42 protein-coding genes and 1 rRNA gene are annotated in these 41,397 nt (G+C 71.0%); 17 read left to right on the top strand and 26 right to left on the bottom strand.

The window, feature by feature from the left end; translation table 11 throughout:
• The 6 genes from ACTHMF_RS18705 to ACTHMF_RS18680 form a co-directional block, all read right to left on the bottom strand.
• Positions 1-234 (bottom strand): 16S ribosomal RNA (locus tag ACTHMF_RS18705); the annotation flags it as partial.
• A gap of 685 nt (positions 235-919) precedes the next feature.
• Positions 920-2,008, bottom strand: coding sequence for a c-type cytochrome biogenesis protein CcsB (gene ccsB / locus ACTHMF_RS18700; protein WP_314146819.1), 1,089 nt, complete (start codon positions 2,006-2,008; stop codon positions 920-922).
• Positions 2,009-2,018: 10 nt separating this feature from the next.
• Entirely contained in the window at positions 2,019-3,644 is a 1,626-nt protein-coding gene (gene resB / locus ACTHMF_RS18695) for a cytochrome c biogenesis protein ResB (protein ID WP_440319686.1), read from the bottom strand.
• Positions 3,628-4,365 carry a cytochrome c biogenesis CcdA family protein gene (locus ACTHMF_RS18690; RefSeq protein WP_440319684.1) on the bottom strand — a complete coding sequence of 246 codons (738 nt, stop codon included), beginning with the start codon at positions 4,363-4,365 and terminating at the stop codon, positions 3,628-3,630. Before ACTHMF_RS18690 ends, resB begins: the two co-directional genes overlap by 17 nt.
• Before the next feature lies 1 nt (position 4,366).
• Positions 4,367-4,984: a TlpA disulfide reductase family protein gene (locus ACTHMF_RS18685; RefSeq protein ID WP_440319682.1), complete on the bottom strand. Its 618-nt coding sequence runs from the start codon at positions 4,982-4,984 to the stop codon at positions 4,367-4,369.
• On the bottom strand, positions 4,981-5,685 hold the full coding sequence (locus ACTHMF_RS18680) for a histidine phosphatase family protein (RefSeq protein ID WP_440319680.1): 705 nt from the start codon (positions 5,683-5,685) through the stop codon (positions 4,981-4,983). The genes ACTHMF_RS18685 and ACTHMF_RS18680 overlap by 4 nt, the downstream gene beginning before the upstream one ends.
• Before the next feature lie 103 nt (positions 5,686-5,788).
• Here ACTHMF_RS18680 and aspS point away from each other — a divergent pair, with 103 nt between their 5' ends.
• Positions 5,789-7,096, top strand: a complete 1,308-nt coding sequence (gene aspS / locus ACTHMF_RS18675; protein WP_399552900.1) for an aspartate--tRNA(Asn) ligase — start codon at positions 5,789-5,791, stop codon at positions 7,094-7,096.
• Here aspS and ACTHMF_RS18670 read toward each other — a convergent pair.
• Positions 7,026-7,787, bottom strand: coding sequence for a JAB domain-containing protein (locus tag ACTHMF_RS18670; protein WP_314146825.1), 762 nt, complete (start codon positions 7,785-7,787; stop codon positions 7,026-7,028). The two genes, aspS and ACTHMF_RS18670, sit on opposite strands and share 71 nt — an antisense overlap.
• A gap of 164 nt (positions 7,788-7,951) precedes the next feature.
• Between ACTHMF_RS18670 and ACTHMF_RS18665 the strand changes: the two genes are divergently transcribed.
• Positions 7,952-9,139 (top strand): acetyl-CoA C-acetyltransferase, encoded by a 1,188-nt coding sequence (locus ACTHMF_RS18665; protein WP_440319678.1) that lies wholly within the window; start codon positions 7,952-7,954, stop codon positions 9,137-9,139.
• Positions 9,140-9,250: 111 nt separating this feature from the next.
• Here ACTHMF_RS18665 and ACTHMF_RS18660 read toward each other — a convergent pair whose 3' ends face one another.
• The 3 genes from ACTHMF_RS18660 to ACTHMF_RS18650 are packed head-to-tail and all read right to left on the bottom strand — an operon-like array spanning position 9,251 to position 12,883.
• On the bottom strand, positions 9,251-10,375 hold the full coding sequence (locus ACTHMF_RS18660; protein ID WP_440319676.1) for a bifunctional 2-methylcitrate synthase/citrate synthase: 1,125 nt from the start codon (positions 10,373-10,375) through the stop codon (positions 9,251-9,253).
• A gap of 43 nt (positions 10,376-10,418) precedes the next feature.
• The gene (gene prpB / locus ACTHMF_RS18655; protein WP_440319675.1) at positions 10,419-11,318 is read right to left on the bottom strand and encodes a methylisocitrate lyase; all 900 of its coding nucleotides are present in this window, start codon (positions 11,316-11,318) and stop codon (positions 10,419-10,421) included.
• The gene (locus ACTHMF_RS18650) at positions 11,318-12,883 is read right to left on the bottom strand and encodes an MmgE/PrpD family protein (RefSeq protein ID WP_440319673.1); all 1,566 of its coding nucleotides are present in this window, start codon (positions 12,881-12,883) and stop codon (positions 11,318-11,320) included. The genes prpB and ACTHMF_RS18650 overlap by 1 nt, the downstream gene beginning before the upstream one ends.
• Before the next feature lie 31 nt (positions 12,884-12,914).
• On the opposite strand from ACTHMF_RS18650, the gene ACTHMF_RS18645 reads away from it, so the two are divergent.
• Positions 12,915-13,553 carry a LysE family translocator gene (locus ACTHMF_RS18645; RefSeq protein ID WP_440319671.1) on the top strand — a complete coding sequence of 213 codons (639 nt, stop codon included), beginning with the start codon at positions 12,915-12,917 and terminating at the stop codon, positions 13,551-13,553.
• Between the two features lie 22 nt (positions 13,554-13,575).
• Here the strand turns inward: ACTHMF_RS18645 and ACTHMF_RS18640 are convergent, their stop codons facing one another.
• Positions 13,576-14,106, bottom strand: a complete 531-nt coding sequence (locus ACTHMF_RS18640; protein ID WP_440319669.1) for a YbhB/YbcL family Raf kinase inhibitor-like protein — start codon at positions 14,104-14,106, stop codon at positions 13,576-13,578.
• Between the two features lie 9 nt (positions 14,107-14,115).
• Positions 14,116-14,925, bottom strand: a complete 810-nt coding sequence (locus ACTHMF_RS18635) for a polyprenol monophosphomannose synthase (protein ID WP_440319667.1) — start codon at positions 14,923-14,925, stop codon at positions 14,116-14,118.
• 83 nt (positions 14,926-15,008) lie between these two features.
• Here ACTHMF_RS18635 and trhO point away from each other — a divergent pair, with 83 nt between their 5' ends.
• Complete coding sequence (gene trhO, locus ACTHMF_RS18630) at positions 15,009-15,890, top strand: oxygen-dependent tRNA uridine(34) hydroxylase TrhO (protein WP_440319665.1); 882 nt, start codon at positions 15,009-15,011, stop codon at positions 15,888-15,890.
• A gap of 91 nt (positions 15,891-15,981) precedes the next feature.
• A complete protein-coding gene (locus ACTHMF_RS18625) occupies positions 15,982-17,568 on the top strand; it encodes a Na+/H+ antiporter (RefSeq protein WP_440319664.1) in 1,587 nt (528 codons plus the stop codon).
• A gap of 7 nt (positions 17,569-17,575) precedes the next feature.
• Here the strand turns inward: ACTHMF_RS18625 and ACTHMF_RS18620 are convergent, their stop codons facing one another.
• On the bottom strand, positions 17,576-19,117 hold the full coding sequence (locus ACTHMF_RS18620; RefSeq protein WP_440319663.1) for an LssY C-terminal domain-containing protein: 1,542 nt from the start codon (positions 19,115-19,117) through the stop codon (positions 17,576-17,578).
• A 45-nt stretch (positions 19,118-19,162) separates the two neighbouring features.
• Between ACTHMF_RS18620 and ACTHMF_RS18615 the strand changes: the two genes are divergently transcribed.
• Genes ACTHMF_RS18615 through ACTHMF_RS18605 form a run of 3 tightly spaced genes read left to right on the top strand, consistent with a single transcriptional unit; the run spans position 19,163 to position 21,408 of the window.
• Positions 19,163-19,939, top strand: a complete 777-nt coding sequence (locus ACTHMF_RS18615) for an isocitrate lyase/PEP mutase family protein (RefSeq protein WP_440319661.1) — start codon at positions 19,163-19,165, stop codon at positions 19,937-19,939.
• A 28-nt stretch (positions 19,940-19,967) separates the two neighbouring features.
• Positions 19,968-20,990 carry an acrylyl-CoA reductase (NADPH) gene (acuI, locus tag ACTHMF_RS18610; RefSeq protein ID WP_440319659.1) on the top strand — a complete coding sequence of 341 codons (1,023 nt, stop codon included), beginning with the start codon at positions 19,968-19,970 and terminating at the stop codon, positions 20,988-20,990.
• A gap of 37 nt (positions 20,991-21,027) precedes the next feature.
• Entirely contained in the window at positions 21,028-21,408 is a 381-nt protein-coding gene (locus ACTHMF_RS18605; RefSeq protein ID WP_314146841.1) for a DUF1304 domain-containing protein, read from the top strand.
• A gap of 19 nt (positions 21,409-21,427) precedes the next feature.
• Here ACTHMF_RS18605 and ACTHMF_RS18600 read toward each other — a convergent pair whose 3' ends face one another.
• Positions 21,428-22,648, bottom strand: coding sequence for an FAD-dependent oxidoreductase (locus tag ACTHMF_RS18600; protein ID WP_440319657.1), 1,221 nt, complete (start codon positions 22,646-22,648; stop codon positions 21,428-21,430).
• A 24-nt stretch (positions 22,649-22,672) separates the two neighbouring features.
• On the opposite strand from ACTHMF_RS18600, the gene ACTHMF_RS18595 reads away from it, so the two are divergent.
• The gene (locus tag ACTHMF_RS18595; RefSeq protein WP_440319655.1) at positions 22,673-23,062 is read left to right on the top strand and encodes a DUF1304 domain-containing protein; all 390 of its coding nucleotides are present in this window, start codon (positions 22,673-22,675) and stop codon (positions 23,060-23,062) included.
• 116 nt (positions 23,063-23,178) lie between these two features.
• Here the strand turns inward: ACTHMF_RS18595 and ACTHMF_RS18590 are convergent, their stop codons facing one another.
• Positions 23,179-23,565: a hypothetical protein gene (locus tag ACTHMF_RS18590; protein WP_314146846.1), complete on the bottom strand. Its 387-nt coding sequence runs from the start codon at positions 23,563-23,565 to the stop codon at positions 23,179-23,181.
• A gap of 148 nt (positions 23,566-23,713) precedes the next feature.
• Between ACTHMF_RS18590 and ACTHMF_RS18585 the strand changes: the two genes are divergently transcribed.
• From ACTHMF_RS18585 to ACTHMF_RS18565, 5 genes are all read left to right on the top strand, one after another.
• The gene (locus tag ACTHMF_RS18585; protein ID WP_314146847.1) at positions 23,714-24,895 is read left to right on the top strand and encodes an ROK family transcriptional regulator; all 1,182 of its coding nucleotides are present in this window, start codon (positions 23,714-23,716) and stop codon (positions 24,893-24,895) included.
• Between the two features lie 150 nt (positions 24,896-25,045).
• Entirely contained in the window at positions 25,046-26,161 is a 1,116-nt protein-coding gene (locus ACTHMF_RS18580) for an ABC transporter substrate-binding protein (RefSeq protein WP_314146848.1), read from the top strand.
• A gap of 106 nt (positions 26,162-26,267) precedes the next feature.
• Positions 26,268-27,077, top strand: coding sequence for an ATP-binding cassette domain-containing protein (locus ACTHMF_RS18575; protein ID WP_314146886.1), 810 nt, complete (start codon positions 26,268-26,270; stop codon positions 27,075-27,077).
• Positions 27,074-28,327 carry a sugar ABC transporter permease gene (locus tag ACTHMF_RS18570; RefSeq protein WP_314146849.1) on the top strand — a complete coding sequence of 418 codons (1,254 nt, stop codon included), beginning with the start codon at positions 27,074-27,076 and terminating at the stop codon, positions 28,325-28,327. The genes ACTHMF_RS18575 and ACTHMF_RS18570 overlap by 4 nt, the downstream gene beginning before the upstream one ends.
• Positions 28,328-28,364: 37 nt before the next feature.
• A complete protein-coding gene (locus ACTHMF_RS18565; RefSeq protein ID WP_314146850.1) occupies positions 28,365-28,601 on the top strand; it encodes a hypothetical protein in 237 nt (78 codons plus the stop codon).
• A gap of 44 nt (positions 28,602-28,645) precedes the next feature.
• Here ACTHMF_RS18565 and hemL read toward each other — a convergent pair whose 3' ends face one another.
• From hemL to hemE, 11 genes are read right to left on the bottom strand one after another with little or no spacing between them, the layout of a single operon-like run.
• A complete protein-coding gene (gene hemL, locus ACTHMF_RS18560; RefSeq protein WP_440319652.1) occupies positions 28,646-29,992 on the bottom strand; it encodes a glutamate-1-semialdehyde 2,1-aminomutase in 1,347 nt (448 codons plus the stop codon).
• Positions 29,989-30,969 carry a porphobilinogen synthase gene (hemB, locus tag ACTHMF_RS18555; protein ID WP_440319650.1) on the bottom strand — a complete coding sequence of 327 codons (981 nt, stop codon included), beginning with the start codon at positions 30,967-30,969 and terminating at the stop codon, positions 29,989-29,991. Before hemB ends, hemL begins: the two co-directional genes overlap by 4 nt.
• 48 nt (positions 30,970-31,017) lie before the next feature.
• On the bottom strand, positions 31,018-31,809 hold the full coding sequence (locus ACTHMF_RS18550; RefSeq protein WP_440319648.1) for a uroporphyrinogen-III synthase: 792 nt from the start codon (positions 31,807-31,809) through the stop codon (positions 31,018-31,020).
• The gene (gene hemC, locus ACTHMF_RS18545; protein ID WP_314146854.1) at positions 31,806-32,807 is read right to left on the bottom strand and encodes a hydroxymethylbilane synthase; all 1,002 of its coding nucleotides are present in this window, start codon (positions 32,805-32,807) and stop codon (positions 31,806-31,808) included. Before hemC ends, ACTHMF_RS18550 begins: the two co-directional genes overlap by 4 nt.
• Positions 32,804-33,985 (bottom strand): ferrochelatase, encoded by a 1,182-nt coding sequence (locus ACTHMF_RS18540; protein WP_440319646.1) that lies wholly within the window; start codon positions 33,983-33,985, stop codon positions 32,804-32,806. Before ACTHMF_RS18540 ends, hemC begins: the two co-directional genes overlap by 4 nt.
• Complete coding sequence (hemQ, locus tag ACTHMF_RS18535) at positions 33,982-34,713, bottom strand: hydrogen peroxide-dependent heme synthase (RefSeq protein ID WP_440319644.1); 732 nt, start codon at positions 34,711-34,713, stop codon at positions 33,982-33,984. The genes ACTHMF_RS18540 and hemQ overlap by 4 nt, the downstream gene beginning before the upstream one ends.
• 42 nt (positions 34,714-34,755) lie before the next feature.
• Complete coding sequence (locus ACTHMF_RS18530) at positions 34,756-34,971, bottom strand: DUF3618 domain-containing protein (protein ID WP_440319642.1); 216 nt, start codon at positions 34,969-34,971, stop codon at positions 34,756-34,758.
• On the bottom strand, positions 34,961-35,386 hold the full coding sequence (locus ACTHMF_RS18525) for a phage holin family protein (RefSeq protein ID WP_440319640.1): 426 nt from the start codon (positions 35,384-35,386) through the stop codon (positions 34,961-34,963). Before ACTHMF_RS18525 ends, ACTHMF_RS18530 begins: the two co-directional genes overlap by 11 nt.
• 15 nt (positions 35,387-35,401) lie before the next feature.
• On the bottom strand, positions 35,402-35,734 hold the full coding sequence (locus ACTHMF_RS18520; RefSeq protein WP_314146859.1) for a hypothetical protein: 333 nt from the start codon (positions 35,732-35,734) through the stop codon (positions 35,402-35,404).
• Positions 35,735-35,742: 8 nt separating this feature from the next.
• Entirely contained in the window at positions 35,743-37,302 is a 1,560-nt protein-coding gene (hemG, locus tag ACTHMF_RS18515; RefSeq protein ID WP_440319638.1) for a protoporphyrinogen oxidase, read from the bottom strand.
• On the bottom strand, positions 37,299-38,456 hold the full coding sequence (gene hemE / locus ACTHMF_RS18510) for a uroporphyrinogen decarboxylase (protein ID WP_440319636.1): 1,158 nt from the start codon (positions 38,454-38,456) through the stop codon (positions 37,299-37,301). The genes hemG and hemE overlap by 4 nt, the downstream gene beginning before the upstream one ends.
• A 114-nt stretch (positions 38,457-38,570) precedes the next feature.
• On the opposite strand from hemE, the gene ACTHMF_RS18505 reads away from it, so the two are divergent.
• From ACTHMF_RS18505 to ACTHMF_RS18495, 3 genes are all read left to right on the top strand, one after another.
• The gene (locus tag ACTHMF_RS18505; protein WP_440319634.1) at positions 38,571-39,875 is read left to right on the top strand and encodes a glutamyl-tRNA reductase; all 1,305 of its coding nucleotides are present in this window, start codon (positions 38,571-38,573) and stop codon (positions 39,873-39,875) included.
• 41 nt (positions 39,876-39,916) lie between these two features.
• On the top strand, positions 39,917-40,540 hold the full coding sequence (locus ACTHMF_RS18500; protein ID WP_314146863.1) for a GNAT family N-acetyltransferase: 624 nt from the start codon (positions 39,917-39,919) through the stop codon (positions 40,538-40,540).
• Positions 40,541-40,605: 65 nt separating this feature from the next.
• A partial coding sequence (locus ACTHMF_RS18495) for a glycine--tRNA ligase (protein WP_440319632.1) occupies positions 40,606-41,397 on the top strand: 792 nt, incomplete at its 3' end.

The raw sequence follows: 41,397 nt of genomic DNA, 5'->3' as shown, positions 1-41,397 counted from the left end.
CGAGTCCATCCTTGACCGAAGTTCTTTCCACGTACAGGAGATGCCTCCGTACGTCGTATCCGGTATTAGCTTCCGTTTCCGGAGGTTATCCCAGAGTCAAGGGCAGGTTACTCACGTGTTACTCACCCGTTCGCCACTAATTCCCAAGAGCAAGCTCCTGGTTCATCGTTCGACTTGCATGTGTTAAGCACGCCGCCAGCGTTCGTCCTGAGCCAGGATCAAACTCTCCGTAAAATGTTTAGCTCCAAGACGCAAGCGTCTGGAAACATAGTGCAGGATCGGAGAGGAATATCTCTTCTCACTGCGAGTTTGTCTTGACTAAATTCGAATGTCTGACATTCGTTATCTAATCCAAAGGAATCTCTTGCATCGACTTTCAGACCGAGGTCTTAGGTCAATGCCGAGGTTGTTTGGCATTTGACATTGTGCACGCTGTTGAGTTCTCAAGGATCGGACGCTCTCACCTTCAACCCTCTCGGGCTTCTCTGTGAGGCAACTTCTCTACCTTACCACTCTCAGTCAGTTTGTCAAGTCGGCCGTTTCGCGCTCTTTCGTTCATCCATCGTGGGATACATCCGATTTGCACGAACCGAACCGGTTAGACCTGCTCAGTGAGTGGGGTGTTAATCCTAAGCGCAGCAAAGCAACTCTTTCAAGTTGAGATTTGCCGCTAGGCTATGGATTCGGTCCCGCTTGAGGCCGGGGAGCTCTTCCGCTCTCCCGCACCTTTGGGGTGACAAGTAAGTACTTTACGCAGGTCCCCAGAACGTCGCAAATCGCGCTCGCATCCCGGGCGTGTCGCGGGAGAGATCCGCGTGATTCCGCGGTTTTCCGGTCTCGGGCCTCTCGCGCCGGCTTAAAACGAGACCGCCCCGGCTCACGAGGAGCCGGGGCGGAATACCGTCGGAGAGCGCCGGGATCAGAGACCCGAGTAGGCGTGCAGTCCGTGGAAGAACACGTTGACGATGCCGAAGTTGAAGAGCACCGCCGCGAAGCCGATGATCGCGAGCCACGCCGAACGCGATCCGCGCCAGCCGCGCGTCGCACGCGCGTGGATGTATCCGGCGTAGATCACCCAGATGATGAAGGTCCAGACTTCCTTGGTGTCCCAACCCCAGTACCGGCCCCACGCCTTCTCGGCCCAGATCGCTCCGGCGATCAGAGTGAAGGTCCAGGCGATGAAGCCGACGATGTTGATCCGGTACGCCAGGTTCTCGAGCGCGACCGAACTCGGCAGCGTCGCCAGGAACCGGAACTGCTGCGGGCGGGACTCCGCGACCTGGCGCTCCCGGCGGTACTGCAGCAGCTGCAGTCCGGACAGCGCGAAGCCGAGAGCGAAGAACGCCGTGCCCAGCACGGCCACGATGATGTGGATCACCAGCCAGTACGACTGCAGCGCCGGCTGAAGCGGGACCACGGGCACGAAGTATCGGAGCAGGGCGACCCCTTGGAGGACGAGCACCAGTCCGACGATGAAGGTGCCGAGGTACTTGATCGGCCACTTGAGGTTGGCCACCAGGAAGACGCCGATGATGACGAGGGTCCCCGTCATCGAGAACTCCCACATGTTCGCCCACGGGACACGCGCGGCCGCGATGCCCCGAAGGACCGTCGCCACCAGGTGGAAGGCGAAGCCGGCGATCGTCAGCCCGAACGCCCAGCGGATGGACGCCGAGGACTCCGCACCGTTCATCACCTCGTCCTCGACGCGTGAGCTGATGCGCGAGGAGAGCCGACCGATCGCCGAGGACGGCGGAGGCGTCGACGCCGAGCCCGGTCCGCCCGGACCCTGGCCGGCCCCGGACGATCCGATGGTGGCGCCCGCGCCGACCGGCGCCGCGACCTCGCTGCGCCGCGCGACCGCGCTCGGGACGGCGGCCGCCTCTGCGGCGGTTACCCGCGCACTGCGCCGGGCGAGGTCGAGCGCGAAGGCGATGAACGCCGCCGCGTAGAACCCCATCGCCACGTAGATGAACACCGTGGAGAGGGTGGACAGAGTCTCGGTCACGATTGCCAGCCTAGTTCTTCGGGGGTCGGGAGAGGAGGGCGGCGTGCTCATCCGCCACGGCGGTCACCGCGGCGACGAGGTTCGGATCCTCGCCGCGGGCGAGTCCCGCGTACTCGAGGGTCAGCGAGCCGTCCGGATTCTCGACGGCCTTCACCCAGAGCCTGCGTCGCGGGACGAACAGGGAGGTGAGCAGGCCGGCGAGGATGAGGATGGCGAAGACGAGCACCCAGCCCTGCGCCGGGTCGTGGTGCACGTCGAGCGTCGCGTAGCGCTTGATGTCGCCGAGGTGGATCGTCCCGAGCCCGTTCGGGAGCTCGACGGTCTGGCCCGGCTTCAGCTGCAGCGCCTTCGTCGAGGTGCCGGGGCCGGCGACCTGCTTCAGCTTGTCGGTGTTGAGGCTGTAGACCGACTGCGGGACCCCGCTGTCCAACCCGAGGTCGCCGACGTAGACGTTCAGGCTCAGGACGGGATCGTTCAGCCCGGGGAAGGTGGAGGTGAGGGCGCCCGCCGCGGTCCCGCTGTCGCCGACCGTCGGATAGAAGAAGCCGATCATCCCCACCTGTTCGGAGAGGCCGTCCGGCACCTTGACCCAGCCGAGCGAGGTGAGCTGTGCGTCCTCGGCGATGAACGGCACGGCATCGTCGAACACGACCTTGCCCTTCGTGTCCCTGACCGTGATCTCCGGCGCGTAGCCGTTGCCGAGCAGGTAGACGTTGGTCCCGCCGATCGCGAGCGGGTCGTTGACCTTGATCACCGCCGTGGAGGAGGTGTCCCCCGGGCCGGTGGTCGTGACGTTCGCCGTGTAGTCGAGCGGCGTGCCCTTGGCGTTCTTGTTCTGGGTCTCGTACTGGACCTTCAGGCTGTCGACGCGGACGGAGAACGGCTCGAGCGACGAGTCGGTGAAGAACCGGCCGGGGTTGAACGAGTTGTAGGAGGGGACGCTGTTGACGAAGCTCTGCCCCTCGACCACGACCTTCTGGCCGGTGTAGCCGAAGCCGCCGCCCAGTCCCACCGCGAGGAGGACGCCGAGCAGCGCGATGTGGAAGACCAGGTTGCCGGTCTCACGCAGGTAGCCGCGCTCGGCCGAGACGGAGACGCTCCGGGCGTCCTGGTACAGCGAGACGCGGTAGCGGGACCGGCGCAGGATGTCCCTGGCGGTCTCGATCGGGTCCGGCGCGTCGGCCCGCAGTTCCGCGGGCAGGATGCGGGCCTGGAAGCCGGCCATCCTGGTCAGCCGGACGGGCGTCTTCGGCGGCTTTGCGCGCATCGCCTCGAAGTGGTGCTTGGTGCGCGGGATGATGCAGCCGATGAGGGACGCGAAGAGCAGCAGGTAGATGGCGGAGAACCAGGCGGACGTGTAGACGTCGAAGAGCTGGAACTTGTCGAGCACCGGGGCCAGCTGCGGGTTCTCGCTGAAGTACTTGGTGACGCCGTTCGGGTCGGCCCCGCGCTGCGGGAACAGCGAGCCGGGGACGGCCGCGATCGCGAGCAGGAGCAGCAGGAACAGGGCGGTGCGCATGCTCGTGAGCTGCCGCCAGCACCAGCGCAGCCAGCCGACGGGGCCGAGCGTGGGCTGGACGACGCCGGGGTCTTCGCGCGGGGGCGCGGCGTCGATGTGGTCAGAGGGCCGGGACAAAACCGTTGATCACCGCCAGGAAGGAGGACATGAGCTGGGTCCACAGGCCGGACACCATGAGGACGCCGATCGCGACGAGCAGGACACCGCCGATGATATTGATGGCCCGGATGTGCCGCTTGAGGAAGGCGACGGAGCCCGCGACCCAGTCGAGGCCGAGGGCGACGAGCAGGAACGGGATGCCGAGGCCGATGCAGTACACGAGCATCAGGAGCGCTCCGCGCCACGGCGAGCCGGAGCCGACGCTGAGCGAGAGGATCGCGCCGAGCGTCGGGCCGATGCACGGCGTCCAGCCGAGGCCGACCACGATGCCGAGCAGCGGCGCGCCGATCAGCCCGGTCGCGGGTCGCCAGCTCGGCTTGATGGTGCGCTGCAGGAACGAGAACTGGCCGATGAAGACCAGGCCGAGCAGGATGACGACCACGCCCATGACGCGGATGACGACCTCCTGCCAGCGCACCAGCCAGAAGCCGAGCGCGCCGAACGCGGCGCCGTACGCGATGAACACCAGCGCGAAGCCGAGGACGAACAGCGCGACGCCCGTGAGCACGCGGCCGCGGTCGCGCTTGGCTCCGGGATCGGTCGTGCCGCCGACGTAGGCGAGGTAGCCGGGCACCAGCGGCAGGACGCAGGGCGACGCGAACGAGACCAGGCCCGCCAGCAGCGCGATCGGAAGCGCCAGGAGCAGCTGGCCGCTGACGACGATCTGACCGATGTTCACGTCAGTGCTCGGCCACGGCGTCGGAGATCAGGGTGTCCAGGATGCTGCGGTCCGGGATGGCGCCCAGGATGCGCGCGGCGACCCGGCCGTCCTTGTCGATCACGAGGGTCGTCGGCGTCGCCTTCGGCGGGACGGTCTTGCTGAACGCGAGCAGCACGGAGCCGGTGTCGCGGTCGAGGACCGAGGGGTAGGTGACGCCCTTGTCCTTCTCGAAGCTCTCCGCGGTGCTCGCGGTGTCGTAGAGGTTGACGCCGAGGAACCCGACGCCCTGGGCGGCGTACTTCTTGGAGAGCGCCTCGAGGTCGGGGGCCTCCACGCGGCAGGGCGGGCAGCCGGCGTACCAGAAGTTCACGACGAGCACCTTGCCCGCGTAGTCCTTGTCGGAGACCGTCGTGCCGTCGATGAGCTTTCCGCTGAAACTCACCGGCTCGCCGCGGTTGCCCGCGGCGTACTCGCTCACGCTCCCGTCTCCTGCGATGTAGTTCTGGCCGCTGCCGGAGCGGTACTGGGCCGCGAGGCTGTCGTTCGCGGTGCAGCCGGAGAGCAGGAGCGCCACGGCCGCTGCTGCGGCGGGCAGCGCGAGCCGGAGCCGGCGGGAGGTGCGGGATGCGGTGGTCATACGGCTCCCACGTCGGTGGCTGCGGTGTTGAGAGAGGAGGCGGGCTCGACATAGCCGACCTCGACGATGCGGACGACCGGCTCGGCGGCAGTGACCGGGGTTGCCGGTGCGACGGCCGTCGAGGACGGCTCCTCCACGGGCGCGGTAGTGCGCTCGAACGTGGTGATGCTGGACAGCGCGCACCGCCGCTTGCGCGGATCATGCGGGAACCGCTCGCCGGCCACGGTCAGGTGCGCGACCCAGATCGGCAGCTGGTGGCTCACGAGCACGACGTCGCCGGAGTCCACCGCGTCGAACGCGTCGTCGATCGCCGCGAGCATCCTCGCCGAGATGCGCGAATACGGCTCGCCCCAGCTCGGCCGGAGCGGGTTCACCACGAACGGCCAGTTGACGGGGTTCTTCAGGGCTCGGCTCATCACGGTGCCCTCGAAGTGGTTGGTCGGCTCGATGATGCGGTCCTCGATCACCGGCTCGAGTCCGAACGCGGCAGCGATCGGCGCAGCCGACTCGCGCGTGCGCTGCAGAGGCGAGACCCGGAGGGCCGAGACGGGGCGGCCGCGGGCGACGAGGTCGTCGGCGGCGGCCTGCGCCATCCGGTGGCCGAGCTTGGAGAGGCCGAAGCCCGGCAGCCTGCCGTACAGGATGCCGTCGGGATTGAACACCTCGCCATGACGGACGAGGTGGACCTGGCTCGCTACCACTGCTCCAGTCTACGGAGGCGTTTCCCTTGAATTCACTGAGCGTGCGCGCGGCAGCCCCGCTTCGGGCCGGAGGGTAGGCTTGGCGTTCGTGACCGCACGCGTTTTGATCAAGGACCTGGCCGCCGCTCCCGACGGCCCCGTGAGCGTCGCCGGATGGGTCGAGACCGTCCGCGACCAGAAGAAGGTGCAGTTCGTCGTCCTGCGCGACGAGTCGGGCGCCGTGCAGCTGGTCAACCCGCGCACGGTCGCCGAGGACGGCACCGTCGTGGCCGACGAGCCGGCCGTCACCATCTCCGGACTCTCTCAGGGGACGTTCGTGCGAGCGACCGGCGAGCTCAAGCACGACGAGCGGGTGAAGCTCGGCGGCATCGAGATCAAGCTCAGCACGCTGACGGTGGAGACGGCCGCCATCCCGGAGACGCCGATCGCGGCGGACAGCGGGATCGACAAGCGCATGGACTGGCGCTTCCTCGACCTCCGCGAGCCGAAGCACAACCTGATCTTCCGCGTGCAGACCACGTTCGAGCACGCGCTCCGCCAGTACTGGGTGGACAACGGCTTCATCGAGATCCACACCCCCAAGCTGATGGCCTCGGCCTCCGAGTCGCGCGCCGAGCTGTTCGAGCTGCCCTACTTCGAGACGACCGCCTACCTCGCCCAGAGCCCGCAGATCTTCAAGCAGATGGCGCAGGCGGCCGGCTTCGGGCGCGTGTTCGAGATCGGCCCCGCGTTCCGCGCGGACCCCAGCTTCACGAGCCGCCACGCGACCGAGTTCACGAGCGTCGACACCGAGATCAGCTGGATCGACAGCCACGAAGACGTGATGAAGGTGCACGAGGAGCTGCTGGTCGCCGGCTTCACCGCGGTCAAGGAGAAGCACGGCGAGGAGATCGAGGCGCTGTTCGGCGTCGAGGTCACCGTGCCGAGCACGCCGTTCCCTCGCATTCCGCTCGCCGAGGCCAAGCGCATCGTCGCCGAGCGCGGCTACGAGGTGCCGCGTGCCGACGACGACATGGACCCGGAGGGCGAGCGCCAGATCTCGGCCTACGTGAAGGAGACGTACGGCCACGAGTTCGTGTTCCTCACGGACTACGCGGCCACGATCCGCCCGTACTACCACATGCGCCACCCGGAGGACCCGACGCTCACCAAGAGCTACGACCTCATCTTCAATGGCGTGGAGATCTCCACCGGCGCCCAGCGCGAGCACCGCGTCGACATCCTGGTGGAGCAGGCGCGCGACAAGGGCCTGGACCCCGAGGAGATCGACCTCGAGTTCTTCAAGTACGGCATCCCGCCGCACGGCGGCTTCGGCATGGGGCTGGCCCGCGTGCTGATGCTCATGCTGCACCTGGCGAACCTGCGCGAGACGACCTACCTCTTCCGCGGACCGACCCGCCTGAACCCGTAGCCGTGGCGCCGGTGGACGGGAGCGCCGTCCACCGGTCGCCGGCGACGAGCACGTGGCCGAGGAAGCGCAGGCCGATGGTCGCCGCCGCCTGATCCAGCCGTCGCGTGAGCATGATGTCGGCGACGGACGCATCCAGCACGCCGGACGGATGGTTGTGCGCGACGGCGAAGGACCGTCCGCCGCGCGTAAGCACGGCCTGGAGCACGTCCGCCGGCTGCACGCTGGTCTCGTCCACCCCGCCGTCGCGCACGAGGACGAGCTCGAGCGGGCGTGCGGCTCGGTCGGCGATGACGACGACGAAGCGCTCGCTGTCGCGGTGCAGCAGCTCCGGCCGCACGATGTCCGCGATCGCGTCGTTGTCGACCAGCCGCGTCCAGGCCGATGACGCGCCGGCTCGCCGCCAGATCTCGATGATGGCGACGAGCCGCCCTGCGGTCGCCGGGCCGACCCCCGGCAGGGTCTCCAGCCGGGCGAAGTCCATCGTGGCGAGCCCGGGGAACCCGCCGGTGCGGCGCAGGATGGAGCGGGCGAGCGCGAGGACGCTGCGCCCGGTCTGCCCGGACCCGAGCACGAGGGCGAGCACCTCGTCGTCGGTGAGCGACCCGACGCCGAGGCGCCGCATCCGCTCGCGGGGGCGGTCGTGGTTCGGAACATGCGCGAGCGGCTCACCCTCTTCTTCGGTGTCGGACATGGCTTCACGGTAGAAGCCCGCGATGCACACCACGGAGGCCGTCGAGAATCTGTGGAGAGGTCGCATCCACGAGCGAGCTGTGCAGAAGTCCGGCACCGGGGACACCCGTGCCGCGCGGTGTGAGAATGGAAGCACACCCACCGGCAACGAAGGAGTCGCCACCCATGACAAGTCCGAACGACGTCGTCATCCTGTCCGCCGCCCGCACACCCCTGGGCAAGATCACCGGAGCGCTCGCACCTCTGAGCGCCGTCCAGCTCGGCACGATCGCGCTGCGCCGCGCACTCGAGCAGTCGGGCGTCGGGGCGGACGCCGTCGACACCGTGATCTTCGGCCAGGTGCTGCAGGCCGGCGCGGGACAGAACCCGGCCAGGCAGACGGCGATCGGCGCCGGCATCGGCTGGAACGTTCCTGCGACCACGATCAACAAGGTGTGCCTCTCCGGGCTCGCCGCCGTGATCGACGCCGCGCGCCTCATCCGCGCCGGGGAGGCGACGGTGGTCGCCGCGGGCGGACAGGAGTCGATGACGAACGCGCCGCACATCCTGCCGGGTTCGCGAAAGGGCTGGACCTACGGGTCCCTCGAAGCGCTCGACTCCGCCGCGTACGACGGGCTGACCGACGCGTTCGACGGTATCTCGATGGGCGCATCCACCGAGAGCTACACCGGCAGGCTCGGCCTGACCCGCGAGGCGCAGGACGAGTTCTCCGCCGCGTCGCACCGTCGCGCCGGCGAGGCGGCCGCGAACGGCGTCTTCGACGCGGAGATCGCACCGGTGAGCATCCCGCAGCGGAAGGGCGACCCGGTCGTCGTCACCGCCGACGAGGGCGTGCGGCCGAACTCGACGGCGGAGACGCTCGCGAAGCTCCGGCCGAGCTTCGCGGAGGGCGGCACGCTGACCGCCGGCAACTCGTCGCCGCTCAGCGACGGCGCGGCAGCGCTCATCCTGACCAGCCGCGAGAACGCGGAGCGGCTCGGCCTGGACTGGCTCGCGGTCGTCGGCGCCAGCGGCCAGGTGGCGGGACCGGACAACTCGCTGCACTCGCAGCCCTCGCACGCCATCCAGACGGCGCTCGACCGGGCGGGCTGGAGCGTCGACGACCTGGATCTGATCGAGATCAACGAGGCGTTCGCCGCGGTCGCGCTGCAGTCGATGAAAGACCTCGGGATCGACTCCGAGCGGGTCAACATCCACGGCGGTGCGATCGCGCTCGGGCACCCGATCGGTGCGTCCGGTGCACGGCTGGCGGGGCACGCGGCGCACGAGCTGGCGCGGCGCGGCGGTGGACGGGCGGCGGTCGCGCTGTGCGGCGGCGGCGGACAGGGCGACGCGTTGCTGCTCTGGCGGTGAGGCGGGTCGTCGGTTAGGGAGGATTCTGCGCGGCCGGAGGCCCGGGACGCGAGGAAGGGAGGAGGTTGCGGCCGGGATGGGCGCGATCTCCTCCCTTGCGGGCGGGAACGCTCAGCCCAGGTGGCGCTCCTCGGGGCCGATGTACTGGGAGAGCGGGCGGATGAGGGAGTTGGCGGCGTACTGCTCGAAGACGTGCGCCGTCCATCCCGTCACGCGCGCGGCGGCGAACAGCGGCGTGAAAGTCTCCGTGTCGAAGCCCATGAGGTTGTAGGCGGGGCCGGAGGGGTAGTCCAGGTTCGGCTTGATGTTCTTGCGGTCGCCCATCGCCCGCTCCAGCGCGGTGTAGAGCTCCAGCAGGTCGGCGCGGTCGTAGTGCTCGGCGAGCTTCTCGAGCGACGCTTTCATGGTGGGGACCCGGGAGTCGCCGTTCTTGTATACGCGGTGGCCGAATCCCATGATCATGCGCTTCTCGGCGAGGGCGGCGTCCAGCCACTCCTCCGCCTTGTCCGCGCTGCCGATCTCGTCGAACGCGTGCATGACCGCCTCGTTCGCGCCGCCGTGCAGCGGGCCCTTGAGCGCGCCGATCGCGCCCGTGACCGCCGAGTAGACGTCCGAGAGCGTCGACGCGATGACGCGGGCGGTGAAGGTGGACGCGTTGAAGGAGTGCTCGGCGTAGAGGATGAGCGACACCCGGAAGGCGTCGACCACGACGTCGTCCGGCACCTCGCCGAACGTCAGCCAGAGGAAGTTGCGCGAGTAGTCCAGGTCGTCGCGCGGCTCGACGGGCTCCAGCCCGCGACGGCGGCGCTGGATGTAGGCGACGATCGTCGGCAGCTGGGCGAGCAGGTAGACGGCGCGGCCCTGGTTCAGCTCGGGGTCGAGGATGCCGTTCTCCTGCTCCAAGGTCGGGTCGAGACCGCCGAGCTGGCTGACCGCCGTGCGCAGCGCATCCATCGGGTGCGCAGACGCGGGGATGTCGTCGAGCGCGCGGCGGGTGCGGTCGTCGAGGCGGCGCAGACCGCGCTCCAGCTTCTCGAACCCGGCGAGCTGCTCCCGCGTCGGCAGGTCGCCGTGCCAGAGCAGCCAGGCGACCTCCTCGAACGAGCAGGACGCGGCCAGCTCCTGGACCGGGTAGCCGCGGTACAGCAGCGAGTTGGTCTGCGAGTTCACGGACGAGATGGTCGTGGTGTCGACCACCACGCCGGCCAGGCCCTTATGGATCTCGGGGTCGGTCATGCTTGCTGCTCCTTCGCTGCTGGCTGGGGTGGTGCCGTTACGACTAGCGGCGCACCTCGAAGTTGTAGACGGAGGTGTCGAACGCGTTGTAGCCCTCGTAGTCAATCAGGTCGTACAGGTCGGCGCGATGCTGCATCTCGCCCAGCTTCGGCTCGAGCGTGCCCTCCGCGACGAGCTGGTCGAGGCCGCGCTCTGCGGCGCCCATCGCCAGGCGCAGCAGGGACACCGGCCAGATCACGATGTTCACGCCGACGTCGCGGAGCTGGTCGACCGTGAACAGGTCGCTCTTACCGAACTCGGTCATGTTGGCGAGGATCGGCACGTCGACGGCGCGGCGGACGGCCTCGAACTCGGACAGGTCGGCCATCGCCTCGGGGAAGATCGCGTCCGCTCCGGCGTCCACGAGGGCCTTCGCGCGGTCGATCGCCGCATCCAGCCCCTCCACCGCGCGGATGTCGGTGCGGGCCATGATCAGCAGGTTCCGGTCGCGGCGGGCGTCGGCGGCGGCGCGGATGCGCTTGAGCGCGGTGTCCTCGTCCACGACCTGCTTGCCGTCGAGGTGGCCGCAGCGCTTGGGGTTCACCTGGTCCTCGATGTGCAGGCCGGCGACGCCGGCGTCCTCGAGGGTCTGCACCGTGCGGGCGACGTTCATCGGCTCGCCGAAGCCGGTGTCCGCGTCCACCAGGGCGGGCAGGTCGGTCATCCGGGCGATCTGCGCGGACCGGCCGGCGACCTCGGTGAGCGTCGTGAGGCCGATGTCGGGAAGGCCGAGGTCGGCGGAGAGCACGGCTCCGGAGATGTAGACGCCCTCGAAGCCCTTGCGCTCGATCAGCCGGGCGCTCAGCGGGTTGAAGGCGCCGGGCATCCGCACCAGCTCGCCGGAGTCCAGCCGGGCGCGGAAGGCCGCGCGCTTCTCGTGCGCGGGAACGGACGAGTACAGCATCAGAAGAGTCCCTTCGGTGCGGGGACGCCGGCGAGCAGGCCGGGCCGCGCGGTGATGGTGAGGCCGCCGAGCTCGGCGGCGGTCAGCTCGGGCAGGCGCTCGGCGACGCCGAGGAAGCGCTCGATCTCCGCTTCCTCGAGCACCTCGGCGGCGAGCGAGCGGAACTTGGCGACGTAGTCGGCGCGCACGAACGGACGGGCGCCGAGCGGATGCGCGTCGGCGACGGCGATCTCGTCGGTGATGACCCTGCCGTCCGCCGTCCGGATCTCCACTCGGCCGCCGAACGCCTTCTCGTCCGGGTCGGTCGAGTGGTAGCGGCGCGTCCACTCCTCGTCCTCGGTCGTGGTGACCTTGCCCCACAGCGCGACGGTGTCCGGTCGTGCGGCGCGCGTCGGCAGGTAGGACTCGACGTGGTGCCAGCCGCCGTCCTGCAAGGCGACGGTGAAGATGTACGGGATGCTGTGGTCCAGCGTCTCCCGTGAGGCGGTCGGGTCGTACTTCTGCGGGTCGTTCGCGCCGGAGCCGATCACGTAGTGCGTGTGGTGCGACGTGTGGATGCGGATGCTCTCCACGCGCTCCGGATCCGCGACCTCCGGGTGCTCGCGATGCAGCTTGCGGGCCAGGTCGATCCACGCCTGCGCCTGGTACTCGGCCGAATGCTCCTTCGTGTACGAGTCGAGGATCGCCCGCTTCGCCTCCCCCGGGCCGGGCAGCGGGACCTCGTAGCGCGCGTCCGGGCCGTCGAGCAGCCAGGCGATCACGCCGTCCTCGCCCTCGTAGATCGGGGTCGGGCTGGTCTCGCCGCGCATCGCCCTGTCGATCGCCTCGACGGCCATCTTGCCGGCGAACGCCGGGGCGTGCGCCTTCCAGCTGGAGATCGCGCCCTTGCGGGACTGCCGGGTGGCGGTCGTCGTGTGCAGCGCCTGGCCGACGGCCTGGAAGATGACGGCCGGGTCGAGGCCGAGCAGGGTGCCGATGCCCGCGGCGGCGCTCGGGCCGAGGTGGGCGACATGGTCGATCTTGTGCTTGTGCAGGCTGATCGCGCGGGCCAGGTCGATCTGGATCTCGTAGCCGGTGGCGATCCCGCGCACCAGGTCGCGGCCGGTCAGCCCGAACGCGCGGCCCGCGTGCTGGGCGACCGCGGTGATCGGCGGGATGTTGTCGCCGGGATGCGAGTACTCGGCAGCCAGGAACGTGTCGTGGTAGTCCAGCTCGCGGACCGCGACGCCGTTCGCCCACGCCGCCCACTCCGGGCTCACGCGCACGGTCGCCGGCTCGCCGAAGACCGTCGCGCCGTCCTGCGGCCGCGATCCCGCGATCTCCTCCAGCTGCGCGGTCGGCAGCGGGTGCGCGAGCGCCTGCGACCGGGCGGAGACCACCGGGCGGCGGGTCAGCGACGCCGCGGCGACGGCGGCGTTGTCGATGACGCGGTTGATCACCATGTCGGCGACCTCCGCATCCACCTCGACCGGATCGGCGGCGACCTCGGCGATCTTCCACGCCAGCTGGTCTTCGACGGCGAGGTTCTCCTCGCTTCTGTGCACACGAACGTTGTGGAGCTTCACGTATCGAACCTACCTCCCCTACGCTCTGGCTATGGTCCCCGGTCCCTCGCTCCTCGCGTTCGCGCTCGCCGCGGTGGCGCTCATCGTCATCCCCGGGCCGAGCGTGCTGTTCGTGATCGGCCGCTCGCTCGCGCTCGGCCGGCTCGGCGGCCTGCTGAGCGTGCTCGGCAACGCGCTCGGGATGCTCCCGCTCGTGGTGGCGGTCTCGCTCGGGATCGGCGCGGTGGTCGCGCAGTCGCTCGTGCTGTTCACGATCATCAAGTTCGCGGGCGCCGCCTACCTGATCTACCTCGGCATCCAGGCGATCCGGCATCGCCGGCACACGGCGGTGACGCACGAGGCGGCGCCGCCGAGCCGCTCGCCGTGGCGGATCCTCGGCGAGGGCTTCCTGGTGGGGCTGACGAACCCGAAGTCGCTGGTGTTCTTCGTTGCGGTGCTTCCGCAGTTCGTCGACTACCGGGCCGGCGCCATCCCGCTCCAGCTGTTCGAGCTCGGCGTCGTCTTCCTCGTGCTCGCGCTGCTCTTCGACAGCGTCTGGGCGATCGCGGCCGGGACGGCGCGGCAGTGGTTCGGCCGGTCCCCCAAGCGCGTTGAGCGCCTGGGGGCGACCGGCGGCGTGATGATGATCGGCCTCGGCGGCGTGCTCGCCCTCACCGGCGCGAAGCACTGACCGCGGAACGCGACGAGGCGCCTCAGATGTCGCCCGCGGTGGCGACCGGGACCAGGACGGCCCTCGCCAGCACGTGGAAGTTGGCGTTGAAGCCGAGGATGGCCGGGGTGGACTCCGGGTCGAGGTCGAGGTGGTCGACGTCGAGGGCGTGCACGGTTACGTAGTAGTGGTGCGTTCCGGTGCCGGGAGGCGGTCCAGCGCCGGTGAAGCTCTTGGAGCGCAGCTCGTTGGAGAGCATCGCCGCGCCCTGCGGCAGGTTGGCGCCGCCCTCCGCCCCGGCGTTCGCCGGCAGCGAGGTGACGGAGGCGGGGATGTTGTAGACCGCCCAGTGCCAGAAGCCGGAGCCGGTCGGGGCGTCCGGGTCGTGGATGGTGACGGCGAAGCTCTTGGTCTCCGCGGGGAAACCGCTCCACTCGAGCTGCGGGGAGATGTCGTCGCCGCCTCCGCCCGCGCCCCACTGGGCCTTGGCGAGCGGGCGGTCGTCCGCGATGTCGTCGCTGGTGAGCGTGAAGTGGGGGACGGAGCGGAAGCGCTCCAGCTGATCCTTCGGCATGGCGCCACGCTACGCGCGCTGCGCGGTTCCGGCCACCTCCGCCGCGGTGCCGCGGTGCCGGAACCGGCGCGGCAGACCGGTGATGCCCCACGCGGTGACCCGCAGCATCGCCTCGGCGACGATGCCGCCGGTCATCTTCGACGCGCCGCGCTCGCGCTCGACGAACGTGATCGGCACCTCCGCCACCGTGAGGCCGGCGTCGTAGGCGCGGCGCAGCATGTCGATCTGGAAGCAGTAGCCCTGGCTCTCCACGTCGTCCAGGTGGATGCGCCGCAGCGCGTCGGACGTGAAGACGCGGTAGCCGCCGGTCACGTCGCGGACGGGGACGCCGAGCGCCATGCGCGAGTAGGCGCTGCCGCCGCGCGAGAGCAGCCTGCGGTGCGCCGGCCAGTTGACGACGCCGCCGCCGTCGACCCAGCGCGAGCCGAGCACCAGGTCCGCGCCCGGCTGCGCGGCACCGGCATCCCCCGTGCGGTTCTGGTTCTCGGGGTGCCGCAGCGCGGCGAGCAGGTCGCGGAGCTGCTCGGGCTTGTGCGAGCCGTCCGCGTCCATCTCCACGATCGCGTCGTAGCCCGCGTCGAGCGCGAACCGCATCCCGGCCTTGTAGGCGGCGCCGAGGCCGTCCTTGCCCGCGCGGTGCAGCACGTGGACGCTGGCGTCGGTCGCGGCGAGCGCGTCCGCGATCTCGCCCGTGCCGTCGGGCGACGAGTCGTCGACGACCAGAACATCGACCTCGGGGGCCGACGCCCTGACCCGGCCGACGATCGGGCCGACGTTCTCCCGTTCGTTGTACGTCGGGATGATCACGAGCGTTCGCATGATCCAACCATCCTCCCCCAGACTGAACAGCAGGCTAACGAACCTGTCAGTATCCGAAGTATCAGCCTTGTTACCATCCTGGGGTGCCCGTCCCGAAAGTCCTGCTCTACTACGCGTTCGCTCCGCTGCCCGATCCGGAGGCGATCCGGCTGTGGCAGCGCGGGCTGTGCGAGTCGCTGGGGCTGCGCGGCCGCATCCTGATCTCCGGGGACGGGCTGAACGGCACGCTCGGCGGCGAGCTCGGGGCGCTCAAGCGCTATCTGCGCACGACGAAGGAGTATCCGGCGTTCCGCGGCCTGGATGTGAAGTGGAGCGAGGGCACCGGGCTGGACGCGGACGGGCGCAGCGTGGACTTCCCCCGGCTGTCGGTGCGCGTGCGCGAGGAGATCGTTTCCTTCGGGGCTCCCTCAGAGCTGCGCGTGGACGAGGGCGGGGTCGTGGGAGGCGGCGAGCGCCTGGATCCCGCAGCGCTGCACGAGCTGGTCGCCGCGCGCGACGACGTCGTCTTCTTCGACGGCCGCAACCGGTTCGAGGCGGAGATCGGGCGATTCCGCGACGCGGTCGTTCCCGACGTGGCGACCACCAGGGAGTTCGTCGCCGAACTCGACAGCGGGCGCTACGACCACCTCAAGGACAAGCCGGTCGTGACCTACTGCACCGGCGGCATCCGCTGCGAGGTGCTCTCCGGCCTGATGCGGTCGCGAGGCTTCGGCGAGGTGTACCAGCTGGACGGCGGCGTCGTCCGGTACGGGGAGGCGTTCGGCGACGATGGGCTTTGGGAGGGCTCGCTGTACGTGTTCGACGGCCGCGGATCGGTGACGTTCTCGGACCACGCTGCGGTGATCGGCGTGTGCGCCGGCTGCGGTGCGCCGACGAGCAGGATGCGCAACTGCGTCGACCTCTCCTGCCGCGAGCAGCTCGTGGTGTGCGAGGCCTGCGACGCGGTCGCCTGCGCGGCGCACTGAGTTCTGCACAGCTTCTCTCTGAGCGGACGTCATCCACCGGATGGGCGGGAAAGATTGCTGCTCGATTCGCGTTGCCGCCATCATGAACAGCATGGATCCGGTCTCCACCATCGTCTGGATCGTGTCGTTCGTCGTCGTCACGGTCGCCGTCACGGGGCTCTCGCGCCGTGTCGGGTGGTCGGCGCCCGTTGTGCTGGTCGTCGTGGGAGCGGTCGCGTCGTTCGTCCCCGGCGTGCCGCAGGTGACGCTGGAGCCGGAGGTGGTGCTGTTCGGGCTGCTGCCCCCTCTGCTGTTCGCCGCCGCGGTGCAGACCTCGATCGTGGACGTTCGCGCGAGGCGCGACGGCATCCTGCTGCTCTCGGTGGGTCTGGTCGCCTTCACCGTGGTGGTCGTCGGGTTCGCGACGTGGCTGGTCGTCCCGGCGATCACGCTCGCCGCCGCGTTCGCGTTCGGCGCCGTCGTCGCGCCCACGGACACGGTCGCCGTGACCGCGATCGCCGGGCGCGGGCACCTGCCCAGACGACTGGTCACCGTGCTCGAGGGCGAGAGCCTGCTCAACGACGCGACCGCGCTCGTCGCGCTGAACGCGAGCATCGCCGCCATCGTCAGCATCATCAACCCGTGGACGATCGCGGGGGACTTCGTGCTGGCGGTCGTGGTCGGCGTCGGCGTCGGTCTCCTCGTCGGCTGGGTGCTCGCGCTGATCAGGAAGCAGCTGCGCGCGCCGGTGCTCGACACCTCCCTCGGGCTGGTGACGCCGTACCTCGCCTTCATCCCGTCGCAGTTCCTGCACGGGTCCGGCATCCTCTCCGTCGTGGTCGCGGGGCTCTACCTCGGCTACCGGTCGCCGACCATCCAGACGGCGGAAGCACGGATCGCCGAGACCATCAACTGGCGGACCGTGCAGTTCCTGCTCGAGAACGCCGTCTTCCTCTTCATCGGGCTGGAGCTGTCCAGCATCCTCGGGGCGGCGTTCCGGTCCGGGATCACCGTCGGCCAGACGGTCCTGATCAGCGTGGTGGTGCTGCTCGCGCTGTTCCTCGCGCGGTTCCTGTGGATGGTGGGGACGACCGCCCTGTACCGCTACGGTCCCGAGCGCCTGCGCGAACGCGGCTGGAGCTGGCCGACCGGCATCGCGGTCTCGTTCGCCGGGATCCGCGGCGTGGTGACCCTGGCGGCGGCCTTCCTGCTGCCGGACGGGACGCCGCACAAGGAATTCCTGCAGCTGCTGGCGTTCATCGTGGTGGTGGTGACGCTGCTGGAGGGGCTGGCGCTGCCGTGGATCATCCGCCGGCTCAAGCTGCCGGCACCGGACTTCGCGCAGGAGGCCAGCGAGATGCAGCGGCTGCTGGCCGAGGCCCAGTCGGCGGGGCTCGACCACCTGGAGTCGCAGGTGACCGGTCGGGAGGACGAGCGGGTGATCGAGCGGCTGCGCATCAACGCGGTGTTCCTGGCGGACGCGCTCGAGAACCCGACGCCCGAGGACGCGGAGGACGCCCCACTCGAGTACCGGAGGCTGCGCCGCTCGATGATCGTCGCCGAGCGGCAGGCGGTGCTCGAGGCGCGGGCGGAGGGCCGGTACCAGGAGCCGGCCGTGCGGTCGGTGCTCGCGTTCCTGGATGCCGAGGAGGCGGCGCTCAAGTCCTCGGGACCGGGCGGAAAGAAGAACCTGATGTAGCCCGCGGTCAGCGGGTGGTGGTGCGATCGGCGGGCCGGCGGGCCTCGGCGAGCGCCTGCTGCTCCGCGTCGGCGGCGAGCGCGACCGACGCCGCGCCCTTCCCGTGCGGCCTCGGGCGTCGCGCCCATTGCCGGGACGCCTGCGACGACAGGGCGAGCACCACGAGGATGTCGAGCGGCAGGCCCAGGATGTTGGCGTGCAGGGTGACCTGCGGCCCGCCGTTGAAGAAGTCGATCGCGGCGATCACGATGAGCAGCGCGCTGAACGACATGGACGCGATGCGCGCCCAGTTGCTTCCGGTGAAGACGAGCAGCGCGAGCAGGAAATAGAACACCAGCCCGGCGGCGAACACGCCCATCGCGATGCCGAAGACCAGGTCGGCTGTCTGCCGCTCGTCGGGCGTGAGCGAGGTCCCGGACGCGGCGAACTCCGCCTGGATCACCTGCGGCCAGCTGAGCACGGTGAGGACGACGGTCAGCGTCCCGGCCGCGATCCGCAGCAGCATCAGCAGGGCCCCGAGCGCGGTCGGGAGCGGCCGGCGCTCGGCGCGCGCGATGCGCCGCGCCTCCGCGTCGGCCGCGACGGCGACCGCCCGCGGCTCCACGGTCACCTGCGTCAGGTCGACGACCGGGAGGTCACCGTCGGTCTCGATGCTGTCGCCTCCGCCGTTGCGGGAGTGGTAGCCGCTGGAGAAGTCCTTCAGCACGGACACCTCCACGCCCACGCCGGCGCTCGTCAGCGTCGACACGATGTGGTCACGCTCGATGTCGGTGTTCGCGTCGATCTTGTGCGTGATCTGCAGCGTGAACAGGGAGAAGCCGACCGAGCGGTCGAACGTGCCTGCCGCCAACCAGTCCACCCGGTGCCCGCCGGGCAGCAGCCAGCCGTCGGGGCAGCGCCAGAACCGCACATGGTGGCGCTTCGCCGGGTTGCCGAGCACCTCCTGCTGGTAGGCGACGTCCTGCTGGTGCCCGAACAGGAACAGCGGGCTCACCGGCGCCTCGTCGTAGCTGCGGCGCAGCAGGGTGGACGTGACGATCCGCCGGCTGGAGGCGAGGGTCACGTCGTCGGCGCGCGTCCATCCTGCCGCGCACATCGCCTCGTCGAGCTGCGCCTCCGTCCCGAGCACGGCGAGGTTGACGGGGTCGCCGAGCAGTCCGTCGCTCGTCCGCGCGCGGCCGATGAAGTAGTCGGGAACGTAGATCTGGGTGAGGATGCGGTGCAGCCGCGGCAGCACGAGGTAGGCGAGCACGAGCCAGAACAGCACGAAGAACAGCAGCAGGAACCAGCCCCAGCCGAAGCTCTCGGTGAGCACGATCCACGCCAGCCAGATGGCCGCGACGCCGCCGAAGACGAAGAACGCGTAGTCGACGACGGCGTTGACGGACACCCGGCGCCCGGTCGCGGACCAGGTCTTCGGGGGCGGGGAAGGTGGCGGGGATGCGGGTGCGGTCGCGGGCGACGCGGGGGCCGGCGTCGGCGCGGCGGGGTGCGCGCCGCCCGCGTTCGCGTCCCCGGGTGGCTGCGTGGACTCCGTGGTCCCGGCCATGCCGCCATCCTAGAGCGGCCGCCCCCGCGGCCGTAGGGTGAACGCATGACGACGATCAGCGAACGCGGCGCCGAGCTGCGCCGGCTCCACCACGCCCCCGAACTGTTCCAGGTGGTGAACGTGTGGGACGCGATCTCGGCCAGGGCCGTCGCCGCCCTTCCGGAGACCAGGGCCCTCGCGACCGCCAGTCACTCCATCGCCGCGACGCTCGGCTACGAGGACGGCGAGAACATCCCGCTCGCCGAGATGCTCGACATGGTGCGCAGGATCGTCGAAGCGACCGACCTTCCGGTCAGCGCCGACCTGGAGGCCGGGTACGGGGACGCGGGCGAGACGATCCGCCGGGCGATCGGCGTCGGCGCGGTCGGTGCGAACCTCGAGGACCAGATGAAGCCGTTCGACGACGCGGTCCGCGCGGTGCGGGACGCCGTCGCCGCGGCCGACGCCGAGGGCGTGCCGTTCGCGCTCAACGCCAGGACGGACGCGTTCCTGCGCGGCGGGCTGCCGGACGACGAGCAGAAGGCCGAGGAGGCCATCCGCCGCGGACGGGCGTTCCTGGACGAGGGGGCGACCTGCGTCTTCGTGCCGGGCAAGCTGGACGAGCGGACCGTCGAGCGGCTGGTCGGCGGCCTCGGCGAGCGCAGCATCAGCGTGATCGCCGTCCCCGGTTCGCTCCCGCCCGCGCGGCTGGCGGAGCTCGGCGTCGCGCGCGTCTCGTACGGCCCGTGGACGCAGCGGGTCGCGCTCAACAGCCTGCAGCTGCTCGCGACCGAGCTGTACGCGGGCGGCGCCCTGCCGGAGGGCACGCGGGTCCTGAACTGACCGCGGGCGCCCGCGTAGGGTGAGTCGCATGAGCGACTTCCGGGCGATCGTGATCGAGCAGGAGACCGACGGGGGACGCATCGTCTCCCACACCGCCGAGGTGAGGGAGGTCGCGGACGCCTTCCTGATGGACGGCGACGTGACCATCGCCGTCGAGTACTCCGACCTCAACTACAAGGACGGCCTGGCGATCGCCGGACGGCCCGGCGTCGCGCGGACCTCGCCGCTCATCCCCGGCATCGACCTCGTCGGCACCGTCGAGTCGTCGTCCGACCCGCGCTGGCGCGAGGGCGACCGCGTCGTCCTGAACGGCGACGGGATCGGCGAGAGCCACCACGGCGGGCTCGCCCAGCGGGCGAGGGTGCGCGGCGACGCGCTCGTGCGCGTCCCGGACGCGCTCACCTCCGAGCAGGCCGCCGCGATCGGGACCGCGGGCTTCACGGCGATGCTGTCGGTGCTCGCGCTGGAGCGCAATGGCGTCGACCCCGCGGAGGTCGCCGCCTCGGGCAGCAGCGTGCTGGTCACGGGCGCCGCGGGCGGCGTCGGCTCGGTGGCGATCGCGGTGCTCGCGAAACTCGGCTACCCGGTCACCGCGTCGACGGGGCGCCCGGAGGAACAGGGCGGCTACCTCACCGACCTCGGCGCGACGACGATCATCGACCGCGCGGAGCTGGAGGGCGAGGGCCGCCCGCTGCAGAGCCAGCGCTGGGCCGGAGCGGTGGATGCGGTCGGCAGCAGGACCCTCGCCAACGTCCTGGCGCAGACCAGGTACGGCGGGACCGTGACCGCGTGCGGCCTCGCCCAGGGCCCCGACCTCCCGGCGACCGTGCTCCCGTTCATCCTGCGCGGTGTCAGCCTGATCGGCATCAACTCGGTGGAGGCGCCGGCCGCCCTCCGCGAGACGGCCTGGCGCCGGCTGGCGACCGACCTGGACGAGGAGGCGCTCGCCGCGATGACCCGCTTCATCACGCTGGACGAGGCGATCCCGGCCGCGGAGGACATCCTCGCCGGCCGGCTGCACGGCCGCACCGTGGTCGACGTGCGGCGGTAGCGCCGGCCCGGCGGCGGGATACCCGTATGCTGGCCGCATGATCGTCCTCGCCACCGTCGTGGTCACCCTGGCCGCCGCCCTGCACATCGCGATCTTCTTCATGGAGAGCGTCGCCTGGGCGCGTCCCGCCGTGTGGAAGCGGTTCGGCGTCGCCGACCAGGCCGCGGCGGACACGACGAAGCCGATGGCGTACAACCAGGGCTTCTACAACCTGTTCCTCGCGATCGGCGCGATCGTCGGCCTCATCCTCTTCGGCGTCGGGATGCACGCGGCCGGTCTCGCCCTGATCTACTTCACGATGGCCAGCATGCTCGCGGCCGCCGTCGTCCTGGTGACCAGCGGACGCGGCTACCTGCGGCCGGCGATCATCCAGGGCACCCTGCCGCTGATCGGCATCGTCCTGATGCTGCTGTCCTGACGCTCGGGCCGCGACAGGATCAGCGCAGCGCGGGCGCGACCGACTCCGGTCGCAGACCCCGGCCGACCAGGCGCGCCGCCACCCGCTGCGCGATCGGCGTCGCCGCGGCGAGCGCCGCGCCGGCGAGCGGCGGCCGCGGACTCGGCAGCAGCGGAGCGGCACCAGGACGGGTGATCCGCCGGTGGGCGGCGAGCTGGATGCGCTGCATCGCCTGGGCCGGTGGCAACCTCCGGCGCTGGATCCCGTCCAGCACGCGCAGGTCCACCGGTCCGGACCGCAGCGGTTCGACGACCGCGTTCGCGGTGGCGACGGCATCCTGCACGGCGTAGTTGACGCCGACCCCGAAGGCCGGCGACATCGCGTGCGCGGCGTCCCCGATGGCCAGGAAGCCGCGCCGGTACCAGCGGTCGAGGTGGTCGATCTGCACGCTCAGCAGCTTCACCTGGTCCCAGTCCGCGATCGTCTCCAGCGGCCCGGCGAGGAATGGAGCCGCGCCGGCGACCGCCGAACGGAAGACGTCGAGGCCCGCCTCGCGCAGCTCGTCGATGCCGCCCTTCGGGATGATCAGGCCGGCCTGGTAGTAGTCGCCGCGGTCGATGGTGACGACCATCGCGCCGTGGCCGATGTAGGCGAGCGTCGACGGCGGGGCGGCCTCCGGCTTGGGCAGCCGGAACCAGAGCACGTCGATGGGGACGCCGTACCGGCGCGGGCGCAGGCCCGCCGCGGCGCGCAGCACGGAGTCGCGGCCGTCCGCCGCGATCGTCAGGTCCGCCTGGATGCGGACCGGCCCCTCCGGCCCCTCCGCGGTGAGCCCGCGCACCTCGCCGTCCTCCCAGATCAGCCCGGTCGCCTCGGTGCTCATCCGCAGGTGGAAGGACGGCGAGCGCTCACCCTGCTCCGCGAGGAAGGTCAGGAAGTCCCACTGCGGCGCGAGCACGAGGAAGTCGTCCGGCGGCCGCAGCCTGCCGAAGTCGATCGGGTGCAGCCGGGTGCCGTCCACGACGGCGTCGAGCGTGCGGATGCTCGTGTGCGGGAGGCCGAGGAACGCGTCCCGCAGCCCGAGCTCGCCGAGCACCCCGATCGTGGAGGGGTGGATGGTGTCGCCGCGGAAGTCGCGGAAGAAGTCCGCGTGCTTCTCCAGCACGACGACATCGATGCCGTTGCGGGCGAGCAGCAGGGCCAGCATCATCCCGGCGGGGCCGCCTCCGGAGATCGCGCACGTGGTGTTCATCACATCCATGCCTCCGCAGCGTATCCTCCCGCCATGGCGATCGTCGCGTCCGTCCTCCTGGCCCTGGCCGCCGTCGTGCACCTCGGCTTCTTCGCGATGGAAAGCATGCTGTGGTCGAGCCCGGGGGTCTGGCGGCGGTTCGGCGTCGCGAGCCAGCGGGACGCCGACGCCGTGCGGCCGATGGCGTACAACCAGGGCTTCTACAACCTGTTCCTCGCGGGCGGCGTCGTCGTCGGCCTCGCGCTGTACTGGACGACCCTGCGCCACGTGGGCTTCGGGCTGCTCTTCTTCTGCGGCGTCTGCATGGTGCTCGCCGCGGTCGTGCTGCTGACGACGGGCCGCCGCTACTGGCCGGCCGCGCTGCTGCAGGGCGGCCCGCCCCTGCTCGCGCTCGTGCTGTTCTCCGTCGCGAACGCCGCGTGAGCCGGTCGCTCGCGCCCGACTGTCCCGCCCCGGTACGAACGTCCCTGCTCGAACACCCCCGTGATGTACCGGGCGGACACACTCGCGGGGGGCGGGAGCGGGCGGGGCGGGGGGGGTTACTCGATGGGTTCGCCGTCGGCGGGGAGGTCGTCGGCGTCGATGCGGAGGGTCTCGACGAGCTTCGCGGCGTGCGGCGTGGAGACGATGACGCGGGAGAACTCCTCGCCGGCGATGTCGACCACGACGGCCGCGCGCTGCTTGCCCTTGATGAGCAGGAAGTCCTTGCCGCCGTGGAACTTCCAGGTGCCGACGGACAGCGTCAGCGGGACGGCGGCGCCCGGCGCGCGGATGCCGCGGATCCAGATCCACGGGTCCTCGGTGATCGCCACCGAGGAGATGCTGTCGCGCGGGATGACGATGTCCTCCCGGCGCAGGGCCAACGCCTTCTCGGCCCGCGTCAGGTGGATCTCCAGGCGGTCGGGATGAACGTGCAGGTCGGCCATAGCTCTATCCTGCCAACCGGGTCGGCCGAGCGGGGCTGGCGAACCTCACAAAGCCATAACCGTTCGGTTGTGACCGGCCGTGAGAGAGGCCTCAGACGGCCGTCGGCTCCCGGTTCCCGAGCAGCGCTCGCCATGTATCCTTCTCGTCGTGGCAACGCAGCGGCGGACTCCGGGCTCGCAGACTTCACTTCGTGAAGCCAACCGGGCTCGGATCGTCGACGCCATCAAGAAGCACGGCGGGCTGACCCAGGTCGAGCTCGCCGGGGCCACCGGGCTCTCCCCCGCGACGGTCTCCAACATCGTCAAGGAGCTGTCCTCCTCCGGTGTGCTGCACACCGCGCAGAGCATCCGCTCCGGCCGCAGGGCGCAGCACGTCACGCTCGCACACGCGCTCGGACTCGTCGTCGGCGTGCACTTCTCGACCAGGCACCTGCGCGTCGCGCTCTCGGACGTCGCGAACACCGTCGTCGCCGAGAACCACATGCCGCTCGCCAAGGACCACCGCGCCGACAACGAGCTCGACAAGGTGTCCATGCTGCTCAGCGACATGCTGGAGTCGGTGGAGGCGTCCCGCGACGAGGTGCTCGCGGTCGGGATCGCGCTGCCCGCGCCCCTGGACCGCGCCTCCGGCACCATCGCCCGCAGCGGGATCATGCGCGGCTGGGACGGCGTGGTCGTCGCAGAGGCGATGGAGCGCAGGGTGAAGCGGCCGGTGTTCGTCGACAACGCCGCGAACCTGGCCGCTCTCGCGGAGTCGCGCCTGGGAGCCGGGCGCGGCAAGCGCACCTCGATCACCCTCGACGTCGGCGACGGGATCGGCGCGGGGCTGCTGCTGAACGGCCAGCTGTTCCGCGGCAACAACGGCGTGGCCGGCGAGTTCGGGCACACCACGATCCGGGAGAACGGGCCGCTCTGCCGCTGCGGCAACCGCGGCTGCCTGGAGGCGATCGCCGGCGGTCCCGCCATCCTGGACGAGCTGCGCGACCACCTCGGCAGCCTGAAGCTCGGCGACGTCGTCCTGCAGGCGATGGCGGGGGACGCGCGCTGCATCCGGGCGATCGCGGACGCGGGCAAGCACATCGGCATCGCGACCGCGAACCTCTGCAACCTGCTCGACCCCGAGCGCGTGGTCGTCGGCGGCGAGCTGGCGCGCGCCGGCGAGCTTCTGCTCGGCCCGATGCGGCACGCCGTCGAGCGCTCGATCATCGTGAACGAGGACCTGATGCCGGACATCGTCCAGGGCCAGCTCGGTCCGCGCGCGGCGACGCTCGGAGCGGTCGCGTACGCGGTCGACTGCGTCTCCCTGACCCCCGGCGGCGCGGGGATGTGAACAGCACCCGATCCGCCGTGTCCCCCGCCGTCCCCCATCCGTGACGAACCGTTATCGAAAGCTTGGCTTCAAGTCTTGACGCCAAGCGAGCCGCACTGCAACACTCGACGCAGCCGCCAACGAAGGCGGTCCCGAATCGGAGGTTTTTCAATGAAGATCGCCACCAAGAGAGCGGTCATCGCGTCCGCCGCGATCCTGCTCACAGCCGTAACCCTCACAGCGTGTTCGAACGGCAGCGGGAATTCTTCCAACAACACCGCCGACGCCGCGAACGCCAAGATCGGCCTCCTGCTCCCCGACTCCGTGACCGCCCGCTACGAGGCCGCGGACAAGCCGTACTTCGAGGCGAAGGTCAAGGAGCTGTGCTCCGGCTGCCAGGTCCTCTACGCGAACGCCGACGGCGACGCCAGCAAGCAGCAGCAGCAGGCGGAGTCGATGCTGACCCAGGGCGTCAAGGTGCTCGTGCTCGACCCGTTCGACGGCGAGGCCGCGGCCTCCATCGTCGGCGAGGCGAAGGCGAAGAACATCCCTGTCATCTCCTACGACCGTCTGATCAACAGCAAGGACCTGAACTACTACATCTCGTTCGACAACGAGAAGGTCGGCCAGCTGCAGGCTCAGGCGCTCGTCGACAAGCTGAAGAAGGACGGCGTGCCCTCTGGCAGCGGCATCCTGATGGTCAACGGCTCGCCGACGGACAACAACGCGACCCAGTTCAAGAAGGGCGCGCACAGCGTCATCGACTCCAGCGGCTACAAGGTGCTCGCCGAGTACGACACACCGGGATGGGACCCCGCGAAGGCCCAGGACTGGGTGTCCGGCCAGGTCTCGCAGTTCAAGAACCAGATCAAGGGCGTGTACGCGGCCAACGACGGCACCGGCGGCGGCGCGATCGCGGCCATGAAGGCGGCCAACCTGAGCCCGCTGCCCCCGGTCACCGGACAGGACGCCGAGCTCGCGGGCATCCAGCGCATCCTCGCCGGCGACCAGTACATGACCGTGTACAAGGCGCTCAAGCCGGAGGCCGAGAAGGCGGCGACGCTCGCCATCGCTCTCACCAAGGGCCAGAAGCCGTCCGAGCAGACCACCGAGGTCGACACGGCGGGCGGCGCGAAGATCGCGTCCATCCTCCTGACCCCGGTCGCGGTGACCGCCGACAACATCGAGTCGACGGTCGTGAAGGACGAGTTCTACGGCTCCGACTCCGCCGCGAAGATCTGCACCGCCGACTACAAGGCGGCCTGCGACAAGTACGGCATCAAGTAACACCAGCAACACACAGACACCCGGCCTGGGGATGCGGATCCGCACCTCCAGGCCGGGTGGTTCCGACTTACAGTTGACCCACGAGACGAAGGAGAACGCCGTGACGATGGAGTCCCCGGTCACAGAACAGGAGCGGTCGAACCGCCAGCCCGTCCTCTCTCTGCGCGGCGTCTCGAAGGGCTTCGGCGCCGTGCAGGCGCTCACCGACATCCACCTGGACGTGTACCCCGGCGAGGTCGTCGCGCTGGTGGGAGACAACGGCGCGGGCAAGTCGACGCTCGTCAAGATCCTCGCCGGCGTGCATCCGCAGGACGCGGGGACGATCACGTTCGACGGGCAGGATGTGAACATCCCCTCGCCCGCCGCCTCCCGCGAGCTCGGCATCGCGACCGTGTTCCAGGACCTGGCGCTCTGCGACAACCTCGATGTGGTGTCCAACCTCTTCCTCGGCCGCGAGATCACCCACGGCACGCTGGACGAGGAGGAGATGGAGAAGCGCTCCTGGAGCCTGCTGCGTCAGCTCTCCGCGCGCATCCCGTCGGTGCGGATCGCCGTCGCCTCACTCTCGGGCGGTCAGCGGCAGACCGTCGCCATCGCGCGCTCGCTGATCGGCGACCCCCGCATCGTCATCCTGGACGAGCCGACCGCCGCCCTCGGCGTCGCGCAGACCGCGGAGGTCCTCAACCTGATCGAGCGGCTGCGCGAGCGCGGCCTCGGCGTCATCCTGATCAGCCACAACATGGCCGACGTGCAGGCGGTGGCCGACCGGGTCGCCGTGCTGCGGCTCGGCCGCAACAACGGCGACTTCCGGGTTCCGGACGTCAGCTACGAGGAGATCATCTCGGCGATCACCGGCGCGACGGACAATGTCGTCTCGCAGCGGGCCGAGCGCATCGAAGGGAAGCACGAGGCATGACGAAGGCACCAGAGACGCCGGCCGAACTCGCGGCCGACCTCCAGGACGAGCGGCTCATCCGCGACGAGGGCCTCGCCGGCGCGGCGCGGGCGTTCGGCCGCCGGGTGCGCGGCGGCGACCTCGGCTCGCTGCCGGTCGTCATCGGCCTGATCGTGATCTGGGTCGTCTTCCAGATCCTCAACCCGAACTTCCTCAGCGCGAACAACCTCGTCAACCTGACCCTGCAGTGCGCGGCGATCGGCACGATCTCGATCGGCATCGTCCTCGTGCTGCTGCTCGGCCAGATCGACCTGTCCGTCGGCTCGGTGAGCGGTGTCGCGGCGGCCATCCTCGGCGTCGGCTTCACGCAGCTGCACTGGCCGCTCGCGGTGACCGTCATCGTGGCGATCCTCGCCGGCTCGCTGATCGGCCTGCTGTACGGCTTCCTGTTCACGCGGTTCGGCGTACCGAGCTTCGTGATCACGCTGGCCGGTCTGCTCGGCTTCCTGGGCGTGCAGCTGTGGATCCTCGGGCCGAACAGCTCGATCAACATCCCCTACGACTCGTGGATCGTGACGTTCGCGCAGCAGACCTTCCTGCCGCCGTGGGCGGCGTACGCGCTGGCCGCGATCGCGGCGCTCGGGATGTTCTTCTCCGACTGGCGGCGCAACGTCCGGCGGCGCAAGGCCGGGCTCTCCGAGGGCTCGATGACGCTGGTGCTGATCAAGGCGGCGCTGCTGCTCGTCGGCCTCTGCATCGCGGTCTGGTACCTCTCCACCGACCGCGGGACCGGCGCGATGTTCCTGTTCTTCGTGATCCTGGTCGTGGTGATGAACTTCTTCCTCACCCGCACCAAGTGGGGACGCTCGGTGTTCGCGGTCGGCGGCTCGGTGGAGGCGGCAAGGCGAGCAGGTATCAAGGTGAACCGCGTGTTCATCAGCGTCTTCATCCTCTGCTCCACGTTCGCGGCGGTCGGCGGACTGCTCGCGGCGGCGCGTCTGGCGTCGGTCAGCGCGGGCTCGGGCGGGACGGACACGAACCTGAACGCGATCGCCGCCGCCGTGATCGGCGGGACGAGCCTCTTCGGCGGGCGCGGTTCGGCGTGGTCCGCGCTGCTGGGCATCCTGGTGATCCAGTCGATCTCGAACGGCCTGACGCTGCTCAACCTGGACTCCTCGTACCGGTTCATGATCACCGGAGCGGTCCTGCTGCTCGCCGTGATCATCGACTCGCTGTCGCGCCGGTCGCGGGAGTCGCACGGCCAAGCGTAGGCGGCGGCACGCCGGGCGGGTGTGAGAAGGTGGTCGGATGACCCGGACCACCACCTTCCGCGCCCGCCTTCTGCGTGCGGGCGCGGAGCCGCAGACGGTGACGGTGCGGGCCGCCTCCGACTCGCCGCCGCGCACGCTGCGGCGCCCGGCCGGCGGAGGAGGAACGCTCACGTTCGACGTCTACGCGCTGCTCGACGCCGACGGCTGGCCGGCCTCGGCCACCTACACCTTCGTGGACACCCTCTCCCGGGCCCCCTCCACCTCCGACGAGTAACCGCCCCGCCCGCAGGCCGGCCTACGCGGGGAGCGGGGCGCGGGTCAGGGGGTGGCGGCGGCCGCGGCGCGGGCGGCGGCGGGGAGGGCGTCGAGGATGCGGGAGACGGCGGTGTCGTCGTGCGCCGCGGTGACGAACCAGGCCTCGAAGACGCTCGGCGGAAGCGAGACGCCGGCGTCCAGCATCGCGTGGAAGAACGCGCGGTAGCGGTACGCCTCCTGCTTCTGCACCTCGGCGTACGTGCGCGGCGCGGAGGCGAAGTCGCCGAATACGAAGCTGAACAGGTTGCCGGCGTGCTGCACGCGGTGCGCGACGCCCTCGGCGGTCAGCGCCTCGGACACCGCGCGGGACACCGTGTCCGCCACCACGTCGAGCCGGTCGTAGACCGCCTCGTCGGCGAGTTCGAGCGTCGCGAGCCCGGCGGCGACGGCGACCGGGTTCCCGGACAGCGTCCCCGCCTGGTAGACCGGGCCGGTCGGGGCGAGGAAGTCCATGAGCTCCGCGCGTCCGCCGACAGCGGCGAGCGGCATCCCGCCGCCGATGACCTTGCCGAACGTGACGAGGTCCGGCGTGTAGCCGCGGTCGAGACCCCAGAAGCCGGCGTCGCTCACGCGGAAACCGGTCAGCACCTCGTCCAGGATGAGCAGCGCGCCGAACTCGTGCGCCAGGTCCGCGAGCGCGGCGTTGAAGCCCTCGTCCGGCGGGACGACGCCCATGTTCGCCGCCGCGGCCTCGGTGATGACGGCCGCGATGTCGGGGCCGCGCTCCTCGAAGACGGCGCGGACCGCGTCCAGGTCGTTGTACGGGAGCACGAGCGTCTGCGCAGCGGTCGCCTCCGTCACCCCGGCGGATCCGGGCAGCGACAGCGTGGCGAGCCCGGAGCCCGCCTCGGCGAGCAGGCTGTCCGAGTGGCCGTGGTAGTGGCCGGCGAACTTGATCAGCAGCGGCCGGCCGGTGAAGCCGCGCGCGAGCCGGATCGCCGTCATCGTCGCCTCGGTGCCCGTGGACACCAGCCGCAGCTTCTCCACGAACGGGACGCGCGCAAGCACCGCCTCCGCGAGCTCGGTCTCCGCCGGAGTGGATGCGCCGAAGGACAGGCCGTTCGCCGCGGTCCGCTGGACCGCCTCCACGACGGCCGGGTGGGCGTGGCCGAGGATGGCCGGGCCCCACGACGCGACGAGGTCCACGTACTCTCGGCCCTGGGCGTCGACGATGTACGGGCCGCGCGCCGAGACCATGAACCGCGGCGTGCCGCCGACGGAACGGAAGGCGCGGACGGGCGAGTTCACGCCGCCCGGGATGACGCGCTGCGCGCGCTCGAACTGGGCGAGATTGATGTCGCCGAGCGCTGCGCCGTCGGCGAGGCCCTGCAGATCCTGCTCGTCGGTCATCGCAGCCACCCCGCGACCTCGGTCGCCCAGTAGGTGAGCACGGCGTCCGCGCCTGCGCGGCGGGCGCCGATCAGGGTCTCCTCGATGATGCGGTTCCTGTCGATCCAGCCGTTCGCGGCGGCCGCCTCGACCATCGCGTACTCGCCGGAGACCTGGTACGCCCAGACCGGGACGTCGCTGATCGCCGCGACGTCGCTGAGCACATCCAGGTAGCCGAGGGCCGGCTTCACCATGAGGATGACGGCGCCCTCCTCCAGGTCCAGGCGCGCCTCGCGCAGACCCTCGCGGCGGTTGGCCGGGTCCTGCTGGTACGCGCGGCGGTCGCCGGAGAGCTGGGAGTCGACGGCCTCGCGGAACGGGCCGTAGAACGCGGACGCGTACTTGGCGGCGTAGGCGAGCACGACGACGTCGGTGCGCCCGGCCTCGTCGAGGGCGTCGCGCACGGCGGCGACCTGGCCGTCCATCATGCCGCTGAGGCCGAGCAGCTGCGAGCCGGCCTCGGCCTGGGCGATGGCCATGTCGCGGTAGCGCAGCAGGGTGGCGTCGTTGTCGACGTGACCGCTGCCGTCCAGCACGCCGCAGTGCCCGTGGTCGGTGAACTCGTCCAGGCACAGGTCGGTCTGCACGACGAGCGCGTCGCCGGCCTCCGCGGCGACCGCGCGGGTCGCGACGTTGAGGATGCCGTCCGGGTCGGTCGCGGCGCTGCCGATCGCGTCCCTGGTCTCCGGGACGCCGAAGAGCATGACGCCGCCGACGCCGGCCTCGGCGGCCTCGGCGACGGCGCGCTTGAGCGAGTCCAGGCTGTGCTGGACGACGCCGGGCATGGAGGCGATCGGCTGCGGCTCCGACGCGCCCTCGCGCACGAAGAGCGGGAGGATCAGCTCGGCAGGGTGGAGGCGGGTCTCGGCGGTCAGGCGGCGCATCGCGGGCGACTGCCGGAGCCGCCGCGGACGGACGACGGGATGAAGCTCACTCACTCTCCCCAGCCTACGCCCGCCGCGCTGTGTGCTCGCCGGGGGCGGGCGTCAGGAGGCGGCGCGGGAGCTGGCGGCCGCGGCGACGGCCTCGATGAGAGAGGCGGCGGTGCGCTCGGCGGCGATGACGTCGACGCGCAGACCGTAGTCGCGCGCATCCCGCGCGGTCTGCGGCCCGATGGCGGCGACGAGCGTGGACTCCGGGATCGGTCCGAGCTGCTCCTGCACCTGCTGGGCGACGGAGCCGCTGGTCACGAGGATGGCCTGCACGAGACCCGCGCGCACATCCTCCACGACCTTCTCGGGCACCGCGACGCCGACCGTGCGGTAGGCGACGACCGACTCAACGTCGTGCCCGATACGGCGCAGCCCCTCGGTGAGGAGGGGCTTGGCGATCTCGGAGCGGAGGGTGAGGATGCGCAGCGGCACGACGCCCTGTGTGGCGGCCTCCCACTCCGCGAGCAGACCGCGGGCCGAGTTGTCCTCGGCGGGGACGAGGTCGACGTGGTAGCCGGCGGCGGTCAGGGCGGCCGCGGTGGTCTCGCCGACGGCGGCGACCCTGGTGGTCGGCGGGACGACGGCGCGCTGCGCGCTCAGCACATCCACCGTGGTGGCGCTGGTGACCGTCATCCAGTCGAACTCGCCGGCGGCCAGGCGCTCGAGCGCGCGCTCCAGGGCAGGGGCGTCGGCGGTGGGGGCGTACTTGTTACTCGCCGCCACGACGGGGGACGCGCCCTTTGCGCGCAGGTCGGCCGCGACCGAGTCGCCCCACGGGCCGCCGCGCGGCACCAGGACGCGCCAGCCGGCGAGCGGCTTCTGCGCGGACGGACCGGTGGTGGTCATCGCGTGCTCCCGAGCGGGGCGAGGCCGGCGGCGCCCGCCTCCAGGAGCTCCGACACGACGCGGGCGCCGACGTCGCGCGCCGCCTCGTCGAGGTCGGCGGCGCCGAACGAGTCGGGGGTCGCGGCGTGCGAGGCGGTGAGCCGCTCCGTTCCGTCCGGCCGGTAGACCGTCGCGGTGAGGAACAGCAGGCCGTCCTCGACCAGCGCCGAGGCGCCGATCGGTGCGGCGCAACCCGCCTCCAGACCCGCGAGCACGGCGCGCTCCGCGGTCGCAGTCGCGTGCGTCGTCACGTGGTCGACGGCCTGCAGGGCACGGGCGATCGGACCGCGGCCCTTCTCGTCGCCCGCCCTGACCTCGATCGCGAGCGCGCCCTGGCCCGGCGCGGTCGGGAACTGGGACAGCGGGAAGTAGTCGGTGGCGGCATCCAGCCGGTCGAGCCTGCTGAGACCGGCCGCTGCGAGCACCACGGCGTCCAGGTCGCCCTCGGCGACCCGGCCGAGGCGGGTGTCGACGTTGCCGCGGATGTCGACGACGTCGAGGTCCGGTCGCTGGGCCTTCAGCTGCGCGATGCGGCGCGGCGAGCCGGTGCCGACCCTGGCGCCCTCTGGCAGCGTCTCGAGCGTGAGGCCGTCGCGCGCGCACAGCACGTCCCTGGCGTCCGCCCGCTTCGGGACGGCGCCGATCACGAGGCCGGGTGCGGCCGCCGTCGGCAGGTCCTTGAGGGAGTGCACGAGCAGGTCGCACTCGTCGGCCAGCAGCGCCTCGCGCAGCGCGGTCGCGAACACGCCCGTCCCGCCGAGGTCGGAGAGCGACTCGCGGGAGGTGTCGCCGTGCGTCGTCACCGTGACGAGCTCGACGTCGACGCCGGTCGCGCGGGCGATCGCCTTCGCGACGTGGGTCGTCTGCGCGACGGCGAGAGCGCTGCCGCGAGTGCCGATGCGCAGCACGCCGTCACGCCGCTCGGACGCTCCGGCGGCCGTCGTCACGGTTCCGGTCACGGCGCCAGCCCCGCAGCGGCCGGCTTGAAACCGAGCCGGACGTTCTCGCAGCAGCCGGGACGGCACACGTCGTACCACGGGCCGAGGTCGGTGAGCGCGGGTCGCTGGTCCACCGGGACGCCGTCGCGGCGCTCCAGCACCAGGTCGACGAGACCCTTCACGTACTTCGCGTGCGTTCCCGGAGTGGGGACGCGCACGGCGACGAGGCCGTTCTCCTCGCTGGACTCCATCGCCTCGTTGTCGAGGTCCCAGAGCACCTCCATGTGGTCGCTCACGAAGCCGAGCGGGACGATGATCACGGCCTTCACGCCCGTCGCGGGCAGCTCGGCGATGCGGTCGTTGATGTCCGGCTCGAGCCACGGCATCGAGGGCGGGCCCGAGCGGGACTGGTAGACGAGGTCCCAGCCGATGACGCCGCCGATCGCTGCCTGCGAGACGACCTCGGCGACCGCGAGGTGCTGCGCGGCGTACGCGCCGCCCTCGCCGAAGCCGCGCTCGGCGGGGCCGGACTTGGCGGCGTCCGTCGACGGGATGGAGTGCGTCGAGTACAGGATCCGGATCTCGGTCGCCGGGTCGATGCCGGGCACCTTCTCCTGGATCTCTGCGACGGCGTTCTTCACGCCCTCGATGAACGGCTCCACGAAGCCGGGGTGGTCGAAGAACTGGCGCACCTTGTCGATCTGGATGGTGCCCTCCAGCCCGGTCTCCTCGAGCGTGCGCGCGAAGTCCTCGCGGTACTGGCGGCAGCTCGAGTAGGACGAGTACGCGCTCGTGGCGATCGCGATCAGCTTCGTGAAGCCGCGCTCGTTCGCCTCGCGCAGGGCGTCCTCGATGTACGGGTCCCAGTTGCGGTTGCCCCACAGCACCGGCAGGTCGATGCCGCGCGAGGCGAGCTCCGCCTCTAGCGCGGCCTTGAGCTCGCGGTTCTGGTCGTTGATCGGGCTCACGCCGCCGAAGTGCCGGTAGTGGTGGGCGACCTCCTCGAGGCGCTCCTCGGGGATGCCGCGACCGCGGGTGACGTTGCGCAGGAACGGGATGACGTCGTCCTGGCCCTCCGGGCCGCCGAAGCCGGCGAGCAGGATGGCGTCGTACGCGACCGGCTCGGTGACGTGCTCGGGGCCGGCCGCCGCGGCGGGCGTCGCACCGATCACGCGCGGCGTGGTCTCGGTTCCGGTCACTGCAGGACCTCCACGATCTCGGCCGGCTCGACGCGGCGGCCCGTGAAGAACGGGACCTCCTCGCGCACGTGCCTGCGCGCCTCGGTGTAGCGCAGGTCGCGCATCATGTCGACGAGGTCGGTGAGCTGGTCAGCCTCGAGCGGCAGGATCCACTCGTAGTCGCCGAGCGCGAACGACGCGACCGTGTTGGCCAGGACGCTGCGGAACGCTGCGCCCTTGCGGCCGTGCTCTGCGAGCATCTGCGCGCGCTCCTCGTCGGGCAGCAGATACCACTCGTAGCTGCGCACGAACGGGTAGACGCACAGCCAGCCCTTCGGCTCCTTGCCGCGCAGGAAGCCGGGGACGTGGGACCGGTTGAACTCCGCGTCCCTGTGCACGCCCATCGCGTTCCAGGTGGGAAGGAGCGCCTTGAACAGCCGGGTGCGGCGCAGCTGCCGCAGCCCCCACTGCAGCGCCTCCGCCTCCGGGCCGTGCAGCCAGATCATGACGTCGGCGTCGGCGCGCAGGCCGGAGACGTCGTAGAGGCCGCGGGTGGTGACGCCCTGCAGCTCGATGTCGGCGATCACGCCCTCGAGCTCCTGCACCGCCTTGGGGACGTCGGTGCCGTCGAGGTCGTCGGGGCGCGCCGGGTCGCGGCGCAGCACGGCCCACAGGGTGAAGCCGCTCGGAGTCTCAGTCATCTCTTCGGGGGTGGTCGACTCTGCCGGTCCGGCAGCCGGGGTACTCATACCCACAGTCTCCCCCGCAAACCTGTGAAGGCAAAAACGGGGTCAGCGCCGGATCAGGCTGACGATCCCCCACACCGCCCCGCCGACCGCGAGGGCGACGCCGACCGCGATGCCGGCCAGGGCGACCGGGTTGTCCCTGCGCAGCGCCTGGATCCGCTCGGCGGTGCGCTTCGGCACGTTCAGCTTGTACTCGATGGCGTCCAGGGTCGCCGCCAGCTCGGCGCGGGCCCGCTCGACGTCGCTGCGGTCAGTTGTCATAGGTGCCCATCCCCTTCACGGCGTCCACGTCGGACTTGACGCTCGCGATGGTCTCCTTCGGGGCGACGCCGTCGATCTTCTTGAGCGAGGAGACCCCGATCAAAGCGAGGATGACGGCGATCACCACGAGCACGCCGAAGACGATCAGCGCGGCGGCCCAGCCGGGAAGCACGACGGCCAGGCCCAGGATCCCGGCGGCGATCAGCACACCGAGCGCGAAGAAGAGCAGAAAGGCGGCGGTCGCGAACAGTCCTATGCCGATGCCGGCATACTTCGCCTTCGCCGCGAACTCCTCCTTGAGGTGCGTCAGCTCCGCCTTCAGGAGTTCGATCACCAGCCGCGGCAGCGCGGTGATCAGCTCGCCGAGCGACTGCTGCCTCGCCGGTCGTGCGTCCGCACGTTCTCGATCGCTCATGGCTCCCCTCCCGGGTTACGCTCCGTCGCCGTCCCTGACGGCCTTGGCGACGCCGTCCGCCTGCAGCGGCGGCTCGCCCGACCGGGCCGGGTACGGCGCACGCGCCTCGCGGCGCCTGTCGTTCGCCTGAACGACGAACTTCTTGACGGTGACGAACACGGCCTCCGGCACCTCGCCCACCTTGTCGGCGACGAAGTCCTCGACCGCGTGGACCTGCTTCTGCACTCCGGGGGACTCCCAGACCTTCGTGGCGGCGGCCTTGATCTGCTCGTAGCGCTTGCGTCCGGCCCGTGCGCCGAGCACGTAGCCCACCGCGGCGCCCGCCACGAAGAGTAGCTTTCCGCGCATTCCGTCCCTCACCTCTCCAGGTTGTCGGTCAGTGCCTTCCAGCGTAGACCCCGTACGCGCTCGGCCACCCGGCGCGCATCCGGGATGACGGACGCCAGTCCGGTCCCGGTCAGCCAGGAGCCGGTCACCTCGATTCCCTCGACGCTCTCGGCCCCGTCGCGGACGCGCTGGATGCGCTCCCGCTGCCCCACTGTCGCATAGGGCAGGGCATTCGTCCAGGGGGTCCTCGCAAATGCCTCGACCGCGGATTCCGGGAACGGAATATTCAGGATCTCGGCCGCGTCCGCCGCCGCGATGGCGCGCAGCTCCTCGTCGGGGAGGGACGTCGTCTCCGCGGGCCTTCCCGCTCTCCCGTAGGACAGCCGGACGATGTTGCGGCCGCCCGCCGCCTCCGCGACCCACGCCCACTTGGCGCTCGAGTGCGTCATCGCCTTGGCGCGCACGCGGGATCCTGAGGTGTCGGCGACGAGCACGCCGGTGCCGCGCGGGGCGGCGGTGACGCGGTCGTCGGCGATCACCAGGGTGACCAGCTCGACGCTCGACGCCGCAGGCCAGTCCAGACCGGCGAGGTCGGCGAGCTCCGGGTCGGCGGTCGGCAGCAGCCGCAGCGCGGCGTCCGCGGGGGCCGCGACGACGACCGCGTCCGCGTCGACGGTCGAGCCGTCCGCGAGCCGGACGGTCCAGCGCGCGGGGATGGTCCCCTCCTCGGGCCGGCCATCGCCGATCGCTGCCTCGACGGCCGCCTCGGCGAGCTCGTCCGGCTCCGGCTCCCGCCAGGGCTCGACCGCGGCGACCTCGGCTCCGGTGCGCAGCACACCGCCGCGGTTGCGGATGTCGGCGACCAGCGCCTCCGGCAGCCGCCACATCCCGCCGCGGATGCCCTGCACCGCGCTGCCCGCCTTGGCGGACGCGCGCAGGTCGCCGACCGCGCCGGACAGCGATCCCGCTCTGGTGAGCGCGGCGTTCAGTCCGGGGGCGACCACGTCCACGTCGAGATCGTCCGGGTCGGCCGAATAGACGCCCGTGACGACGGGCGCGACGAGCTCGTCCAGCACCTTTCTCCCCATCCGCTTGCGGACGAGCGTGCCCAGCCGGCGCTCCTGACCGATCTTCAGCACCGGCATCAGCCGGTCGAGGTAGGCGCGGAGGGCGCCGCCCCAGCCGATCGCCGCGATGACGTCGGTCGCGAGCGGGACGCTCGGGATGCCGAGCAGGCCGGCCTTCGGCAGCGGGACGGTGCGGGTGCCGTTGCGCACCCAGGCGCCCGCGGCATTCGGCGCGACGACGTCGGCGGTCAGCCCGAGGTCGGCGATCAGCTCGGCGACGTGACCGCCGCGGGTGGCGAAGCTCTCGGCGCCGGCGTCCAGGGTGAGGCCGTCGAGCTCGAGCGGCGCGACGGAGCCGCCGAAGCGCTCACCCGCCTCCAGGACGGTGACCTCGAAGCCCGGGCGGGCGCACTCCCTCGCCACGACCAGGCCGGCCATCCCGCCGCCGACGACGACGATGCGGGTCGGCGGCGCCTCGACAGCGTGCCGGATCTCCTCGCCGAGGTCCTCGTGCTCGGTCACGCCTGCCACCCGTGGACGAGCTCGACCACGCGGGTCAGCACGGTGGGGTCGGTCTCCGGCGGGACGCCGTGGCCCAGGTTGAGGACGTGCGCCGGGGCGTCCAGACCGCGGCGGAGCACCGCGTCGACGTGCGCGGCGAGCACCTCCCAGGGCGCGGCGAGCATCGCGGGGTCGACGTTGCCCTGCACCGGGACGACGTGGCCGAGCCGCCTGCTCGCCTCGTCCAGCGGGGTCCGGTAGTCGACGCCGACCGCGTCCGCCCCCACCTCGTGCATCGCCTTGAGCAGGTCGCCGGTGCCGACGCCGAAGTGCACCAGGGGGACGTTGCGGACCGCGGGCTCGCCGTCCTGCCGGACCGGTGCCTGCAGCGGAGCGTGCGGCGGGGCGACGGGGACGCCGTAGGTCAGGTCGCGCACGTGCGACAGCGCGCGGGCGGAGGCCGGGGCGACGTGCTCGGTGTAGTCCGCGAGCGAGAGGGAGCCCGCCCACGAGTCGAACAGCTGCGCGGCGCTCGCGCCGGCCAGCACCTGAGCCCGCAGGAAGGCGCCGGACACGTCCGCGGTCCAGGCCATCAGCCGCGACCACGCCTCCGGGTCGGCGTGCATCAGGGTGCGCGCGCGGATGTGGTCCTTCGACGGGCCGCCCTCGACCAGGTACGCGGCGAGGGTGAACGGCGCACCGGCGAACCCGATCAGCGGCGTCTCCCCCAGCTCCGCGACGGTGAGCCGGACCGCCTCGGCGATCGGGGCGAAGGTGTCGGCGTCCAGCGAGGCCGGGTCGACCTCCTCCAGCCGCTTCACGTCGTCCAGCGTCCGCACCGGCTGCTCGAAGACCGGGCCCTTGCCTGGCTGGATCTCGACGGCGATGCCGGCGAGCTTGAGCGGGACCACGATGTCGCTGAAGAAGATGCCGGCGTCGACCCCGTGCCTGCGCACCGGCTGCAGCGTGATCTCGCTGGCCATCGCGGGGTCGAGGCACGCGTCCAGCATCCGCGTGCCGACGCGCAGTTCGCGGTACTCCGGAAGGGATCGACCCGCCTGTCGCATGAACCACACCGGGGTCACCTCCTGGCGCTCGCCCTGGTAGGAGCGGACGAGACGACTGGCGGCGGTGAGGCCGGCGGCGAGCGGGTGGGCGGAGTCGAGGGAGGTCACGTGACGATTCTGCCAGGGCGGATTCTGCCAATCACCCGGGAATCCGCGCGTCCGGCCGCTCTGGCGGGCCCTCCGATTCGGGGGAAGGCCGGCGGCGAGCGTAGGCTTCTCACCGTGCTTCTCTGCTTCTCGTCGAGCCACCGCACCGCGGAATTCGACCTCCTGGAACGGCTCGAGCGTCACGCTCCGGCCGTCACCGCCGCACTCGCAGAGCACTCCGAAGTCGTGACCGGGTCCGTGGTGCTCGCCACCTGCAACCGGTTCGAGGCCTACCTCGACATCGACGAGCCCCTGCCCGCCGCTCGGGCGGTCTCGGCCGAGACCGTGATCGAGGCGGTCAGCGCAGCCAGCGGCATCGACGCCGACCTGCTGCGCTCCTCCAGCTCCGTCTACTGCGACGACGCGGTGGCCGAGCACCTGTTCTCCGTCTCGAGCGGGCTCGAGTCCGTCGTCGTCGGCGAGGGCGAGATCGCGGGCCAGGTGCGCCGCGCCCTGCAGTCCGCCCGCCTCGCCGGCACCGTGACGAGCGACCTGGAGCGGCTGTTCCAGATCGCGTCGCGCACCTCGCGCGGCGTGAAGAACCGCACCGGGATCATGACGGCCGGCCGCTCGATGGTGCGCCTCGCCCTCGACCTCGCCGAGAGCCGGGTCAGCGACTGGGCCCAGGTGCGCGTGCTGCTGGTCGGCACCGGGAAGTACGCGGGCGCGAGCCTCGCGGCGCTGCGCGACAAGGGCGCCACCGATGTGCGGGTCTACTCGCCGTCCGGTCGCGCGGCCAAGTTCGCGCTGTCCCACGACATCGCGCCGGTGGAGGCGGGCGAGCTGGAGGAGGCTCTGGCCGTCTCCGACCTGATCGTCACCTGCTCCGCCGTCACCGACTACGTGCTGACGCCCGGGATGCTGGCCGTCGCCGCCGCCCGTCACGACGCCGTCGAGCGCCGCCTCGTGATCGACCTCGGCCTCCCCCGCAACGTCGACCCGGCCGTGGGGGACCTGCACGGCGTCGAGATGCTCGACCTGGAGACCATCAGCATCCACGCGCCGGTCGAGGAGCTGCAGGCCGCGGAGGACGCCCGCGAGATCGTCGGCGCCGCCGCCGCCGAGTTCGCCGCCCAGACGGCCGAGCAGGCGATCACCCCCGCGCTCGTCGCGTTGCGCACCCACGTCTTCGACGTGCTCGACGCCGAGATCGAGCGCGCCCGCTCGCGCGGCGACTCCAGCGAGCAGACCGAGGCCGCCCTGCGCCACCTCGCCGGAGTGCTGCTGCACACCCCGTCCGTGCGTGCCCGCGAGCTCGCCAGGCAGGGCGACGCCCAGTCCTTCGTGGACGGTGCCGCCGCGCTGTTCGGCCTGCAGATCGAGGCGCCGGCAGAGCAGGTGCGGCTGACCGCCATCGACGACCGGTCCGCGGCATCCTGACGCATCCCGACGCATCCCGAACCGCCACCCGAGGAGGAACCGTGAGCGACGAAGCCACGATCGAGACCCCCGCACCGCACACCGCGGCCGGCCTGCCGTACGCCGCGGAGGAGCTCCGCACCGAGCGGCTGCTGCTGCGCCCGCTGAACAGCGGCGACCTCGAGAACGGTCACGAGTTCGAGCGCCTCAAGGATGTCGCACGCTACCTCTACTGGGAGGTGCACGACCACGACGAGTCCGCGGAGCACCTGCGCAAGCGCATCGCGATGAACCGGCTCGCCGAGGACGGCGACGGGATCGTCTACGCCGTCGAGCTCCCCGACCCGGAGGGCGGCCACAGCCGCGTGATCGGGCACGTGAGCCTCTTCCTCAAGAAGGCGGAGTGGGCGAAGTTCGAGATGGGCTGGGTGTTCCATCCCGCCGTGCACGGGCGCGGCTACGCGACGGAGGCGACGACGCGACTGCTCGAGCTCTGCTTCGAGACGCTCGGCGGCCACCGCGTGTTCGCGCAGCTCGACGCGCGCAACGAGGCGTCGGCCCGGCTGTGCGAGATCATCGGGATGCGTCAGGAGGCGCTGCTGCGCCAGACCGAGATCGCCAAGGGCGAGTGGACGGACACGGCGGTGTTCGCCATCCTGGAGCAGGACTTCCGCTCCGGACGGTGACGTTCCCGCTTCCTCAGTAGGATGGACGGGTCCCCACCACACCCCGGCACCGAACAGGGAGCACCATGGCCGCACCGTCGAGACTGGATTCCGTCATCACGCTGGCGCAGCACCGCGGATTCGTCTTCCCCTCCGGAGAGATCTACGGCGGCACCCGGTCCGCGTGGGACTACGGACCCCTCGGCGTCGAGCTGAAGGAGAACATCAAGCGCGAGTGGTGGAACGCGTTCGTTCGCGGCCGCGGCGACATGGTCGGCCTCGACTCGGCGATCATCCTGCCGACCGCGGTGTGGGAGGCGTCCGGTCACGTCAAGGTGTTCTCCGACCCGCTCACCGAGTCGCTGATCACCCACAAGCGCTACCGCGCCGACCACCTGTTCGAGGCGTACGAGGCCGAGCACGGCCACCCGCCGGCGAACGGCCTGGCCGACATCGCCGACCCCGACCACCCGGACAAGGTGGGCCAGTGGACGCCGATCCGCCAGTTCTCCGGCCTGATGAAGACCTTCCTCGGCGTCGTGGACGACGAGTCCGGCCTGCACTACATGCGCCCGGAGACCGCGCAGGGCATCTTCACCGACTTCGCGCATGTGCTGCAGGCGGCGCGCAAGAAGCCGCCGTTCGGCATCGGCCAGATCGGCAAGGCGTTCCGCAACGAGATCACGCCGGGCAACTTCATCTTCCGCACCCGCGAGTTCGAGCAGATGGAGATCGAATTCTTCGTCGAGCCGGGCACCGACGACGAGTGGTTCCAGACCTGGATCGACCTGTGCTGGGACTGGTTCGTCGACCTCGGCATCGACCCGGCGAACATCCGCCGCTTCGAGCACCCGAAGGACAAGCTCGCGCACTACTCG

It is taken from the genome of Leifsonia sp., from assembly GCF_051955155.1.
Taxonomy (GTDB): Bacteria; Actinomycetota; Actinomycetes; order Actinomycetales; family Microbacteriaceae; genus Leifsonia.
This window is presented reverse-complemented; position numbering and strand designations above follow the sequence as displayed.

Bases quoted from the DNA above. Each gene is read 5' to 3' on its own strand.
- ACTHMF_RS18640 (WP_440319669.1), bottom strand. From the start codon at position 14,106: ATGCCGAAGGATCAGCTGGAGCGCTTCCGCTCCGTCCCCCACTTCACG.
- ACTHMF_RS18635 (WP_440319667.1), bottom strand. From the start codon at position 14,925: ATGCGAACGCTCGTGATCATCCCGACGTACAACGAACGGGAGAACGTC.
- ACTHMF_RS18530 (WP_440319642.1), bottom strand. From the start codon at position 34,971: ATGACAACTGACCGCAGCGACGTCGAGCGGGCCCGCGCCGAGCTGGCG.
- hemQ (WP_440319644.1), bottom strand. From the start codon at position 34,713: ATGAGTACCCCGGCTGCCGGACCGGCAGAGTCGACCACCCCCGAAGAG.
- ACTHMF_RS18615 (WP_440319661.1), top strand. From the start codon at position 19,163: ATGACGACGATCAGCGAACGCGGCGCCGAGCTGCGCCGGCTCCACCAC.
- ACTHMF_RS18570 (WP_314146849.1), top strand. From the start codon at position 27,074: ATGACGAAGGCACCAGAGACGCCGGCCGAACTCGCGGCCGACCTCCAG.
- ACTHMF_RS18550 (WP_440319648.1), bottom strand. From the start codon at position 31,809: ATGACCACCACCGGTCCGTCCGCGCAGAAGCCGCTCGCCGGCTGGCGC.
- ACTHMF_RS18595 (WP_440319655.1), top strand. From the start codon at position 22,673: ATGGCGATCGTCGCGTCCGTCCTCCTGGCCCTGGCCGCCGTCGTGCAC.
- ACTHMF_RS18665 (WP_440319678.1), top strand. From the start codon at position 7,952: ATGACAAGTCCGAACGACGTCGTCATCCTGTCCGCCGCCCGCACACCC.
- ACTHMF_RS18625 (WP_440319664.1), top strand. From the start codon at position 15,982: ATGGATCCGGTCTCCACCATCGTCTGGATCGTGTCGTTCGTCGTCGTC.
- hemL (WP_440319652.1), bottom strand. From the start codon at position 29,992: ATGACCGACGAGCAGGATCTGCAGGGCCTCGCCGACGGCGCAGCGCTC.
- ACTHMF_RS18590 (WP_314146846.1), bottom strand. From the start codon at position 23,565: ATGGCCGACCTGCACGTTCATCCCGACCGCCTGGAGATCCACCTGACG.
- ACTHMF_RS18605 (WP_314146841.1), top strand. From the start codon at position 21,028: ATGATCGTCCTCGCCACCGTCGTGGTCACCCTGGCCGCCGCCCTGCAC.
- ACTHMF_RS18565 (WP_314146850.1), top strand. From the start codon at position 28,365: ATGACCCGGACCACCACCTTCCGCGCCCGCCTTCTGCGTGCGGGCGCG.
- ACTHMF_RS18525 (WP_440319640.1), bottom strand. From the start codon at position 35,386: ATGAGCGATCGAGAACGTGCGGACGCACGACCGGCGAGGCAGCAGTCG.
- ACTHMF_RS18685 (WP_440319682.1), bottom strand. From the start codon at position 4,984: ATGACCACCGCATCCCGCACCTCCCGCCGGCTCCGGCTCGCGCTGCCC.
- ACTHMF_RS18580 (WP_314146848.1), top strand. From the start codon at position 25,046: ATGAAGATCGCCACCAAGAGAGCGGTCATCGCGTCCGCCGCGATCCTG.
- ACTHMF_RS18620 (WP_440319663.1), bottom strand. From the start codon at position 19,117: ATGGCCGGGACCACGGAGTCCACGCAGCCACCCGGGGACGCGAACGCG.
- ACTHMF_RS18660 (WP_440319676.1), bottom strand. From the start codon at position 10,375: ATGACCGACCCCGAGATCCATAAGGGCCTGGCCGGCGTGGTGGTCGAC.
- ACTHMF_RS18600 (WP_440319657.1), bottom strand. From the start codon at position 22,648: ATGGATGTGATGAACACCACGTGCGCGATCTCCGGAGGCGGCCCCGCC.
- ACTHMF_RS18520 (WP_314146859.1), bottom strand. From the start codon at position 35,734: ATGCGCGGAAAGCTACTCTTCGTGGCGGGCGCCGCGGTGGGCTACGTG.
- prpB (WP_440319675.1), bottom strand. From the start codon at position 11,318: ATGCTGTACTCGTCCGTTCCCGCGCACGAGAAGCGCGCGGCCTTCCGC.
- ACTHMF_RS18645 (WP_440319671.1), top strand. From the start codon at position 12,915: ATGGTCCCCGGTCCCTCGCTCCTCGCGTTCGCGCTCGCCGCGGTGGCG.
- ACTHMF_RS18575 (WP_314146886.1), top strand. From the start codon at position 26,268: ATGGAGTCCCCGGTCACAGAACAGGAGCGGTCGAACCGCCAGCCCGTC.
- acuI (WP_440319659.1), top strand. From the start codon at position 19,968: ATGAGCGACTTCCGGGCGATCGTGATCGAGCAGGAGACCGACGGGGGA.
- ACTHMF_RS18670 (WP_314146825.1), bottom strand. From the start codon at position 7,787: ATGTCCGACACCGAAGAAGAGGGTGAGCCGCTCGCGCATGTTCCGAAC.